This is a genomic window from Pseudoalteromonas sp. MB41 (genome assembly GCF_020966275.1).
GTDB classification, from domain to species: Bacteria; Pseudomonadota; Gammaproteobacteria; order Enterobacterales; family Alteromonadaceae; genus Pseudoalteromonas; species Pseudoalteromonas lipolytica.
The window spans coordinates 1-55233 of sequence record NZ_JAJJZF010000028.1; the positions used below are offsets into that span (position 1 = coordinate 1).

Sequence of the window (55233 nt, forward strand, 5' to 3'; positions counted from 1 at the left end):
TTGCTGTATCGAATTTGGTTGGCAAATTAAAAGGGAAGTCGTCATATATACTAAGGCGTGAGTATTGGAATCGGATTAAGACGATGCTTTGGGGAAATCACTTTTGGTCGCCTAGTTATTGTGTCGTGTCATGCGGCGGCGCGAGTTTGGATGTAATTAAGCAGTACATTGAAAATCAAAACACACCGCCAAGTGAAAGAGCCGTAAAAACTTCACGCGCTTTAAGTCAGAAAAAAGACTAGTTACCTCTTGCTTGACTCGCCCTTGAAAGGGTGAGATTGCGCAAGCCTAATGTTCAAAACCTCTATAGCAGAGGTTAGACAAGTAGTTGAGCAACAGGATTTACCTGATGTTCATTGGAAACTGACAGCAGAAACTGCTGAATATAGGGAGTCTTTAGCAATAGAAAATGCTCGACAAGAACATAATGTCACCTAATAGCTAAACCTCTGTTATAGAATACCAAACCAGCAAAGTATAGAAGCACAAAAAGCAAATCCAGCGTCATTCTGGCTAAACTAGGATACAAAAGAAAAAAGCATACAAACTTAGGGATGAAGGTGAGTTTGTATGCTTGGGTATTGATAATCAATTAGGAAATTGCTGGCTCAATAATTTATGAAATACACTTTAAATATAGAGGCTGTGCTTATTATTGTCAAACTTCCATACTTAAAAATTTTTCGAAACTTTATGAGCCCCCCTTATTCGACATTAAGGTGGCGCCCATAAGTGATTCACTTCACACTGTTGTTTCAATAACTCCATGTTTTTAATATTAACTTTTTATAGGTGGAGTAAAAAAAACCGAAACAAGTATAAGCTTAATTTAATATTAAAATTAGATAAATCTAGGGGGTATCGCTCAATTACCTAGTAATTTTTTGCTAAAAACAAATTTTCCCAAATGAGTCCCTAAATATGTAAAGCTAACGAACGCAATATGAGCTTATATAAAAGGAGCTACCCTTACAACACTTTCAACACTTTCAACACTTTCAACACTTTCAACAGCCGGAGTATCTAGAGGTCGCGCAGCTTCCAAAAAATTAGCTAAGCTAAAACCATTGTTCTTTCTGATCCAAGGCTGGAATTTAGCTATACTACAGACGATAAAATTGTGTATCAGTTTCTGATAGAGAGTTATTAAAGTTTCTGATAAAACATTGGAATTTGTGTTTTATTACGAAAAGTCGCTGAAATTAAGCAAATCTTTGATGGAATCTAAAAGGCAGCAGAAAACCAAAACCTTTCGAGTTTTAAGCTTCTCGTAATTGTTATTATTGAACAACTTTTATGTTAACCTCAATTAAAAATAATAACTAAATTTTAGTAACGGAATAGTAGTTGATGGAGTAACAGTTTAAATGTTAAGGGTTTTATGCTTTGTTCTTTTTTCTGCCAATTTAACCGCCAATGAAGTAAAAAATGAAATAGATAAGGTTCTTTATGGCTATACCACCTTCTCTGAGTCGAGAGCTATTTTAGAAAAGTTAGAACAAGGAATGCCATATAAAAATGTGCTTGATGATGCGCGAGTAATGGCGTTTAAGTGTTGGTTTTCTGATGTCACTACATCTAATGGGCTACTCCATTACAATGACTTTTTAAATAATGCAAAGTCAATAATTCATAACTCAGGTAGCGAAATATTAAAACAAAACCTCACAGTCTGTGAAGCTTTCCAAGAGTACAACCAAGGCAATTACCAATTAGCCACAATACTTTTAACCCCTATAACTCAAAACTCTGCAAACACGCAAAACCCTGAAGAGCTAAACGGCATTGCTAACGCTAGTACAGTACTCAATCGTATTTACTTAGCCCAAGGAAACTATGAAGATGCATTCCATGCAGCGCAAAAAGCCTATCAGCTATTTGAAAAATCAGGAAATAGCTATGAACAAGCTCTTGCCCTAAAAGAAATAGCAGATATTCATATTGCTCTTTACAACTTTGATCTAGCAATTGAACAACTGCAACGCTCTGCAACCGAATTAGCCAAATTTAATAAACAAGAACATTACAAAGTAATCGATCAGATCGCTTTTGCCCATGAAAAAAGCGGAAATCTCCCTAAAGCTATAGAGTTGTATCAGTCAATCAAAAAAGATGTAAGGTCTTACGAAAGCGATAACGGTTATGCTTATGTATTGATAAAATTAGCTGAGTTGTACACCGAACTAAACCAGCTCAATGCTGCAAAGTCATATTTAACCGCTGTTGATAAACTTAAGATAGATGATAGCTGGATCACAACACTACTAACTATGACACAAGCCCAATGGCACTTAAAAAGCAATAATCTAAACGCAGCTCTCACTTTATTTAACAAGTTACAAACTAAGCAAAACTCATGGCCGGTCAGTTTTAAAGAAAGGTATTTAAGCTTTGCCTCATTAATTGCTGAAGCTACAAATGATTCCTTATTACACATAAATGCTCAACAACAACTAATAATAATAATAAAACAAAAGCAAACAGACATAGCCAATAACGCCCTTATATCAGCACGTCTAAACTTTAACTTTGAACAACAGAAGCGTGAAATAACTCGTCTAGAACAAGCTTCAGCTCTGCAAAAAGAGTTACTAACAGTGGCTGAAGATAAAGCCTTTTGGCAGCGCTTAACACTCATTATTGCCAGCGTATGTTTAATCCTATTTGCCATTTACAGCTTTAAACAAGTCCGCCAAAAAAAGTATTTTGAAGTACTCGCCTTAAAAGACGAACTTACAGGCATAGCAAATCGCAGAGCTATCATTAATTTAAAGCGAAGTGTCATGCAAAAAAACTTACACAATAAGCAAGTAAGTTCACTGATTTCTATTGATATTGACCATTTTAAAGCTGTAAATGATCAATACGGCCATGATATTGGCGATGAGCTTATCATTTCTGTCGTAAATACCATTGTAAGCACAGTTCGCTGTTCAGGTATGGTGGGACGAGTCGGTGGTGAAGAGTTTTTGATTGTGCTTGAAAACCAAACTCTCGAAAATGCAAAAGACATTGCGGGGCGAATTAGGCATTCAATAGCAGAAAAACAACATACTTCTTTGGGTATTAATTCAACCGTAAGCATTGGTGTTATTGAAATAACCCCGCATGAGACTGCTGAACAGGCAGCAAAACGTGTTGATCTGAACTTATACAAAGCCAAGCAAAATGGCAAAAATAGTGTGGTAGTTTAACTTTTGCTTAAGCTAGACATGTGAATATTGATCTAAGCTAATTTAAACAGTCACACGTTCAAGGTGCCCCATAATAAATTGATTTTTACCTGAGCTTTTAGCTTTGTACAAGAGTGTATCTGCTTTTTCATACAACAGCTCAAAATGATTAGCCTCAACACTACCTTTATCAAGGCCTACACTTATAGTAACTTGCGTTAGATTTTCGTTTAAATCTGAAAAATCGAGTGCGCTTACAGAACAAATTAATCTGTGGGAGATCAACTTTAGTTGGTCACTATCTTGTGAAGGGAAAAATATCACAAATTTCTCCCCCACATAACGAGCTACAATATCACTACCACGAACTTGTTCTTTTAATGTTTGTGCTACGCGATGCAAAACCTTATCACCAATATTATGCCCAAAACGATCATTAATAGATTTAAAGTTATTTATATCTGCGATTAATAAAAACCCAGATTTATCATCAAGCTTGTTAACACTTTGATGGAAACCATGACGATTCAATAATTGTGTTAAGGTGTCTAACTCACTTTGTTAATAATGATGTTGATTGGCTCGTTATTTTTTACTAATTGCCATAATGTTAATTCCTGTACAACGGCAAAAACAGCAATGTTAACAAAAAAAATAACATTGAGCCTTGTTTGCTCTATTGCTTGTTTTTGCCAACTTACATCACCTGCAATGCAAAAATGACTGAGCAAGCTTAATATTATTAATAGAGTATATTTTTAGTACGCATTTTTTATTATTATAAATAGCAAAGATCCAAAACAAAATATCGAATGAACTAACAAGCCCTGTACACCGATGCTTAAAAATGAGCCAACCTGCTGTGGCTCTGTTACATCCACTAAAATACCCCAGCTGACTAACATATAGCCAATCCCAAGTACAAGCATGATAGCTGCAATTGTGTAACCTATTAACGAATGAACAATACTTGAAAATAGCAATAACAAGCAAAACGTGATGAACGCAGCAATACTTGTTGCAGGCTCAAACCAAAATGCTGGAGCTTCCAAAAATGAATGATGGGAATTCGCATGCCAGTATTCAGGTAATGCTAAAATCACAAACAAATTAAGCTCGGTCATTGCATTGAGTAGCTGTGAAAAAGTCATACTTGCGACATTATCGGTAAATGCAATAAATGTAATGAAACCATCTGCAAGCCAAATACTTAAGTTAGAAATAGCCAGTAGGAACAACATTGCGAGGGTTTGGAATGACAACACGAGGACAAACTCCTTCCTTGAATAGCGAAACTAGAATAGCGCTAGTTTTTACATTTACGCAATATTTCCATCTACTTACAGATCTTATTGCATAACCCCCCTAATGCGCAATGTCACTAATTGATTCATTTTTATACTATGAAGAAGGAAAGTCGCGTATATAGTGTTTTTTTATTCATAACTGACAATACGTGGAGTAATATCTTGTTCAAAGAGCATTTATGGCTGAATAACACTTATCAGAAAATCAAAAATATCGATATTCCCCTCCGCGCTAAAAGCCTTGTCAGAAAAGACTTTCTATTCCATTCTTCTCAGAAACCATTCCAGTTTTGGAACAGAAAGTACAATTACTCACTATTTTGAAGGCACATTAATACCAGAACTAATTACGCAACAGTCATTAAACCGCCACAGTAAATATAGGTAATCTTCAAGACCTGGGATGGTTCTACCACCTGCCGCTGTAGACCATTTATGTTCAGACTCCCCCAATGGGTGACAGCACTTACCATTGGGGGAGTTTATATCAGCTTCAGCTACGGGATGAAGCATCGAAAGCTTATACTGGGATTTGGGGATCATTGGCCAAAACTCGGGTTTACACATTGCATCCTCTCCGATTGTTTTTCTAGCCAACCCCTTTCGGTGCAAACTCGCAAGTACACGTTGTGTCAAAAGAGAAGTTACACGCGGCCCAGACTCACCATGATAAACATTTCCAGTAAATGGATAGAGACTTCCGTCGCAGCCAGCACAACCATATGTAGATTCTTGAACATCTCCTGCTGTAATTGCGGCACAATCCGCAGTACACCACGCTTTTGCAATTGGATTTGCAAATATAAATGCTTCTGGGGATAGTAAAATTGAGAGCAAATCATTGTTCCAAGTTGGATCAATCTCGCTAAGGTACATCAAATCAAAATCTGTATATTCACCACCACATTTAGGCAAATACAAAATTTCCAACATCGCAAATAATGGGTATGAATAGTAATGGTATTGGTACGTTGCCAAGTCTGCACCACCGGAACTTTTAACATCCACTCCAGTCGACAATGAAAATAGATCATCCTGAAGCCTAACTCCCCCTAATGCGGGTGCACACCATGGAACTCTCACATGTTCGACTAATCTAGACGGCTGCCAAAACCCCAGTTGATAGCCAAACTCCGGGATTCCAAGAGCATCATTACAAGCACAAATCGATTGGTCAGGTGCAGCCCCATTTGGTTTTGGACCTACTCCCATCAATCGTACTGGCAAGAAGCACGACCAACAAACTTCATTTATTATGTTGCTAAATACATTCGCGTTATTGCATGCGTTACCTTGAGCTTTTGTTTGCGTTGAAAATAAAGCAACTAAGAAAATAAGGGAAATCAATGTAAAGCGCATTACAATTGGCCCACTTTTGACTCTAACCAATTAAATGCGATTAGAAAGTAATGCCAAGCGGTATCCCAAATTTGCTTTGCTACAGTGGGGTACTCGTAACTTAAATAGATCCCACCCAAAACGCCTAACCCAACTAAAATTAATTTCATTTTTCACTCCAATCGAATTGACGTACCAGTAAATAGCCATTGCTTTGTGTTTCGATTTTGCTTGGTGTAGCTTCCACTTTAAATTTCTCAATAACTTGTTTAGGCAAAATGAAAACTGGTGCCCCAAACTCATTTCGAAACTTACTAAGCTCATCCCACCCTTTGTCTTTATCCATATGGGTTAGATGAATCTGAAACTGTCCTGATATCGATTTTAATTCTTCCTTAACCCAATCAACCTGTGACTTCACATAGGGATCAATTACAAAAATGGTTAAATGCATAGGGTATTGTTTTAAAGGGTTTGTTATGTCGCCAGCTCGAGCCAATATTTCTCCACGGCCATTTTTGATATCTTGAGTTACGCGAACAGTCGTATCTATTAGCCACTGCTTAGATTCATCTGACGTGGGGAGAGGGTAAGTTTTATATTTCTTCCAGAACCTTTCTTTTGCTAAACGTTGCTTCTCAGCCCAATCAATCTTGCCTGCTACAGCTTTCATTTGCTCTATGATGTCAGGTTCGTCAATATTGAATAATTGACCTAATGGTTCAAACTTGAAATCGCCTTGTTTTTGATCAAACTGCTCTTTTGCATATTGCGCATTCAATGTGCCCTGAGCAATAAGATGCTTATTACCATTTCTTATGACGATAGTTGGTACACCGGTTACATTAAACTCTTTAAATCTTAGTGGGTTTATTCCTACATTTGGTTCTACGTTTGATATAGCACTTAATTTCTGAATAAGCTTCATCGTCGATGATATGTGTGTAGCCCCTTTTTCTAACCCTCTAAATAAAATTGTTAGGTTATGCTCTTTGGCCACTTTGAAGGCATCAATAAGTGCTCTTCTGGGCATTGAGAAACTCACAAAAATAGCGCCATCTGTACCTTCTAATAAATCAATTTTATTTTCTTGTTGTGGAAGTGCTCTCTTCATTGTATCACTGGAAATAACAACAGCCTGATCTGCAATTGACTTGGCTAAAGCTATATCGTTTTCTTGAATTGTTGGCTTATCTATATCTTTTAACCACCCATTTTCTTTGGCTTTCTCGACAGCCTTATTCGCAGCGTCTTGAAAACTAGAAACATCATATTTGTTTTTTTGATTGGCACTTACGGAGACTGAGAACGCACAAAGCAAAAGTATCGACTTAAAAAATTGCATATGCTTTCCCCAAAATATCCTCTTCATTTATTGGCCCCCAAAACCTGCTGTCATAGCTATAAATAGTCTCACCAACCATAAAGAATTCATTTTCATTCAAGGTAATTTGTCGCTCATACTCTTTTGGGTTTAACTGTAAGAAATTAATGGCATGCGTCATTCCAGCAATTTTGGATTCGACTCGATTTACAAGCATTTCATTTGGCGAGAACTTGATTTCATCGCCAGGAACACCAGCTGCAATTTTTATGAAGTTCAACCCTTTATCAAAATTTTTATCTTCCTTGTTAAATTTGAATGCAACTAAATCTCCCCTTTTAATATCCTTATCACGATTGTCGACTATGAACATGTGAGCATACAAACATTGCTCTTGAAATGTAGGAAAAGAAAATGTGAAGCGAGCAAAAAATAATTCCGCTAACCAATATAAGCCAAGTAGTGTAAGGCATACTATGACTGTGCTTTTCAACTTTATGCTATTCATAGCTAATTGTTTTTGTGAGAACGTAAATAAATTCTACAGTGAGATTTTTGAGTAATTCTGAGATTTTCTTTCGTATTGAATTTTTTTTGGCGATTAAGAAAGTATTTGTGGTACATTAACGACATACTAAAGTCTCCTCCAAAGAACTCTAGTATAAAAAAAGGTAGCCTTTGGTTGAGGCTACCTTTTTTGTAACTTATACATTTTCTGTCTTAAATGTGCTTATTTAATTAAAGTTTTTAATATCTCATCAATTTCAGAGAATTGAACAATACCATCAAGTATAGGGTTCCTAGATCGTGGAAACTAATTCTAAATTTCTGTGTCCCAAAGTCGAAAGATCTATATGGTCAAGTCAAATCTCTTTCGCTAGTTACTCTATACCCGCAGAGTAGTTTTTGAGGTAACCAGCGATATCTCTCACCGCATTACCTTGAAGTTCAGCCTTTGCTTTAGCACCTTACTTTATGCGTATTTCAATCATTTGTTAGTTGTAACTGCTTCTACAGCCATTGTTAATTGATTATCAGCAAACGCAGGCTTAAAACGGAAACCTATGCGATACAAGCAAGTCATTAGCTTATCAATGCTGAACTTTTCAATTCGCCCATTAACTAAATCGCTCACGCGAGGTTGCGTTAGCCCTAATTGAGCTGCAGCGTCGGCCTGTGACCAATTTTTGGCATTGATAATGTCACGAATGACAATCATCAGATCTGATCGTGTCTGTAATTCAGAGGCTTCTGCTTTATCTTCGGTGATTGCATCAAAGATATTTGAGTATTCAAGAGTCATCTTAAAAACCTTATTGATTAACTTATAAGCACTATATATCAGCAATGATATATATACAAGTGTTGATATATTTTTCATTTAATTTCTTTTTGCATTAGCTTGTACCGCTTCTTTGCAGTGTCCATAGCCTGTTTATCGACTTCGTTAGTCGTCTTGGTAAACGAATGCAAGATGAACACTGTATCTGCAAACTTAGCAACGTAAATCGTTCGATATGCTGGCCTGCCGTTCTCTATTAGCTCAACTGCACCAATGCCTACACTTTCCTTTAAGTGCTTAAACTTGCTAAATGGCTCTTTGTTTTGACAAATAGCGTTTAAATCATTTGCAAAGCGCTTTTGAATTTTATCGGGCAACGCTAGAAACTCTTTTTTTGATTGATTGTTTATAAACTTAAATTTTTTCAACTTCCTAATGCCCTGTCATTTTTATTCTTGAGTATACGCTATTAATGGCGTCTGATAATTGCAGTAGATTACCGCTGTATTTATCTGTCACAACTTGTCTCGATGCATGACCAAACAGATCCTCCACAACACCATGATCAATATTTTTGGCCAAATGGATTACTAACGAGCCGCTCAATAATTTTCAACCTTTCAGCAACATTTGAGCCCAATTAAAAGTTGTTCATTTTTTATGAATATGGCAGTAAAAATAGCTGCCATATTCACATATCATTTAATGAATTGTCTGAGTGATATCTATGAATTCAAAACTATCGTCATAACATCTACCTACAACATAATTTGTGCCTTTTAGCTTATCCTTGCTGAATTGGATAATATTATGAGAATGCGTTAGTAACTCACCATTTAACTGCCATGTAGTCGCAGCAATTCGACCATCCGAGTCATTACAGTTGAGATGTAATTCAAACACTTGATCTGTTTCATGCATATTAATACTTCCGGTTGGTTTCTGATTTGGTATCACGTTCACTTCAAATGACTGCGAACCAGTCTGACCAAACTCAGTTTCAACATCGACGCGGATAGAATGATTGCCAACTGATAAATCTCCAATACTTTCTCTATAACGCTTGCTTTCCATGACAAGCTCGCCATCCAAGTACCATTTATACACTGCAACTCTATCATCTGGATGTGAAAGCCATACACGAGATCTAAGTGATACATCTAGTGGATATCTCAGGTATTCATTACTGAATGTACGCACAATCTCAATTTCTAATGGTGTTGGAGGTAAAACTTCTACAATTTGGCTTACTTCTTTACTTTGTCCCCTGCTGTTTGTAACCCTAAACATGAGATTTTTCATTCCTTCTTGGGAAAACTGCAGAGTAAACTTGCCGTCATCTTGATTTAACACTTTAACTCCGGGTGTTTTTAGTAGCTCATATGCATACTCGACGCCAGGAGCAAAATGACGCTCTAAGCCTACCCATGCAATATGTTTAGAAGGCATATAATTTACTGTAGCTGGCATGTTTAGTTCAATTTCAGGAAACTCGTATGTCCAGCTTTTCACACGAACTCTAGTCTCGTTGATTGTCTCTTGCTTTGACCCCTCTACCCAAGCTTGGAAGGTCAGAATAAAGTTTCTTCCTTCAAGAAGATTTTCACTAAATGTCAGGTCAAATTCACTATCATTTATTACTTTCCCATCCGGTAACACCCATTGGTTTTGAGTCCTACCATTAATAGACTCAGTTCTTGTGAAAGAGCTTCCTTTAATGTGGTGTGTAGAGCCGACTTCGACTAGATCAGGGACATCTAAATCAAAATAGAATCGTGGCGCTCTTAAGAAGTAGTATCGCGCCCTAGCTTCGACAAAAGCTTCATCACCCAAACTACTGTCACTTGCTATCCCGTTATATTTCATTCGGGCATTGATATCTCTTCCTGTAAAGTCATCTTTATAGAATGAGATTTCTGCTGGACCTGAGAACCAAGACTTACGATTATCAGTTGACCACTCGATAACACCATCCCCATTTTGAACGAGGTTATCTCCGTCATACAAAACGAACTTTGCAGCTTCATTAAATAGAACTTCATTAGTTTGTTGAATTAATAGTTCAGGTTTTTCATAACCAACAACTTTTAGAGTACCGCTAGTTGACCATTCGCCTGTAAACTTATTTTCAACTTTAACTCTCAAGTATTCAATTTCTTCGTTTTCATATCGCTTACGCCAACGTAAAGTATCTTTATGTTCTGTAGACTCCCTCCAATCTGAACCGTTACTTGAAACTTCCCACACAACTTTGCCAAGTGATCCAACATCTGCTCGGTCTTCAGGTGAGTAAATTGCTGAAGCTCTCAATGGTATCCGGCCCTTAATTAAGCCATCCTTTAGCTCCCCTTCAATTTTAGTGCCTTTGTACACAATAAAGTATGCACGAGCAGACTGAATATAGTACTCATAATCAGGTATAGGTGTTTTTGCTTTTGCTACTGCAACATAAATTCCACTTTCTTCGCCAATAACTTCCATTGGCATTTTTATGAAGGCTTCTCCTTTCGCATCTATTGTGACAGTTTCTGTTAATGGTTCAGGTATATTTCTTCTGTCATACTTACCTATGTAAACTTCCCATTCACCCATTGAGCTTTTGTCATAAACCCATCCATCGATTCGATTGTAATTCCCAAGGTTGATTTTAGCCGTTACTTCATCGGTAGATAGGATCTGATCATCTTGAAAATCTAGATTAACGCCAAGTGTGCTATCAGGAACGACTAAAGCATAAATGCTTTGGGATGCATTTATTTCTGGCATTCTATGGTACTTAACGTTGTAATCGATAGGGAATACTTCCCATAGATTGCGTTCAACTTCAAAAGGCATATCGAACCTACCAGATGTTCTAAATATTTCACCTGTTCTTGTAGAAGGGTTTTTCGGAAATGTTTGGCTAACCCCTTTGGTGTCGAATGTCATATCTAATGAACCAGGGCTCGATACAGTACCCATTCTGACAATTTCACCACCCGAGTATTCAACTGGATAAAAACCGTTTATAAGTTCTCGCCTTGAGCTAGCTTCAACTGAAATCCCTGTTGGTTCCTGAGAAGAAATCAGTGTCTTTTCATTAGGTATGATCAGCGTTTCACCAAACTCATTAATTATTTCGATATCGCTTTCAATTTCTACAAGCGCTTTGTCTAAATAACCAACAGCCGATGGTGTTCTACCTCGCAATGATATTTCAAAGCCTTCTGGTAAATTAACCCAATTGAATATGCAACTTTTAACACCTTTGCGCGCATATTTAACCGCGAGGTCTCTTTCACTATAGAACCGGCACTCTTCGCCGCTCACTTGTTCAGAATCTAAATAAACCAATTCAATTAGTCTGAACGGTAGATAGTCGTTTTCACGATGCTTTATATCAAACGACATAGGAGCAAAGACAACATTTAGATCATAATTAAATTTATCACCTGAAGAGTTTTTAACTACAACACTAATTTCTGCATTATCTTTTGGTGATAACTGCTGAGTTAAGCCATTAATAGTGACAATACCGTCACCAACAGAATTTAAACTTAATGGCACGCCGTTTGATTGTACACTCTCAATAGTGACACCATTTACGTAGCCATTAAACCCTGCTACTAACAGTTCACTATCAAAGTAGAACTCATCATCTTCCTCCATACTTTGGCTGTTTCTGAAAATAGAAATTGATGGCTGCTTACGAGATAAGAATGCAGCGTTTTTAAATTCTTTTTTATCTGATTTTGAATATAAGTACTTTGAAGTAACCGTAATATCGTAGTGTCCATCTGGTACACTCTGCACATCAGCTGTATAAATAAACTTGTTATTAATAACTTCAGGCCCGGTTAGATTTTTTACTATTACAGTTTCACCTTCAGTAATATTATCGTTTTTAAAAAGAGTAGTCCCGTCAAATTCAAGTTCCTTAAGGACTTCGTGCGAACCACTAACTTTAAACTCAAGTTCAATCGATTTAGGAAGCCACCATGTACCTGATATAGCTGGAGACGGTTTATCAAATACAACTCTCGCTGTTTCGTTCTCAACATCTATAGAAGCGCCTAACAAGCCAAAGCTCAATGGCAAACCACTAGCCCTTGCATTAACTTTTACTTGCTCTACCCGAGAGTATGCATATTCCCAACTAACAACGGCCTGTGAGTTTATTTCTTTATCAGTAAAGTACTTATTAATTGAATTTACCTTAAACTGGTGAGAAACAATGCCATCCTCATAGCCAATGTAATTTTTATTTCCAAGGAAATATGGAGTGATATTTATTGTGCAGGATGTACTTCCAGCATTTATTAAACAATTCCCCAAATTATCGACAATCACCTGTTGTGAATAATTAACTGGCTTTGTAGTGATTGAAATGGCTTTAACCTGAGCGTTTGGATCGTGATTGACGTCGCTATTATTGTCGATCCATTTATTCCCTACATAAATAGAATATTTTGTTAATTCAGGCGCAATTGGGGCCTCGACGTTAAAAGATGTAGTTCCAGATTTGATTAGTGTTTTCTCTTTCTCCGCGCCAAAATAGGCAAACACTTTATACCCAACAGGCACAACTCCGCTCATTCTCAATCGACCTTTCAGAGAAAAGTTATCTCTATCAAGCTCATCCATACCAACCCATTCAAAATAACACTTTCCAGATACATTATTGTTGGTACCAATTGCAACCGCTTCATTGGTCACAATGTCACAGAAACCTGAAAACTTAGTTTGGACTGCTTCAAAACTAGACTCTTTTACGTGAGATACTAATCGACCACCTAAATTGTTAATCTTAAACTCGATTTCATCTTGAACTTTATTTAGTGTGATTGTTCTGGAATATAAATGTCCCAGAGTATCCTTGACCGTAACTTTTATTGTATTTAAGCCATTTTTGAAAATAACAGTGTCAGGTATTGTGGCCACACCAATTTTTGGCTTGTTAAAAGCAACGTTAGAAGAATTAACTTGAATCGATACCAGGTCAACGTCATCTGTAAATGAATTGAAAGTTGAAATTACCAGCTCTTGATTGTATGCAAAGTTACTGCTGTTATTTTGCTTAACACCTGATTTGAAAATATCAATTTTGGGGGCAGTTTTGTTAATTCTTAACCCATTAAAATTTTGGTTAGAAGGGATGCCACTTGAATTTGTGAAAGCCACAGAAGCACCATAATAACCATCTTCAATTTGCGTCATATCGAACGTGTAAACATATGCACCATTTACACTTTCTCTCTTAGTGCTCGTAATAGTCTTATTTGCAGTAACTAGTGAGCCATCTTTTGTATATAGAACATTCCCGCTATAGGTGATGCCACTTGAAATTGTTGGCTGACTATTTCGGCTGAATTTTACATTTAACTCAGATGGGGCCCACCAATCGCCAACAATCTCGCTTGAAGGCTTATTTAAAACGAGTTTAGCTGTGTTATTCGAAACTTGAATTGATTTGCTATTAACGTTTATTGTCTTTGTAGTCGCATAACTAGCAGGCATTGAATTAACCTCAAAAAGGTCAATTTTTGTTGGTTGGTAATTCCAAGGAACAGTTAAAGCGTGTTTGGTGTTACTAACTCCCCAATAACTATTACTCGAATCAACTGACACTTGATAGCTTAAAGAGCCCACTTTATTTGAAATAGCATCACCAAGCTTTATTTCTGAAAATGAAATATCGCATGAAGTAGCGCCACTTACTACTGTACAGCTACCAAGCGATGGTATAGATACCTTCTGACTGTAATCCCTTGCTTCAACATTAACTCTAACTGCAGAAAACTTGTTTGCGGGGTTGTAATTGGTATGGCTACCTACGCTTTTCCATGAGTTTCCAAGCTTAACTGAGTATCTTTGGACAGTGGGCTTAACTGGAGCTGCAAAATTGAAAATAAAGTTTTTTGTATCAACTAACTTTTTAGCTTTTGCTGACCCTGAATAATAATAAATTGAGTAGCCAATACTATTCGGACCTGAATTGGAAGCAACGCCTTCAACTTTAAATCCATCAATTGAATAACCGGCTGTGTTATTCCATTCAAATAAACAATATCCAGCGCTTAAGGTTCCCCCTTGTAATGCTAAATTGTTATCTGTAGTGACAGTACAGTAATCGTCTATAACAGTTTGGCGAGCCTCAAGCTTGAAGTTTCTTACGTTTGAAATAAGTGTGCCTGATTTGTTCTCGATGACAAATTCTGGTTTGTAGACATTCATCGTTCCTTTGATAGTTGTGATAGCAATAGCGCTAAATGAAAACATCAAAGTAGTTAAAGCCGCTGCCTTTAAATAACTCATTATTAGACCTTGTTGGAATTACTCAGAGTTAACTTACCAACTTAGCCAATCAATAAAGCCTGAAAAAAAATTGAAATAGAAGAAAAATTCGTTTTATTAATTTTGGAAGGGAATGATTAAAGAAATTTCCAACCAACCCTAGTCAAACTGCACTATCACATTTAACTTTGTCATTAAAAGCAACAAAGAAAATAGCATACATCGATATGCATAAAGTTGTTTCTGAATAGATTGCAACAGTCTTCCATATGGGAAATTTTGCCATGACTGGATACAAGCTTAACCAAAACACAGTGTAAATTGATAAAGTAAACATAGCTGGTTTAATGATCTTCTGTGGAAGAAGATGTTTAAACTTAACTAAGAAGATTACCAAGAAAATGTAAAATGAAGCATTAAACATTGCCAGTAGCCCTCTGAAGTTCCAAGTGGAAATCCCGAGCCACCAGCCAATTAACAACCAAGAGTAAATTATAGAAAAACACAAAAAGTTATTTTGAAACTAACTTTCAATTTAAGTAAGTAGAAAAGCCCGAACAGCATAAAAAACTTTTCTAGAAAGTTAAGAGATGTGAAGTACAAAAGTGTGTTCCATACATCTCCACTATTGTATAAAAAGAATAACCCTACCTTAGTCGCGCATGAAATAGCTATTGCAAAAAAGAAGCAAATAGCCGAAAGGTTTTTATTGAATATGATTGATTTATAAAACTGAACACTAAAGGCTAGCAAAACTGGTGCGCTTATCACGTAAGCTAATTGATTAACCATTCATACGCCTTTCTGACTAGTTTATAAATGGTAAGTGTAGTTGATAAATTAGGTACTGTACTTTTATAGCATATGTATTTTTAGTTTGAATAAATAAAACTCATCTTAATAAAAACATTATACTCTATATATCAGTTGGTTACGAAAAGGTAATGACCTACTCTATGACAATATTAATTTTTTGTCTTAATCAACAAAGTCAAAACTTGTGAAACTAATTGGGAGAAATAATCTTCGCTATACTCTAACACTTTTTCTAACTCGGCTTTGTTTTTAGAAGGCTCTAAACCGATAACAAAGTTTTCAAACTCTTGGCGGTTATCTAGTATCGAAATCACATTGTCGATTGTTAAATTAGGCTTTGAACCCTCTAGCAAAGCAATAAGCTTAAGTGAAAATTTACTAAATGGGCTTTCATCACAATATTGCTTAATTTTTTCTGCAATCATACCTACCTCAATATTTAAAAAACCAAATTACTTATAAAGCACTAGACGGCGCTAGTAATGAAATCTCTTTGTTAAACGATTGAAATCGCTCGTTACACAAAGCCAGTACAAGCTTATTTTTATTCTTTTTTGTTAACGATCTATTTTTTAGATTCGCGATGAATTTCACTCAAAATGGCAAAAACTAAAATCACAAAGCACCAAACAGGTAGCCAAATAAAGGTGGCTAGATTGCTTTGGAAAGTTGTAATGTTTTCTACACTCCAATAGCTATTGCAATATATGGCCATTAAAATAATGTACGTTAGGATGCTGATAGCGAGTACGATGTACCAGGTTATAGTATTGAGCTCGCTTCTAGCGCTTATTAATATTATTGACGAGCTTGTTAACACGAAGATGTTTGAATACACAATCACTAAAAATATATTAAGGAATTCGATGTCGAGTGTGAAAAAAGCATCGATGCTGCCTAAGTTCTCAACAATGAGCGAATGAACGTACAAAATGAAAACTAAGAACGCTGTCAAGACTGCTGCTGTAACAAGACTGGTCGTTATATATTTACATCGCTTTAATTCTTCTGATTTCACATTACTCATACAATCACCTTACTGATTTTATATTGTCTTGATAAAACCGACTTAACCTCAATCTAATTGATAAGAACGCAGGTTTTCTGCTTCACTATTAGATTTTGTTACCTTTGAATTCGTGGCTCGTAATTCTGTTGGCGCATTTTTAATAGCAAGCGATGCACACATTTTCACTTGCTCTAAACCATATTCGCTTTTTTGTGTTAATCCCGATTCAATTAGAGCTTGCTCACCTTGGATGCTTACTTTTATTTCAGGGCAATCAACATATCTCAGGCTTGGGCCGCATGACCACTTTGCATAGTCATCTGATCTGCTGCTATTACTTGATGTAATAGAATAACTAAACTCATGAGCAGTATAGCTTTTACAATCAAGATCAAAAAAACCTGCCCTTTTTAATTTCACTGAACCAATTTCACTAAGCTTCTCTTTCTCAACCGGGGTTAAGCTCATTTCAATATCCGGTATAGAGCCTCGGTAGTTAGACACCCACACTAAAATACCCGCAACTAAAAGCGTAACTAATAGTAAAGTGAGTAATGTGATCAGCTTACGTTCTGAATTGAATTCCACAACAAACTCCAGATTTGAAATTTTTAGACAACTTAATTAGCTTCTACAGTTATTTCTGTATCCAACCTATGAATACCAGCAAAGTAAATTTGTCCTCTGCTAACCGTTTAAAGATAAGATCTAGATTTGTTAGTAATATATCAGTATATATTTATCGTGCTCCGCGAGTTTTATTTACTATTTTTAGTTTTTTTTTGCGATTCCGTGAGATATTTATGCTTCACAAAGAGAGCAAAACAATGAAATTGAATGTTAAGAGTTAATTTGTATTTTCTAGTGTCGATAGAATTTCTTCCACATCAGAAACTTCAACTTTTTCATCAATTAATATGGATTTAGTAGACCCGCTTTGAGATAAGTCGCTTGCTTTTACAATATCGCCAAATCCTCTTAAGATCATATCTTGTTCGGCCAATTCATAACCATCGTCGAACTTAGTTAAGAGAAGTAAGCGTTGTAATGATTTTTCACCAATCTCAGTTGGGCAATATAAATCTAGCTGTCCTTTTCCACCATGACGTACTAAACGTCCCCGTATTTGATGGCACGTTATTGTTCCGAACCTTTCAGCATGATAGATGATCGTTTTTGTTAACCGAGGGATAGTCAAGCCAATTTCAACCATTGTTGTAGAGATTAGTATGCTAGCCTTGCCCGACTTAATATCTGCAATTGATTTTCTGTTGTGGTCTGGACTGCAACCAGAATGAATATACCTAACTTTGTTTCGGGCAAACTTGTTCCACTTCGTGAATACCTCTTCTACAGATGCGAAATTCTCAGAATTATCCTTTGTGGGACATACAACGAGTACTTTGTTACCAAGCTCAACTTGATTAAGGCATTCTTTCATTAGTGCATGGCTTTCACTTTTAAGTCTTAACTTAGTGGTTATCTCTTTCTTAGCATGACATTTGGTAAGTCTGAATATGTGCTTTGAATTACCATACGAAATCAAAGCCTGGGTTCTAGGTATTGGAGTAGCTGTTGCTTCCAAAAAGTGTGTATTTTCAGAAAGTAGTAATTCTCTTTGCTCAAGTCCAAACCGATGCTGTTCATCAACCACAACTAAATCCAGTACACCAACCCTTCGATGTAACAGAGCGCTTGTACCGATTAGAAAATTCGTTTCCTCTAAGTTTGTTTGTTCTGTTTCTAATGTAACTAAGGCTGGCTTTAACGAACCAAAATATGAATTTAGCTCTTCATGAATTTGCTCTGCAAGGGTTTGGCTAGGTAACATAATCGCTGCTCGCCCACCAGCGGAGACCACTGAAGCAGCGCAAATTCCGTAGACAACTGTTTTTCCAGTTCCTACATCACCAATTAGAGCCCCATCTACTTTGGTACCTTCCTTAAATTTATTGGTTATTGATTCAACAATTTGTGTTTGTTCTGTAGTTAATTCAAAAGGAATTTTTTCCTTTAGCACGTTGATAGGTAGACCGTGTAAAGAATTTACAAGTTTATTTGGCTCTCTTGGATTTAAGGCATTCATTTCACGGATACAATATAAGGCGGCAATTCTTTTTATGACACCCCTAGCTTCTTCCCATAACTCTACCGAACTAGGATTGTGCAATTCGGTTAGAACATCTTTTAAAGTCATTTTCTTAGTCTTTAAAACTTGTCTAATGTTTGGTACCCATTTTATAACCTCCCTTAGATGTTTTTCTGCTTGATTAAGTGTGCAGGGTAACTGTTTTCTAATAACCTCTCTTACCTGCTCTTTAGACAGGTAACCGCGCTTAGATTTGTAAATTGGTACGTATTTCCCAATGTCAGCACTGGATATCAATTTTGCTGCGCGTAAGTTTAGGTAAGCCCCATTAGCAAATGAAACTCCTTTAAAGTAGTAGGTTGAACCAACTTCAGCCAGACTTTCTTCAATAAGCTTTGTATCACCGAAAAGCTTTATTGAAAGTAAGTAACCTAAATCGTCAAACAGCTCAATTGTTAAAACCCCTTTCCCTCTAACCCAATTGAAAGATGGTGCTGATACTAATTTTCCAGCTATTACTATTTTATGGCCGCTTAATTGATATGCCTTAGAAAATTCAGTGACAATGTTTGTGTAATCTTCAATTTCAACTGGGCAAATTAATGGCACCTGCCAAGCATGTTTAATACCAAAGCACTCTAATGATTTAAGCTCCATCATTTTCCCCGTCGTTGAATCGTTCCTTTATATTCCCTCATATTGAAAAATGTGCAACTTGGAGGTTTTTAACTCTAAAAATGCGCGATATCTATGTTTTGAAATAATGAAGTAAATTAATTACTGGATTTGTTTATGAATAATCATCCTCAATATCAACCACAATATCAGCCTCAAAAAAGTGCGAATGAGTATTTTGATTCTAGTCAGATGCATAACACTGGTGCTGAATGTCCAAACCAATACGTGAATGAAAACTATACTCCTAGTCATATGCATAACAATAATGCTCAGTCTCCAGTGAAACAGAGTCAAGAGGGTCAAACACAAAGCAGTGATTTCAACCCTGATTATGCTCCCGGTGGTAGGTATTACTCAATTAAAGTTCATGCAAGTAAAGCTGCTGTCGAATTCAAAGCAGATATAACAAGGAAAGGGGTTATTACTATTCGAATTGAGGCCGCTTCTGGAGCAAATAAAAGTTATGACTGGAAAAACAAAATTTCCATTCAGCTTACTCAGCTAGGTTTGATTGAATTTCTATGCGCATTTTTATTCATTAAGGAAAGTATTGAGTTAAAGCATTACGGAGCTAAGAATGACAAATCATTAAAGGTTCAATACCAAGAAGGGAAATTGTTTGTGCAAGTATCACAAAAAGGTAAAAAGCTTTGTGGAGTACCTATTCCTATAAATGAAGCAGTACGTATAGGTCAATTTGCACTGGACTCTTATTTGAAAAACTTCGACAACATTAGTGCTGAATTTGCTGTGCAGAATTTTAACCGAGCAGCTAGTTTGGGTCTATAAGCGCTTGAGCATGGATGTTGAAGATGTATTCACAAAGTTATATTAACAAAGCCTCTCATCACAAAGGACCTACTCAAACAGGTCCTTTTGTTGTGCTTTGATGATAAAACGCAATCTATGTACAGTACGTTTACCTAGACTAAAAAATAAATTGATATAGGAAACCTGCGCTAATAGCCATTGATAAAATAACAATTAGAAATGCAAAGATCATAGTGTTTTTGAATATTGATTTTAGCAAGATAACTTCTGTTAAGCTTGCACCAGCACTACCTATGATTAATGCCATGACGGCGCCAAGCCCCATCCCTTTAGCTGCTAAAGCTGCACTTAGAGGAATGACAGCTTCAGCTCTTATATATAACGGAACACCAATTACTGCAGCAAATGGGATAGCAAAAGGGTTTTCCTCACTAGCTACCTTTGCAACAAGCTCTGTTGGCATAAAACCATATATAAGTGACCCTATTGCAATGCCGCCAATAAGATAAGGTAATACTTTTTTAAAATCACTCCAAGTGCTTTTCCAGATTCTTACCCATTTGCTCTCTGACTTTGTTTCCCCTCCACAAGCCGAGCCGCATCCAGTTTTTTCAGGTTCAATATAAGCTTCTGGTTTAACGTATTTTTCAAAACCAAGTTTTTCTAGTGTTACACCAGCAATAATTGATACTCCCATCGCTATTGCGAAATAAAATAGCGTGACTTGAATCCCAAAAGTAACAGCGAATAAACCTATAATAATTGGATTAAGTAGAGGGCTTGCGAACAAGAAAACCATCATTGTTCCAAATCCAGCTTTTGCACGAAGAAGCCCTTTCAAGAAAGGTATTGTAGAGCAAGAGCAAAATGGAGTTATTGCACCAAGAAAACTTGCGACAAAGTACCCTTTTCCGTTTTTACTGCCCAATATACTCTGTATTTTTGCTGGAGGAATGTACTCCTGTAGAAGACCAACAAAATAACTAATCGCCAAAAAAAGCAAAGTTAACTCAACGGCTAAAAAACCAAACATATTTAAAGTATCAAAAACCATTTTTTCAGTAATATTCATAACAAACCCATATTTCTAGAAGTATCGAAACATTAAATCTAAACAATATACATGTCAACAAATTTCTAGTAATATCGAAATATCGAATTAAGGAGGCAAGTTAATAATGGGAACTGAAGAGATAGCTAAAGCTTTTAAAGAGTTGGGCCATGCTACCAGATTACTTGTATTTAAGAGGCTTGTAAAAGCAGGTGAAAAGGGCGTTAGTGTAGGCACACTCAAAGACGAGTTAGATATTCCAAATTCAACATTATCGCACCATATTGCTAGCCTTGTTTCAGCAGGGTTAATAAAGCAAAAAAGAGAAGGAAGAGTCTTATATTGTTCGGTTGTATACACTAAGTTGATCTCAGTAATTTCATTCTTACAAGATGAGTGCTGCATCGATGAAAAATAAGAGAAATTCTTGAATCAGTTATTATGTTATAGAAATTTTTTAGCAACTAACTATAGGGACTGATGTCAGGTATTAACTATTATCAGCTATCAGCCATTCCTTACCAAATTTGGTTTATCTCTATAAATCAAATTTGGCAGTTTGGGCTAAAGTCTAATCAAATAGGCTAATCTACCTTATTGCTCGATCAACAGTGTTTCAACAACTTCTTCTGTCGTATTACTTTTGATTTTTATTTTTTTAGCGTGTTTATTAAGTGACACGATTTCATCACAGAACCCTTCTGTTGGGTATAGAGTGTACTTGTAGTCTATAACTTTATCTTCATCGTCCTTTACAGCAGCGATATCATACTTCTCTAAAATGCCAGCATTAATAAGATCTTTCATAGTTGAAGTCATATTTCTGCGAATAGCAATTAAACGATTTTCAGTAATGTCTTCTGACTCAATAGAGCCAAACTTAATCATTATTCTTACAAGCATGAAGTGATACGTCTTTTCAGGGCTGGCGTATCTAAATAGTGTATAAAGTCTGGTTGTAAGCCAGCTAGATAAGGTTCTCTTAAATTGTTGCGCCTGGTTAAAGTAATATCCTTTATAAGATACAGTTTCAATTTGCTGAGCCATGTACTCATTAAGAAATACAATGCATCTCTGAGTGCTTGGCCCTTTTTTACCAGAAAAATGAATTGACCCCAGATAAGGCATTTTTGCTTCATTTGTTTCTACTTCACCATTTGAGCTGGTGCTGTAGTTAAAAGACAGTTGACTCCCTGACAGGATTAGTAGCGCTTCCTTTAAATCTGGATAAGATAATGATTGATTAACTGACTTAAGCTCTGCATTTAGTTCATTCATTTTAAAATGAATTGCGTAACGAGTGCCGCTTGCGTTATTAATCTTAGAAATATTGCCTTTAGTTGCAAGTGATATAAGCGCCCTTTCTACCTTTTCTTCGCGGTCAGATGGCCAAGCAACATAGTCAGTTTCTTTACCTTTGATTACAGCTGGTGAAATTTGTAATTCACCGGTGTATTCAACACCATCCAACTTATCAGAAATAGAACGAGAATTAACGAGCCTTTCTGGTGCTTGTCTAATTGGGTATATGGTAGTTTTAACTCTTACAAAACGAGACCATAAATCGTATAAAGGAAAGGTATTTGATAACGAATTTGATTTCAAACCTTCAAAATGCACATCAGTAAAGAGTTTGAGCTGCTCAACCTCAGCGGCTTCCTGAACTACTAGCCCTTTAGTGCTGATAGTCTCTGGCAAATTATTTATTGTAAGTTTGTTTTTGCTCATACCGAAATTCCCGCATACTTGAATTTCAAATATATCAAATCGCTATATAAATAACACAGTAAAATGCACCATTATTAAAAATCTCTTTATAATCATTAAGATAATAGAGTGTAACTGTGATCTGACTACCTATTAAACCTATTAAAAATAACGTGTAATTGCGATCTGGTAGTTTGAGTAACAGTATGAATAACGTGTAACTGCGATCTGAGTTCAAAACCTATCTATTTGATTAACGTGTAATTGCGATCTGGGATGAAATTTGAGGCCATAAAATAACGTGTAAATGCGATCTGAGATGAAATTTGAGGTCAAAAAATAACGTGTAATTACGATCTGGGATGAAAATTGAGGCCGAAAAATAACGTGTAAATGCGATCTGGGATGAAACTTGGGGTCATAAAATAACGTGCAAATGCGATCTGGGATGAAATTTGATGTCATAAAATAACGTGTAAATGTGATCTGACACAAAAATTTAGCTCATAAAATAAAGTGTAAATGCGATCTGAGAAGCTACATAACTACTGAATAACGTGTAATTAGGGTCTGAAATTTATTTTCAGTTTATTATTTCATCAACTTACTTCTGTGTGCCCGATGTGAACTTAAAACTATTGATCAAAAATAAATCAGAAAAATTTGCTCTAAAAAGGACAGAGAAATTACAAAATAAAGTGTAAAACCGATCTGAAAAATAAAACGCATATATTTCATCGACTTACAGAATTGTACCACACGCAAACAAAGGTAACGGGCGAAAAAAAACTTTTTTCAAATGAAAATTCACTAAACTTCTGTAGTATGGATTCAGCAGGGCTGTGAATAACCCCTTAAAAAAAGGTGTAATTGCGATCTGAGAAGCGTGCAATTGCGATCTGGTACAGTAATTTGGCCTATTTTCAATCATTTCGAATAAAAATCAAACTGTGGTTGTGAATAAAATAAAGTGTAAATGCGATCTTGAGCAATGTCGTTGTGGATATTTTACAGACAACCCTTTATAACCTGTTGATAATAATATCAATATGAGTACCAATAACGTGTAGCTGCGATCTAAGTAAGGTGTAATTGCGATCTAAATAACGTGTAATTGCGATCTCGTTTATTTTTTATTAGCTATAAAAATCAATAAGTTAATAACACAATCCACAGCGCTAACCTAAAGATCTAACCTATATATTTAACCATCATTATCCTTAATATTTATTCTTAGCTCTCAACAAATCAAATTAAAAATGATATTTGGTATTTAAAAAGAACTAAGCTCAATACCTTTAGTTAATTAGTTCTTTGCAAAATGCACGATGTAATTTAGCTGTCATTCTGTTGTTAAATAAACAATAGAAGGCATATTCATGAATTTTTCAATCTCACTCTCTACCGCAAAACATCTGTTTGTGGATGCTTGTGGTGTAGCAAATGGCTCAAAATGCAACATATCTGCGTTGGATTATATCCACTTCTCATTAATTGGCGGCATAGCAGAAGTGCTAGGAACGGACACTCAATCGATTGTTAGGCAATCTTCACCAATTGATGCGTTTGAAGATTATGAGATTTGTATCAAAGCCAAAAAACTTAATACTTTTATAAGTAGCTTTACCGATGAAAGTAAGCCACTAAAATTTCAATTCGATGAAAATAAAGTAATTGTTAAACATGGTCGTTCAAGAGCTTCAATAGCTACAATGTCATGCGATAGCTACCCTATTCCCAAAATTGTAATTCCTATTGGCTTTCAATTTTCTTGTGATGCTGAGTCATTTAAGTCTGCTATTTCTGGTATTTTTTATGGCAAGGCGAATAACGATGTAAGGCCGTTCCTAAATCATATTAACTTTTCTATAAATTCTCATCAGATGAAGTTATACACTAGTGATGGTCATAGATTGGCTAAGGATATTATTCAGTTAGAAAATTCTGTAGATGATTTGAATGGTATCTTGCCATTTAAGCTTGCTGAAATGCTTCTACAAGCACAGCCTGATGGTACTTTGGCTTTTTCTTTGATGTGAGCCACTTCTATTGGTCAGCAGAAGGTACAGTATATGGCACAAACTTTCTCATAAAGGTATTTTTTGGTATATAAGTTATAACGCCAAGACGAACTTTTCAATTATCTACCCTGCCCTTCTTTTTTGTTTGGAAAAAGATAAACAAGAAGAACCAAATGGGTTAATTGTGTTTGCTTTGCCAAGTAATCAACGACCTAATGAAAATACGCATTTGTATCATGCGCCACTGATGAATATTTATTCGAATGGAGTTGTTTGCCAAGGAAATGCAACTTTACCCAAAAAGATCACATCAATTACTGAATGAATGAAGGCATGAATGATGTTGAGAAAACTGTACTGGCCTCAAACTTTACTCACGTAAACCACGAAAAGACCCTTAAAGCAAAGGAAGTTGTAACAACGCAAAATTTGCTCGCATTTTGGATCGCTAAAGCCAACACAAGGAGCCTAAGTAATGCAAAAGTAAGAATGCGAGAGTTAAATCGATTTATGCGTTTGGGAGAGTTTTTAAGCTCGGCCTTGTGAATAATTCACATTATATGTCCGGCCATATTAAAAGGTTAAAAAATAAACATACTTTTAATTTCATCAGAGTGGATTTCTAAACCATTAAATGTATCAGTAATTGGTGCGGGTGGTACAGGATATGCGTTTTTATCAGAATGTTTTCAGCTTGATTATTTGTTGCGAAAGGTCACTAATCATCAAGTTCACTTAAACATCAGAGGGTATGACGATGGTGAACTACCCAGCAACATCGGTTCATTCTGATCACAGGGCTTCTACAGTCTAGCTTAACGGCTAGGCAGCTTTTTTTTCTCAGATCCAAAATCCAACTTCGATAATTCGAAGACTTTCATTTTAACAGATTGTTTCTGCTGAGATGCGGGTGTTACCCTTGCAACGATTCCAGCCGCAATTATATCTAATTCACCTGTACTAGCTATGCTTTTAGCAGCAGCTAGATCGCGGCTTTGATACGCTCCGCAAGCCGTACAAGTAAAACGCCTATCATTCAATGTTAAAACATGGCGTTGCCCGCACTCCGAACAAATTCCAGTGGATTTTTCAAAACGACCTATTTCATGATAGAGCTTGCCTTCTAGCTCAGCTTTATACTTTGAAAGCTGAGTGATCAAACCCATCACGTTATCTGCAACCATGCTGCCATTGAACTTTTGCATTGCTTTTACGTTTAAATCTTCGAACACTAAAATATCATTTTCATTGGTTATCTGTCTTGAAGTTTTGTGCGCAAAGTCCAGCCTTTGCCTTGAGATTTTTCCGTGTAATTTATTGATGCGTTGTTTTGTTTTTTGCCAGCGATTTGAACCTTTGGTTCGACGTGCAAGCTGGCGTTGCAATTGATTTAACTTCTCTATTGCTTGCTTTAAAAACTTCGGGTTGTCGGCCACGAAACCGTTCGAACCAACCACCGTTTGCTTTGAGTTGATGTCAAAGCCAGAGAGCATTTCCAAAACTTGTTTAGCCGTTTTGCATTCCACTTCCTGAGTGATACTGCATTCCTATTTTCCGTGATGATATTGAACAGTGACGGTCTTAATTTTGCTCACTAGCTCACTATGCAGAGCGATTGGCACTTTGCCGACCTTCGGAATACTGATATCGCCATTTTCGATTCGAATGCAATTGGCATTATTAACGGCTCGAAACGAGTCATTGTGAAGTCTTTTCTTTTTGTATGAGACTTTATGCTTTGGAAAGCGCTGCAAACGAACCTTTGAAAAAGCATTCTTAACAGCAGTTTCTAAATCGCGAGCAACCTGCTGAGCCGCTGCTGAATCAAAAGATTTAATCCACGCAAACTCTTCGAAAGGCTTTAATTCCTTGTGAAGCGAGGCCATTTCTTTGTAAAACAAGAACGTCTTATCGTACTCATATCGACGCATATTTTCAGACAACAACAGATCCCAAATGCCACGCGCTGTCGCACTAAACTCAATAAGCTTAGCTTCTTGCTCTGGCGTAGGATTTAGCCTGTAGTTGTATCTGAGCGTCTTTTTCATATACTGTATAGACTACTGTATAAGGTCGAGTTGTCAAGTTGGAATATGAAACTAAATCTCACTGCAAATATTTAATTGCACTTCATTTAATTCTGGTAGTTAAATCCAGAAAACCTTTACTAAACGGAAATCTGGGTAAGTTTGTTAAGAAAACGGTTTTCGATGTTTCTCTATCTTCTGACTTCAGGATCGAAGAGGTTGAAATAGACAAAGATCACATTCATATGCTGATTACAATCGGCACTCGATATTCTGTAGGCTAGTACGCAAGGAGGATTAAACAAGCGACAACTACTAAAATCTGGAAATCATTTCCTTACCTCAAAAACCAATTTTAGAAAGAGAAAACATTTTGGTCTGATGGATACTTTGTGTGTTCTGTAGGAAATGCTAGTGCAGAGATAATACGAAAATATATTCAAGAGCAGGGGTGACACAGATTCATCCCCGCGACATCACTTCGCTCTGATCACGGGGTTTTCTCGGTGAATTTTCGATAAAGCAAAGGTTCGTGCTGATATGGGGCGTTTTTTTGCTAATGATAATCGTGGTTCTCGTTATAATAAATCACTAATGTGGTTAGATTTGGGTAACGGACGCGCATCAGGCCAGATTATTTTAGCGATTTCGCCGTAAACCCTCGCCCGATTAGGGCGGGGATATAAGGCGTAAGACGCGATAGCGTCTTAATCTGGGGTTGATTGACTTTCCACATAAGCTTTTAATGTTTCAATAGTCACACCGCCAGCAGTGCAAGCAAAGTATGAACGAGACCATAGGGCGGAGCTTGTGCTCTGCCTTGTAAGGTGCGTGTTTTGTAGTCGTAGTATACGAGATGAAACTGCTTTTAAGTTGTTAACCATTAGGCTGATTGAAAGTTTAGGAGGGTATGAGATCAGTAAATGAACGTGATCCTGTTCACCATCCATTTCTATCAATTCGCATTCAAGTTTTACACACACTGAGTCAAAAGCTTCCCTTAATTGTTCGATCATAACTCCAGTAAACAACTTGCGCCTGTACTTCGTTGTAAATACCAGATGAATAATCAATTTGCTCAGGCAGTGCCTTTTTTGAGGCAGTCTTGAAGTAACTCTTTGCTGTATGCACTCACTTTACAACCCCAATATAAGCCGATAATATCTTGAAATTATACAGGTGAGCAATGAAATGCTAAAAGCAACAAAAGTACGCATTTATCCAACACAAGAGCAAGCTGAGTTTTTAATCGCTCAGTTTGGTGCCGTGCGTTTTGCGTATAACAAAGCGCTGCATTTAAAATCGCACATGTACCGCAAGCATGGTGTCACACTGAATCCAAAAAAGGATATAAAACCACTGCTTGCCGTTGCTAAGAAATCCCGCAAATACCACTGGTTGAAGCAATATGATTCAATCGCCTTACAGCAATCGGTGATCAATCTTCACCAAGCCTTCGACAACTTCTTTAATCCGAAGTTGAAAGCCAAGTATCCACAATTCAAACGTAGACATGGCAAGCAGTCGAGCTACCACTGCGTGGGTGTAAGGGTACTTGATGGGGCAATTAAGCTTCCAAAAATGAAGCCTATAGAGGCGAATGTTCACCGTGAGATTGCGGGTGTGATTAAAAGCATCACTGTAAACCTGAGCAAGACAGGTAAGTTCTACGCATCAATCCTTGCGGATGATGGAGTGGAACTCTCAACACCTCTCCACACGTTAAGAGCAGTGACAGGTGTCGATCTGGGTTTGTCTCATTTTGCGATTGAGTCAAACGGCAGAAAGACAGCCAACCCAAGATTTGTAAAACGCGCTGAGAAGAATCTCAGACGTAAGCAGCGTCAGCTATCCAGAAAAGCCAAAGGCAGTGCTAATCGTGCAAAAGCTCGGATACTTATTGCTAAATGTCATGAAAAGGTAGCGAATGCTCGCGCTGATTTTCAACACAAACTCTCTCGAACTCTCGTTGACGAAAACCAAGCGGTGATAGTTGAGACATTGAAATCAGCCAATATGATGAAAAACCGCAAACTTGCAAAACATATTGCTGATGCCTCATGGCATAGCTTTGTTGCGAAATTGGAATACAAACTGAAAGAGCAAGGTAAGCACCTAGTAAAGCTAGATCAGTGGTACGCCAGTTCTAAAACCTGCTATTGTTGCGGTCATAAAATGGAAGCAATGCCCTTATCGGTTCGCAAATGGGATTGCCCGTCTTGCGGTACCAGAGATATTGATCGCGACTTAAATGCCGCCCTAAATATCCGGGATAAAGGCATTCTGGAATTAAAGGCGGCTGGACGGTCGTCTCTGCTTATGGAAGCTGCATAAGTCTCGATACTATCGAGCAACGGCTAACGAAATAAGAAGCATCGCCTGATAAGGCGATGAGAAGTCACAACCTGCCCAAGTTGCTTCTGAGGGCTTTAAGCGACTGGTTAATTATTATTTTCGAAAATTCAAAATTGATATGACAAGAGTGATATTTGAAGTTACTGAGCGCCCCTGTTCGCACAAGATGTTCAATGATGTTTTGGTGAACACCAATTCAATGACAGCAAATGGGTATCTATTTGCGATTGATGATTTTGGTACCGGTGTCTCTAATTTTGAAATGCTATGCGAGCTTGATGTGTACATGATAAAGCTTGATGGAAACTTTGGTATTAAGTCTCTGCATGATATTAACTGCCAGAAGGTTTTTAAATTCGTATCGACTTTCAACGAGTCTTTCGGATGTAAAGTCTGTGCTGAGGGCTTGGAGACTGAAGAACACGTAGAATTAGCAAGAGGCCTTGGCTTTTGTTTTGGCCAAGGCTATGGGTTGGGAATGCCAAAAGTATTAACGGGTATTGTGGAATAATTTGTAGTAGCTCATATCTGATCTGACATCATACGCAAATAGGTTTAGACTTTATCTGACAGGCTGCTATGAGCGATCAAGAGAGGGCCACTGAACTTCTAAATTGAAACGCAAAATCTACAAAGCAGACGTTAATCTTTATTAGATAAGTTTTTTAATCTACTCTTTCTATATTGAATTCAGTAAGTTGCTGTTTTATGTTTTTTTCCAATTTTTCATTGCGTACTCGTGTATTTGCATTTTTCATTTGTTTGCTGGTTGTCAGTACCTTTAATTTTGGGATGATGACTTATTTGGAGAATAAATCTATTAATAATTTTGAGCAGGTTACTAATACAAACAGCATCTTGATATTAAAAGGGGATTTATTAGATAACATTGTTAACGCAGAGAGTGGACAACGAGGCTATTTAATTACGTCTAATAAAAATTATTTGAACCCGTTCCAAAATGGTAAAGCCAAAGCTCAGTGGAGTTTAAACAAGCTGCAAGAGTTAACTATCAGTGATCCTACTCAACAAGAAATGCTATCAGCTTTAGAAACATTAATTGATAAGAAATTCTCTGAAATGCAAACAACTATAGATTTGCATTTTTCAGGTCGGAAAGATGAGTCTATTGCTCTTGTAAATACTAACGAAGGTATTGAATTAATGGAGAGAGTTAGGTCAATACTTCAATCCCTTAACGATGACTTGATTTATAAACGAGATATACAGCAAAAAGAATTAATCACCCTCCAAGAAAATATGCGTTTGATATTTATATTTGAATTAGTTTTTTTCGCAGTGGTTTTGCTCTTCCTAGCTTTAATCGTATCAAAAACAATACTTCAACCAATTAATAAACTTATTGTTTCGGTGAAAGCATTTGAGCTAGATAGAAAGTTTATACCTGTTCAAATAAGCTCTAGAGGTGAGCTAGGTCTTCTCGCTCAAACCTTTAATAATATGGCTGCAAAAGCTTCCTCTGCTGCTTCCGAAATGAAAGGTGTTATCAAGAAGACAGAGAAACAAAGAGATCAAGCTCTGATTGAATCAATTTCCGATCCGTTAACGGGGCTTTCAAATAGAAAGTTTATGGAGGTTGAACTAAAAAAACTAATGTTATCTAGCAAGCGATATGAAACCGCCCTGAGTCTAATTATGCTGGACTTAGATCACTTCAAGAAGGTTAACGATACATACGGTCATGTAATTGGCGATCTTGTTTTAAAAAGAATATCGAAACTAATAAAAAGAACAATGAGAGCCTGCGATTTAACAATTCGATATGGTGGAGAAGAGTTTATTATCGTAATGGATCATACAGCATCAGATGAAGCTATGATAAAAGCTGAGACCCTCAGAAAAGACGTAGAGGGCTTGGAAATAGAAGAACTAGGGGGACACCCTATTACAATAAGCTTGGGAGTTACTCAGCTATGTCAGGAAGACGATTCCATAGAAAGTTTCGTAGCAAGAGCCGATGAAGCTTTATATAAGGCCAAAACATCAGGTAGAAATCAGTGCCAACTTATATAGACCTTATATAGACCTTTTCAAATCATATAAAACAAAGCTTTTTAAAAAGGTCGGTTATGGGAGAAGGTCTGTTTTTGATATTTGCACAAAGCATAATTTTAGTTTGAACGACTCAAAATGGCACATATAAGATTGTCAGATTTGATTACGTTTTATCTTCGAATCTGACAGATCAAGTTAAGACTTATTCAGATTACCCCCTTCCCTTCTCTTTATTTGCAAGTTCTAGAGCTTCTTTAATTGAATAACCTTGAGACTTAAACTTTTCTACTAACTCCCTGTCATCTGGATCTGTTGAGTAAACTAGTTGGGTTTCTTTATCTACAAAAAGCTTAACTATTTCCCTCGATTGCCCGTATCTCACTAAGATTTCTGAGTAATGGCCCTTATCAGTATGAACGCTTTTCATTAAATCATAGTCTTGATCTGTACCATCATACGCTTTTAACTCTTTGAGTTTATCAACGGCTTCCGGTTCCTGGGCCAACATAAACTTCCATGGACTATTGTTAACAATGGCCATCCCTGCTTGGCTTTGGTAAGCATCAAGTAAGCTCTGTGTGATACAAATGCCAGCTGCACGTGTTTTCCTGAATCGACGCCAACCTGTTTCAAGGAATTCGGCTAGATAATTGATTTTACCCGGTTTGTCTTTAAGGTATTCCCAAGCTTCATCGAGAATGAAAAGTTTTCTTTGTTTGTTGCCTGATAAAAACATTGCATGTTGAGCTGCGTTGATGAGGCTCATCAGAACACATTGTGATAAGTGAGGTTGCGAGGATAGTTCATCCATCTCACAAACGATTAATCGTGATTTGAAGTTTATTGGTGGGTATTTCTTACCAAAAAAGTCTCCAAAAATTCCGCCTTCACACCATGGTTTTAGTTGGCGCCCTATCCTCTTTATTTCAACATCTTGATGCTTTTCACACAGCTCAGAAAAGTCTGTGATTGATGAATCTTTCCCTTTAAGGTTCCAAAGCTCAGTGAGTACTGTAAGCATTTCTGTAGATTGATAGTCACTTAAATCACCTGATTCTGACGCCATTGCTTTCAGCAAGGAATGAACCATGGCTGCTTGACCTTCTTTGCCATAAAAGTCATCAATATTTGCAAATGGATCAAGTGAAAACTTCATGTTCTCATTGAAGTCAATGAATTGAGCATTCTTATACTGGCTTGCTAAGTTTTCATATGAGCGACCTTTGTCAATAACAAACACTTGAGCGCCGTCAGTATCTCTGCCCACATCAAGCCGGCTTTTAACACCAGAGCCTAGATATGAAGTGATTAGCTTATTATTGAAAAATGACTTACCAGCTCCAGAGCGAGCGCAAATAAGTGCATTAAAAGAACCATCTGTTTCAAATATGTCTAAACCGAATATTTGCCCAAAGCGCGTGACAAACTCTAGAATTGGCCGTGAAGTGTTTCCTTTCCAACTCGCGCTATGTGGTAATAAAAATACAGCCCCTTTTGCCGTCCATTCATCAAACCGGTCTGATAATTTTATATATTCATCATCAAGTCCAAGAGGTAAAGCGTTTAAGAAAGTGCTAGGCGCCAAAATTGTTTCTATGTTGAACTTGTACTCTTTACGTTTGAAGAATGCCTGCAGCTTCCTAGTCGCAGTGAATGTTTCTTTCTTGTTCTCACCAAGGACTATCATGCTTAGGCTAATTTTACATAATCTTGAGTTTTTCAGTTCATCTTCGATTGCAAAATAATCTTGTGCCTGGTCTTTCAAGGTTGAAACCCACTCCAGCATTTTTCCTTTTGCTTGTTTTTTTAGCCATTTGTTACGGCGATCAAATTCTTCATTTGCCGAATGAATACTTGGTAACTGTACGTTAAGCGTCATTAAATATGGGTTCCAAGCAACCGTTCGCTTGCCAAAACGCCAATCACCTAGCAGGTTTATAATATCACCGTAGTTCAAGTAATCGGGTGTTTGCTTGAGGGTCATGACTGAAGCAAATCCATTTGACTTCTCATCTAAAGATGAAAATTCTAGACCATATTCATCACGGTTAATTATTCCGCCCTGCTCTAATATTTGCGCACCAAGTGGGACAAGCTTGTTGATTTTTACTTTATCTCGCCAAAGCGCATTAGGTGAGTGATTGAAGAAAGTCTGCATTCTTGAAAGCCATTCTTCATCATTTAAAATCAATGGGGCTAAGCCTAACCCTTCGAATATTGAATATGTTCTATCTTTTATCTCTAGGAACTCTTTGAGCTCTTTATCGGAAGGGATAAAGTTTTTAACTGGGATTTTTACTGTGATCCAATGTTCAAAATCTCTTGGCCGGATACCTGATTTTTTATCAAGAGACTCTTTTCTTGCTTTAGAGTAATAATTAATTACTGATTCGCTCATTGCATCAGCAAGCTCACCGTCTTCACCACCAATCCGCTTCCCTCGTAGTTGCCTGTAACCATTTAGAAAGCCATCTATTCGTGGTAAAGCAGCTAGGCTTAGTTGAATTAATGTGTTGTGAGGAAACTCATCAGATAGAAAGCCTTCGTAGGCTGTTCTTATTTCGTTGTTTACCCCGTTAGTTGGTTGGCAGGCGATAACAAATCCAATGTATCCCCCTTCCATTAAGAACATTTGATATTCTTTAATATATTCCATTACACAGTTTAATTCTGCGGCTTTATTACCTCCGAGAAGCTTTTGCTGATCTTCAATGGTGCTTCGCCAAAGGGGGCCAGCAAAATTCTGCTGGGTTTCTTCGATATCTGGATTCAATATCTTTTCGATAGCTTCTTGGATTTTATTCAGCATGCTATACACCTATTTTACTTATTAGCCTCAGGCTGAGGTCTAGAAATGCTCAACGGATCGATACCTTTGGCCATAGTTTCTTTTCTTTGGCTTGTTACTTTGCTTTTCTTTATTGTTTGAAATGGTAATACTCGACTTGGGCGCATTTGAGCTTGATGGCCTGTTACCCAGCGTCTTGGTTGTAATTCAACATAAACGAAGCCTGGAATATTCAAATCTCCAGACTTATCTTCCCAAGCAGCAACATAAATACGCATTGCTTTAGCTTCTTCTAGAACAGCGAGAGGCTCTGGCGCGATATCATTTGGAACGTAATTGAAAGTTCTTAAGTCATCTAACTCATCGTGTGATTGTTTCGAATATGACATTGTGTCATTGCTAGCGATACCAACAATGTTGGCTTTGTCATAATCCTGTGCGTTTTGTCTTCGCAAACTTCTTGGTTCATATACGTATGTGATGTCTTCCCCTTCACTATTAACGTAAATGATTTTTTGGTTTCCTTCTGAATTTGACTTTTTTTCACCTTCGTTTTTTGCATATTCTGCAGTCATCATGTGCTCAAGGTGGTCTTGATTGTTGGTTAACTCATAAACCTCCATCGGCCCTTTACAGAGACCAAGTTCTGGTTTACCTGCACATGAAAATTCCTCTTCACCAATCGTAAATGCTGAACACCCAGAAAATAATGAGGCTATGGCTAGAATTGAGCTGATTTTAAAGATTTGTTTCATTGCTAGTTACTCCATCTCAAGCCATGCATCAAAATCGCTTGGTAGCCCATTAAAGGTTAAACCATCTTCACGAACTAGGAATGGGGTCCCTCTAGCCTCAAGCAATCCCATAACGATAGGTGCTTTTTGAACAGCCTTGGCATCGCAGTCTTCTCTCATTTCTGTTGCTAGTTTTGTCTTGTTCATAAGGTCGATGACAGCTTTAGATTTATCAACAGCGCAATTTAGGCGTTTAGACTCAAGTAAAGATTGGCTGCCCAGCATCGCTGTTAGTACAAAGTCGACATTGTACTTTTCTGGAGATTGCTGAATTTTATTGAACAGGGCGTGGCAGTATCCGCAATTAGGGTCAACGAATATTGTTGCTTGCTTGGGTATGTCTTGGTTGCCAAATGATAGTGTTGCAAGCTCATCTAGTTTTACGCCCATTTTTTCAAGAGGGACACGGTGAGCATTTCTTGCTTCGCTCAATTCATCAATAGTTCGTCTAAACCATGTATCAATTAACTGCCCTTGAAATACAAAGCGGCCATTCTTAGATACAAAATATGTTTGTCCTGATTTAGTCTTAACCAGCATTAAGTTTTCAACAGGGAGTTCTTGAATACCTTCGATATCACCTTTTTGAGAAAGAGTTTGTTTTAATTCTTTCGGATTAATTGATTTCGCCATTGAAGATACGCTTAAAAGACTTACAGTTGCTAATAGACCAATAGCCGTAATTGTTTTCTTTAGTGACATTGTGACTTACTCTTTAAATTGACATACATGTCATTGTAATCTTGGCTATAGAGTGAAAAGGGGGGATTAATTACTGATTTTTACTTTTTTTCATGGATTTGGACAAAACAGAATTTTACTAACTCGATGGTTGATATGCTTGTTTAATCAACAAATTAAGGTGAATTTAGGATACTCAAAGCTCTAAATACTTAGTTTTAGGCATGATAAAGCCTTAGGTTGGTAAAATACTGATCTAGGGTTAAGGTTGATATATACCAACCTTAACGAATAAAGTTTATCGAAAATTCACCGAGAAAACCCCGTGATCAGAGCGAAGTGATGTCGCGGGGATGAATCGGTGTCACCCCTTCTCTTGAATATATTTTCGTATTATCTCTGCACTAGCATTTCCTACAGAACACACAAAGTATCCATCAGACCAAAATGTTTTCTCTTTCCAAAATTGGTTTTGAGGTAAGGAAATGATTTCCAGATTTTAGTAGTTGTCCCTTGTTTAATCCTCCTTGCGTACTGGCCTACAGAATATCGAGTGCCGATTGTAATCAGCATATGAATGTGATCTTTGTCTATTTCAATCTCTTCAATCCTGAAGTCAGAAGATAGAGAAACATCGAAAACCGTTTTCTTAACAAACTCACCCAGATTTCCGTTTAGTAAAGGTTTTCTGTACTTAACTACCAGAATTAAATGAAGTGCAATTATATATTTGCAGTGAGATTTAGTTTCATATTCCAACTTGACAACTCGACCTTATACAGTAGTCTATACAGTATATGAAAAAGACGCTCAGATACAACTACAGGCTAAATCCTACGCCAGAGCAAGAAGCTAAGCTTATTGAGTTTGGTGCGACAGCGCGTGGCATTTGGAATCTGTTGTTGTCTGAAAATATGCGTCGATATGAGTACGATAAGACGTTCTTGTTTTACAAAGAAATGGCCTCGCTTCTTAAGGAATTAAAGCCTTTCGAAGAGTTTGCGTGGATTAAATCTTTTGATTCAGCAGCGGCTCAGCAGGTTGCTCGCGATTTAGAAACTGCTGTTAAGAATGCTTTTTCAAAGGTTCGTTTGCAGCGCTTTCCAAAGCATAAAGTCTCATACAAAAAGAAAAAACTTCACAACGACTCGTTTCGAGCCGTCAATAATTCCAATTGCATTCGAATCGAAAATGGCGCTATCAGTATTCCGAAGGTCGGCAAAGTGCCAATCGTTCTGCATCGTGAGCTAGTGAGCAAAATTAAGACCGTCACTGTTCAATATCGTCACGGAAAATGGGAATGCAGTATCACTCAGGAAGTGGAATGCAAAACGGCTAAACAAGTTTTGGAAACTATCACTGGCTTTGACATCAACTCAAAGCAAACGGTGGTTGGTTCGAACGGTTTCGTGGCCGACAACCCGAAGTTTTTAAAGCAAGCAATAGAGAAGTTAAATCAATTGTAACGCCAGCTTGCACGTCGAACCAAAGGTTCAAATCGCTGGCAAAAAACAAAACAACGCATCAATAAATTACACGGTAAAATCTCAAGGCAAAGGCTGGACTTTGCGCACAAAACTTCACGACAGATAACCAATGAAAATGATATTTTAGTGTTCGAAGATTTAAACGTAAAAGCGATGCAAAAGTTCAATGGTAGTATGGTTGCAGATAACGTGATGGGTTTGATCACTCAGCTTTCAAAGTACAAAGCTGAGCTAGAAGGCAAGCTCTATCATGAAATAGGTCGTTTTGAAAAATCCACTGGAATTTGTTCGGAGTGCGGGCAACGCCATGTTTTAACATTGAATGATAGGCGTTTTACTTGTGCGGCTTGCGGAGCGTATCAAAGCCGCGATCTAGCTGCAGCTAAAAGCATAGCTAGTACAGGTGAATTAGATATAATTGCGGCTGGAATCGTCGCAAGGGTAACACCCGCATCTCAGCAGAAACAATCTGTTAAAACGAAAGTCTTCGAATTATCGAAGTTGGATTTTGGATCTGAGAAAAAAGAAGCTGCCTAGCTGTTAAGCTAGACTGTAGAAGCCCTGTGATCAGAGTGAATCGATGTCGCTGGGTAGTTCACGTTTCGATTAAGACCATAGTAAGTCCGATTCCATAACGCGCACTTTTGAAATAATTAACCTCGAATAAGTGGCGAATTCACCCTGAATAATTTGAGTTAGCATTATGTAACTATTTGATAGTATGGTTTTTTTTGTTTTTTTTGTGGCTGGCGAATATTTAAGGTTTTTTATAATTGATTGAGGTTGGCTTTATGATTTTTCGAGTTTATATTTTGGCGAATTCACCTTGAATAATTAAGTGTAAATATATTTTAGTTATTGTTCTGTATGACTTTTTTTTAAAAATAATCGTGGAGAATATTTAGTTATCATTTCAATCAAAGCACGTTCTATATCCTATGTGACCATAGTTACAAAATTTAAGTTGGAGTGTGAAGTGAGTGTTTTCAAAGTTAATCCAATAGACATCATTGATAGCGTTGTTGTTGGAACAGTTAACCAAGTAAGTAGAGAGAAATTAGTTGCTCAAGCCTTTTCTTCATCTGTAGCTGATATAAGAGCTCTAATTGAAAATGAGCGAGCAATAATTACTTCTTTATGTTCGTTTGGGAAAGACTCGACAGTTACACTGCTAATTGTGATGGAGGCTTAACGTCAAGCTATTGCAGCAAAAACCATTGAACCAGAACGCCCATTGATCGTATCGACAGTTAATACAAAAGCAGAAGCGATACCTATGCAAATGTTTGTTAACTATGCCAGTAAGAGAATGCTTGAATATGCTAAGTCTGTAGGTATCAATATTCAGTTTAAATTAGTCCAACCTTCATTGAACAATGAATTCTTCATTAGGTACGTTGGTGGCCAGAAAATTCCAGCAACACCAACTCGCTCCGGTGATTGCTCAGTAATTTTAAAGGTTAACCCAAACGAACACTTTGTTAACTCTCTTGTAGAGTCTATTAGGCACTCAAAGAAGTATGGCTATTATGCCAGTTCACCAATTATTTCTTGCTTAGGTTCTAGGGAAAAAGAGTCTTCGCGTAGGTCAAAGAATATGGAGCGACACAATCTAAAAGGTAAGTCTGCAGAAGATTTAATGAACTCAATGACATCACAGTCTATTGGAAACTCAAAAGTCTACAATTATGCTCCAATTCGTGACTGGGAGACTGATGATGTATTTCTTTTGCTCAGCTTGGCTGGTTCAAAACCACTACAAAGATCTTGCTATGACATACCAGGTTTCTTATCAAACTTTGGTCTTTTAATCGAGATATACGGTAATGGTACAAGTGAGACTTGCGAAATTGCTACAGGTCAAAGTGGTGGGGCAGGTTGCAATGGCAAAGCACGCTACGGGTGTTCTATTTGTACTATCGTTTCAAAGCAAGATAAAACAGCTACTAACCTTGCAAAGTTGAAACGTTGGGAAGTGCTTGGTGTAGAAAATACATTAAGGCTAAGAGATTGGCTATTTAGAATTAGCTCTAACATGAGCGAGCGCTCCACGCTCGGGCGTTTGATACTGTAGGGTACAATCGTGTTGCTTTGCAACCGAATACTTTAAAGCCTAAGCATTTAGATAAAATTGTAAGGTACGCCTGCCAGCTAACACAAGAAAGCATTTCTCATTCAGAGCGTTTCAAATCTTTAGTAGAGCAGGGTAGAGAAGCTGAGCATGAAGGTGTTCAGTGTATTCAAAACGATGTAACTCTACCCCCTAAAATAAAGAAAGCTTTTTTTAGAAATGTATACAGAAGCCTTACTAAACCCTCAGAACCTTAATTACTACTTTAGTGAAGTACATGCCGTGCTTTTATCTTTTCGGTGGTCTTTGGATGGTATCGGAGCAGCACCATTTAGGCCTTTAGCTATTTGGAAACAGATTGAGCAAGGAAAAGGGTGGATACCATACCCAAAATTGAACATTAGGCTTGCGCAATCTCACCCTTTCAAAGGCGAGTCAAGCAAGAGGTAACTAGTCTTTTTTCTGACTTAAAGCGCGTGAAGTTTTTACGGCTCTTTCACTTGGCGGTGTGTTTTGATTTTCAATGTACTGCTTAATTACATCCAAACTCGCGCCGCCGCATGACACGACACAATAACTAGGCGACCAAAAGTGATTTCCCCAAAGCATCGTCTTAATCCGATTCCAATACTCACGCCTTAGTATATATGACGACTTCCCTTTTAATTTGCCAACCAAATTCGATACAGCAACTTTGGGGTGAATAGACACCATTAAGTGAACGTGGTCATGTTCTCCACCAAACTCTAAAAGCTCGCAATCCATTTGCTTACAGGTTTCCTCCATTATCTCTTTGGTTCTATCTAACATCTCTTTAGTGAAAACGTCTCTTCGGTATTTTGTAACAAATACTAGATGAGCATTATTTTTAAATAGGCAGCTTCTGCCTGTTCTCCATTCGTACATTTTACTTATAGACTAGATTGACAATTTAACGCTAAGTGTAATAATAGTTACCGCAATTGACAACCGACGGAAAGAGCATGCTAACTGGCATTAAGCTACGTGCTAACCCAACATCATATCAAAAACTGGTTTTAAGCCAGTGGATGGGTTGCGCACGCAGTATTTGGAATGCCAAAGTTGACGAAGAAAAGTATTACCGCACCTTTGCACGTAAATACTACCCAACGGGCACTTATGCCCCAATTGACCAGAAAACATCACAATTCAAGTCGAAGGAGTTAACCCCTTGGCTATCTCGATGCCCTAGTCAGATTATCCGAAACAGTGCGGTTAACTGGTATCAGACTTACCAAAAATTCATGAAAGGCGTGTGTGGGCGACCTAAGCGCAAACCTAAAACTGACCGAGGTAGCATCTATCTTACTCGTGAGGTGTTCAGCTTCGAACGTTGCGGAGATGGAAACTTACGACTATTTATCGGCACGAAGACTAATAATATTGGTTACTTATCCTTTAAAGCGCATGGCAAGTTCGAGAGCCCAAACTCGCTATATGTGCGCAAAGAGCGTGGTCAATATTATGTATCTTTCTGTTATGAAGACGGCAATAGCGAAGAAGAACTTCCTAGCAATGCTGAACATTTGGAATTCTTGCAGGGTTCAACCAAAAAATATCTGGAAGAACATACTATTGGTGTAGATCGTGGCGTGGCAATTCCTGTTCACGCAGGCTCTATAACGTTCGATTTCTGCGAAAACCAGAAATCGAACATGACCAAAGCTGACCGCTATATCAAGCGACTTCAACGCAAGTTATCACGCCAGAAAAAAGGCTCTAGCCGAAGAAACAAAACCAAACATCGCATTGCTACGCACCATGCTAAAAAGGCGAATATTCGAAACGATTTTGCACATAAAACAAGTCGTTCGTTAATCGAAAGCAAGGCTAAGGTTATAGTGTTCGAGGCTTTACGAACCTCAAGCATGACGCGCAAGCCAAAGGCGAAGCAGGATGAACAAGGTCGGTATGTGTCAAACAAAGCCAAACAAAAGGCTGGGCTAAACAAGTCTATTTTAAACGTTGGCTGGCACATCATAGAGATTTACACCAAATACAAGGCCTACCAAGCAGGAAAAGCCGTCTTCAAAATACCCGCCCCGCATACCAGTCAGGAGTGCGCTGAATGCGATCACACTCACCCCGACAACCGTAAATCACAAGAGCTATTTGTGTGCGGTAACTGTGGCAATACTGACAATGCAGATAACAACGCATCAAAGGTCATAAAGAAACGGGCAATTAACCTAATATTAGACACTGGAACGGTGTTGTCTGGCGATGGAGTTCTAATAACTCAGGCAGATAGTGGACGTGGAGGCAATCGTAAGACTAGCCGAGTCAAAAGCTCGACTAGCGGTGTCCAACGAAGCGTCAAAAAAGAAAGGTTAGTAGCTTAGGCTATTATCTTGGAAGCTCGATGCCTTTAGGCGCGAGTAGTTCACAAACTCTTTTCTGGGATTTACTTTGTTTACTTGCTCTCTCAAATCTTCTGTGAAGTTCTTTTTCTAGTGTAGGGGCATCCTCACTATAGATCATGGCATGTATATCAAATGATAATGGAGCAAAGGCACCTCTGAGCCTTTTTACTCTATCAGGTGGCTTTAATTGAGCAAATTTTAATTAAAAATCTAATGAAAATTAGGATTTAGATGGAAATATAGATTTTAAAATATCTTCAAATCAATAGTCATGGCTCTATGTTTAATGAAGTGTTTTAAGAAAAAATTAACCGGATATACAATCATTGCAAGCATGGTTGGTCAAACCATTGCTGTATCAGTAATTGGGGTATGGGCTGGGTTACTATCGATTGCCACTCCATTTGAAACAGCTATTGCTGCACAGGAACGGTTTGACCAAATTCAGCAAAAATACAAAACTGATGATCCAACAAATAACCGCTCCGATGATCAACGTTTAAATCAAACGTTATTAAAATACCCACATCAAACAGTCATAAATCCAAATCGAGAAAATGAGATAATTCAAAAATACTACCTAACCCCACAGACATCTAGAACAGTTGATTTGTCTGCTTATGGTAATTATGGAGACAATGCACAGCAGCAGATTGAAGATAGCGTAAATGTTGCGAGAGACATGTCAAAGTCAGCTGTTGTTCCATCGACTAATGCTAGTGGAGGTTTAATTACAAATTATAGTAATGGAGGAGTTTCGCTTACAAAAGATGATAGTGGTAATTATGTTGGGACTATTGATGAATCAAAAGTTACTGAGCATGTTTCTAATCAAAACGAGTACACTAGCTCAGAGCTAAATCACTCTCAAACAACACTTGAGGCAGACAGTCACTATGGTAATGAGACAGAGTTTTATGCTTCAGGAACCACTAAAATAAACAGTTTGAAAACTGACACTGCTAGTGATGCAACTGTATACCAAACAATTCAATCAATTCAGAATGACAATAAACTCCCAGAAATAAACCCCAGAAGCAGTATTTTCAATTACGGATTTAATGAAGTTAATGATGCCCTTGACGGTACCGGATCATGGTTATCGTCATGTACAGATGAGTCAGTTGACATAACACGTGAATTTACATCAACACAATCAACAAATCATTTATGTATGCAACCCCTTGCAAGCAATAGCTTATATTGCGAAGTTGAAAGAGCTACACCAGTTGCTTATGACGTAATAGTGCAAATGGCGGGTAAGGGTAAGCAGTTTTTAACAGTAGAATTTGACCTAAAGAAGCAAACTGCTAAGACAATAGCCCCAACCGATTCAATTGCAACAGAGCTGAAATTTGAAGGTCCAAGTTTTGAAGATTTCTGCACAGTTAATAATACTAATATTAATAGGGTAAGCCTTGGTGCTTGGCCTAACACCACACTAGATGGAAGTATTGATGAAAGTACTTGGATTCGAGAGTTGCAAGCGCCAACATGTGCAAATGGTTTAAAAGGTATTTTCCAAGTTGAAGATAAAACTGATGATGGTGGTGATACAAAATGGATCTTGAACGCTCAAGTAAGATACAGGTTTACTGGTGAAGTAGGGGAAAACAAGCAGTATCCAGCTGGTTGCTATGATGCGATTGAAAGTGAGCTTAAGGAAAGCAATGGCTTAGCAGGGTTTAGAGACACTATTAGTGGTGGTACTGAAAGCCGGTTTGAAGGTTTTTGTAAATTTGATAGCTATACAAATATCGAAGTTGGTAGCGTTGGATTACCCCCAGAAATATTAGAAACAGTCCTTCCTTTTTATAATGGTGATACAGGAAATAAAACTTGGAGAGTTAACCTTGATGGATACAATTGTGATCCTACTAAAGGTGAAGATTACTGTATTGTAACTCGGAGAGCCACTGAGGAAGAAAAAGCAGCAGGGATAGGGGATGAATTCCAATGTTATTCCTGGGATGAGATAGAATCTCAACCAAACCACTGCACTACCTACCAAACTGATACGCAATGTCAAGAAATTGAGAGAACATGTGCTGAAGGGTGGCTTTGGGAGCGAGATGACGCCGATGATATTTGCTTCGCTTACACAATTGAGTATCAATGTGATGAGGAGGTTGTTTCGACTGTAACAAGCTCCGTAACACAGAATACCTGTGCGGCTACATTGCCTTGTGTTGGAGGGAATTGTGAAACATCAAATAGTGAAGTTAATGATCAATTCGCAGATGTTCTTGCTATGGCTACAGTAATACAACATATGGAAGATGGGATGAACTGTGAAGATCCTACAGACCCATCAACGTGCACTATTTTTAAAGGTGAAGGCAAATTTTGCTCTTGGGAGCCAAGTGGTTTAGGTAATGACTGTTGTGAGGCTCCTGATGGTGTTGATATTTATGAATATGCACAAGCTGCTTATGGCATGCTACAAGCAGATGCATTTGTAGCTGGACTAGATGGAACCAGTAATGCTGTAGTAGGCGGCTATCAGAGTCTGAGAGAACCTATTGCTAATGCAGCTACAACTGCTGGTGAAGCTGTTTCAAGCGCTTGGTCTTCAGTGTCTACAGTATTTACTGATGCGGCAAGTACTGCGGCAGGTAATGCAGTAGGGGAGGTGGTTGATGCATCTGGGGCCGCAATGGATATTTTCTCTAAACAGGCTATGGAAAAACTACAACAAGCGGTTATGAAATATGTTTATGATTCGATTCCAGAGGAGTTAGCTCAGGCATTAATGACAGAGACTGTTAAGAATGGGGCATCAACAGTGGTGCTATCAGAAGGGGCAAGTCAAGCTGTAGCGGTAATTGGTTATGTATATGCAGCATACATGGTGTATCAATATATTAAACTAGCTTTAAATTTGCTCACTGCTTGCCACGAGTATGAAATGGATATGGGAGTTAGGCTTGCTACGAAACAATGCATTCCCGCAGGAAAGAAATACTGTGCTGAAGATGCTTTGGGTGTTTGCTATCTTCGCCGCCAAGATTACTGCTGTTATGACTCCATCCTATCTCGAATAATAATGGAACAAGCATCACCAATGCTTGGCCATGACCTAGAAGAATATACAGCAGAAGAAGTTGATGGCTCAAAGATAAGAAATTGCCCGGGATTAACCCCTGAACAACTGTCTAACTTGGACTGGAATAAAATTGATTTAAGCGAATGGATTAACATAATGATCGAGTCTGGTATTGCTGATTTTGATCAAGACCTTGATAAGCTGACTGGTTCTGGTCGAATGCTTAATAATGAAGGTCGAGAAAACGCTGTTGATAGAACAACACAAAGAACTGTTGACGCTGAACTGGCTGATAGAGCTATTGAAACAAGAAGTATCATAAATGCAGATGATATTGATTGTTCATATGTGCCGAGACCATTGGCATGCTATTTTCATAATGATGATTAATGATTATAAAGTTGCGTGATATAAATAATAAAGTACGATAGAGACACTTTCGGGACAAACGAGGAAATCTATGAAAAATATAACTAAAATAGCCTTAGCTTCAGTTATGGCATTAACTTTATCAGCTTGTTCATCAACAAAAGAGCCAATTGTGTTTGATAGCTTTCAAGCAAATGAGGATGACTCATTTGCAAAAACAACAATGCGCTTAGCTGGCAGTAATAAGTTTATGGACAGTGCTGACGGTGATGCAGGGACTCGTAAAGTACCAGGTTCGAGTGCAATGGCTATAGGTCAGTTGTTAATGTTAGATTTTGCTGGAGCAGCCAGTACAGCTATTAATGATAGCATTATTGAAAACGAGCCATTAGTTAATAGCGCTCAATTTATTGTTAAAGTTGATAATGTCGACCAATCAACAATTGAAAATCCTAAAGGTATTATTGCTAGAGCTTCACAAAAGCTTGATGAGATTGCTTTTATGAAAGGGCTTGAAATAGAGTCTGAAAAGACAACAAATACTCAGCGGATTATAACCTATAAAAATAAAAATCAATGTGAAAATTTGACTCTTGTTATAAATCGCTGCGGTCAATACCTTGGACTTGGAAAAGTTTCTTCATATGATCAAGAAAGTAAATCTGCATATGTAATCTTTGAAGCAAATGGAAATTTTGTTTCATTGTATTTAATGAGCGATTACATTGGGGATGATGTTTACTTGTATCACCCAAGGAAATTAGGGTCAGGTAATTGGGATTACAGCTGGGGAATATATGCAGGTTCTCATTTAGTTATTCACAAAGGTAAAGTACATAAATTTATTACTGGGCAAAGTTTTGATGATGGTGTGGATATTAGCGAACTGCGATACGTATTTTTTGAGGAATGGGAAAAAGAAAACAAAAGTGAATACAACGAAAAGTATTACAAAAACCCTAAAGACAAAGGTAAATACTTATACGATTATCACTTAAAAGACATGAGCTTCACCGAATTACCGCTTGATACTAAGTTGTAAATTTACTTACTGTTAAATTTAGTAGGTTTTTTAATATATCACTGTCCAATGCTCCACGTTTGGTATTACGAACACTGGTCTGGGCGAAATTGCCGCCTTTTTAGGCCGGTTTTTTCATTTCTTATCCTTAGGTAAATTTATTTTTCTGAGTTGTTGTTTGAAATATAAGATTTATTTATAGTATTCAAAACTATACTAATCTGTACTAATTCCTATCTTAGATAAAGTAAAAAACTAGATCTCAGTTCATTAGATCAATAGCACTTCTTATATTAATCTACTAAAACTCACCCGCACTAATTGGTTTAGTTACCATGTTAGACAAAGTTCTTGCGCAAGTTAAAACAGATAATTCAGGTTTATTGATTGAAGTACCAGTGTTGCTTAGCGAATATGGTGTATTTGATCCCTTACTTGATTACGTTATAAGCCAGTCGCACATTAAAATTTTGCCATGGGTGAATCGCATTACGTTTGCTTTGCACCTTTGGTTGGATGATGTGTTTTACGACCCAGAAAACCTAAGCGGTGTGATAGTTCGCTTGTATCATCCTGAAGACATTGGTTACAGTTTTTGCAGTCAAGTGAGCTAATGTAGTATTCGCACTTTATGAATATTACTTATGTGCCATTAGCGGTCACTCAATCTTGACACCAAGTGATCAAAAACCAATCGAATACGTTGTGGTACTGGACCACGTTGAGGGCGATAAATATATAAATCCCAAGGCACCGGCTCGACTTCTTCTAACACTCTCACAAGTTTCTCTTGGCGTAATAAGTCTTGGACCAAAAAGTCAGGAATTTGAGCAAACCCCAGTCCATTTTGTATAGCCATTAATTCAGCTTCGGTGTCGGCACTTCGAAAACGTGTTATGGATGGGGTCCACTGTCTGTCCATGGAAAAAACCCATGGCCAAAGCTTTCCCGTATTGCGATCTACTAACCCTGTAGCCGGCAAGTGGTTTAGATCTTCAATAGACGCAGGCTTTCCCACTCTATTTATTAAGTCAGGCGAAGCCACGACATACATATTAATTTTGGTGAGCTGGCGGGCAATAAATCGACTATCCCTCATGAAGCCGATACGAATCCCGATATCTATTTTTTCGTCAACGACATCCACGCGCTCGTCACTGAGTGTCAGGTCTATATCCAATTGAGGATGTATTGTTGAGAGTTCCAGTAATACTGGCATTAAGCATTTATGACCAAAACCAACAGGCGCTGCGATACGAACCCGCCCTTGTAATTCATTACCCGAGTTAGGGGCGCTTGTTTGAAACAATTCATCTACAGCGCGCAGGCGTTCTTTTGCTATCAAAGCAAATTTTTCTCCAACTATAGTCACTTGTATGTGTCGAGTATTTCGATGAAATAAAAGCTCCCCTTGTAATTGCTCTAACTCCTTCACTGCTCGTGTCACTGCCTGAGGAGAAATTCCCAGACGGTTAGCCGCTTCTTTAAAGCTGCGAGACTCAGCCGCGGTACAAAATATCCGGAGCATTTCTAATCTGTTAAGCATCACAGTCACATTCAGTTTTGATATGAATACATTAATACTATTCCATTTTTAGGAATTGTGAAATTAAAACTTTTCCATTTATTAATTTCGGAAGGTAAGTAATAATTTGTTTGTTATTTAGACAGAGTCATTCATTCAACTGATTTGAGGATATTAACTATGAGCAGTGTTTTAGCAAACAACATCAGCAGTAAAGTCGTTGTTATCACCGGTGGTAGCAGCGGTTTAGGCGAAACAACAGCAAGATATCTGGCTAGTCTTGGTGCGTCAGTAGTGTTAGGTGCCCGCCGTATCGAGAAGCTTGAAGCTATTGCTGCTGACATTCGCTCAGCAGGCGGAAAAGTTGCGGTTCAAGCGACAGATGTGACTAGCCAGGACGAAGTGAAGGCCCTTGTAAATCTTGCACAAGAGCGCTTCGGTAAAGTTGATGTGGTTATCAATAATGCAGGGTTAATGGCTATTGCACCGTTAGCTGAGACTCGAGTTGACGAATGGGATCGCATGATTGACATCAACGTTAAAGGTCTGCTGTATGGAGTAGCCGCAGCGCTTCCGATTTTTCAGGCTCAGGGAACAGGCCACTTTATCAATATTTCATCCGTAGCGGGTGTCAAAGTATTCAGTCCCGGCGGCACGGTTTATAGCGGAACCAAATTCGCTGTTCGCGCTATTGCCGAAGGCTTACGCCATGAAGTTGGGGGTAAAATTCGTTCAACAATCATTTCACCAGGTGCAGTCGAATCTGAATTAAAACATGGAAGTTCAGATACTCAGGGTGCAGCCTTTGTAAAAGATTTTTATCAGCAAAATGAAATTCCATCTGAATCTGTTGCTCGTGCTATCGCATACGCAATTGAGCAGCCTGCGGATGTGGATATCAACGAGATTGTTCTGCGCCCAACTGTTCAAGAATTTTAATTCGTTTAATAAAAGACCTATTAACCAGCGGGTGATTTAACCACCCGCTGAATATTCAGTTTGTGAGGTTATTGATGACAGCGTTAAACAGACAAATGCGTGCTTTGGTATTAGATAGCTATGAAGAGGGTACAGCATTCCGGGATGCCCTGATTAACTTACCCTCGCCATCAGCAGGTCAGGTGCAAGTAAAAATATTTGCAAGTGGAGTCAATCCTATTGATTACAAGATCCGCCAAGGTATCGCTCCTTATGCCATGCCGGAATTACCCGCAGTACTTGGCACCGATTTAGCTGGAGAAATTGTTGCTATCGGCGACGGCGTCAGCGACTTTGCAGTAGGTGATGCAGTTTATGGTCTGACTGGCGGAGTGCGAGGATTGCAAGGATCACTGGCTGAATATGCCAACGTAGATGCTGAGTTACTTGCTCTCAAACCGAAAAATTTGTCCATGCGTGAAGCTGCGGCTTTACCTCTGGTTGCACTTACCGCTTGGGAAGGTTTGGTTGACAAGGCGAATGTTAAAGCGGGCCAGAAAATCCTTATCCAAGGTGGAGCTGGCGGAGTTGGACATTTAGCTGTGCAAATTGCTAAGGCCTTAGGTGCCGACGTTTATGCCACTGCATCGACTGGAAAACAAGAACTGCTCAAGGCGCTTGGTGCCACGCCGATTGATTATCACACTGTAAGCCCTGCTGACTACGTGGACGCATACACCCAAGGCAAAGGATTCGATATCGTTTACGACACTGTCGGTGGCTCTGTACTCGATGCCTCATTAGGTATCATTGCACATTATGGACATATTTTAAGCTGTGCTGCATTCAGCTCACATAATCTGGCACCGTCGTCATTGCGCTCTGCAACATTGTCAGCGATTTTTGTGTTACACCCACAGCTCAGCGGAGAGGGGCGCAAACATCATGGCGACATTCTGCGGCAAATTACGGCTCTCGTTGAAGCTGGACAAATTAAGCCACTACTCGATCCGTTACGCTTTTCCCTTGACACGGCAATGGATGCACATAATGCCGTAGAGTTGGGGTCCATGGGTAAAGTAGTTATTGATGTAATTGCTTAAAAGGTCATTGTTGAGGATGCATATGAGCCCAAGAAAACTAGTTCGAACTGTTCGTTTCCATGAATTAGGTGGTCCCGAGGTGTTAACTATTGACTCGCTGGCGAGTCCAAGTTTGCAGGCCACTGATGTTCGTATTGCGGTCAAAGCTGTTGGCCTCAATCGTGCTGATGCCATGTTTAGGCGAGGCAACTATATAGAAAAGGCTGACTTCCCTTCGCGAATCGGCTATGAAGCATCCGGGATAGTCATTGAAATCGGGGAAGAGGTAGATCATTTACGCCTTGGGGACGAGGTTTGCATTGTCCCTCAGATGGGGCTTTCTCAGAATGGCTGCTACGCAGAAGAGATTGTCGTACCAAGTGAATATGTGGCACTCAAACCAGCAGGGCTAACCTTTGCTGAAGGCGCAGCAGCTTGGATGCAGTACCTGACAGCTTATGGCGCTTTGGTCGAAATTACTAACGTGCAAAAAGGCGATGCAGTACTGATAACCGCCGCATCGAGCAGTGTTGGATTGGCTGCGATTCAAATTGTGAATTCTCTGGGAGGTATCCCTATCGCTACAACTCTAACAGGAGCTAAAAAGGCTGCTGTGCTCAAGGCTGGCGCGGCCCATGTGATTGCAACCCAAGAAGAACCGCTACTGGATAGCTTGAAAAGCATCTTGGGAGCAAACAATTTAAAAATCGCATTTGATGCTGTCGGTGGGCCGCAGATAGCTGAAATTGCTGAAGCAATGAGCCCTGAAGGAACAATAATAGTACACGGAGCATTAAGTCCCGAAACAACTCCTTTTCCCTTAAAAATAGCACTTCGTAAAAGTCTGACAGTTAGGGGGTATGTGTTTACTGAGGTTATAAAAGACATCGAGCGTTTTCGCAGAGCAAAGCAATTTATCCACTCGGGTTTATCCGAAGGAACACTCAAGCCTGTCATTGATCGAAGCTTTAAATTTGAAGAGATAGTAGCAGCTCATCACTATCTGGGGTCAAATCAGCAGATTGGTAAAATAGTGGTCGTACTTGATTAACAGATGAAGGAAAACTTTATCTGTGTGTTGTGCTGGATCTGTTTAACCATGTCGTTGTAGGCTGGTTAATACATCACCGACAGGATAGAAAAATGGTTCTGCGAGCGGTGGAGATGGCTGTCTGGCAACGTCCTGAAGCGACACAGGCAATACTGCATTCGGATCGTGGAACGCAATTTACCAGCGGCAATTATCAACGGTATTTAAAAAAGCAACGACTTATTGGGGAGCATGAGTGCTGTCGGTCATTGTGCCGATATACTTTTTTACATCGAGCGGTTTCATAATCCAAGAATGCGACTTAGAGTAGCTAATCAAGACAGGTAGTTTACAAACATTTTAAACCGTCCGTAGAAACGGGGGAGAACCCCCGCCAGAACAATAAGACAAAGGGGTAGTGTATGGTAATTAACGATCTTCTCTGGCGGCGACCACGCCATCACATGGATGTCGATGAAACCCACGACCACGTGCACTGGGTGGAACTTTTCTTCGATCTGGTCCATGTAGTGACAATTTTCATTCTGGGGAATTACCTGTCCCATCATCTGGGGTGGCAAGGATTCTGGGTGTTTACGGGAATGTTCCTGGCGATTTTCTATGCCTGGGCAGACAGTTCGGTCTATAATTCGCTGTATATCTCCACGGACATGCCGCATCGAGTGGTGATGGCACTTAAGATTGTCACGATGATGACCATCGCGGCGGCAATTCCCGACGTGGGAGGTGAAGGCTGGACGTATTTCGCGCTGGGCTATGCGTTGAATCGGGCGCTGACGGCCTATCTTTACTGGCGGGCGCGCTGTACCGACAACGCGGGCAATACGCTGGCGCAGGAACAGGGGCGGAATTTTTTCGTGTTGGCCGGGGTGTTCGCACTGTCGGCTTTTTTGCCCACACCGGTCGCCTACTGGGTGTTTGCCGCCGGCGTGGCAGCAATTCAGCTGCAGTACATGCTGCCGCGCGTAGGCACGCTCCGCTTCGAACGCTTTATGCCTCAACTCGGACACATCTCGGAGCGCTTCGGCCTTTTGATGTTGATCTTGCTGGGTGAAGGCTTCTTTAAGCTGGTGGTCACGCTGGCCGACAAGGGCGTCTACAAAGTCAGCGCGGGTACGATGTTCAATGTGACCATGGGCGGCTTGTCCCTCTTCGCGCTGGCCTGGACTTATTTCGACTGCGCCGGCAATGCAAAACCGAAGAGCCGCACCAGTGCCGTGCTTCTGAGATACTGGCTTGCTCACATCGCGATTTTGTGGAGTGCGGTGACGATTGGCGTTGCGCTGGCCGGAGAAGTCTACGTCGGCCTGTGGGAGCCTTATCCGCCCGGCTACGCCGCGCTTGGCTCGGTCGGCCTTGCGGTTTTTTTAGCTTCGCTATGGGCGCTGCGTCGAACTGTGGCTGATGCCGCCGACAACTACCATAGCGCCGGTCTGAGGCTGTTCGGCATTGTCATGGCGCTGGTTGCGCTAGCCTTTCATCCCCTCGTACCGTCGATTGTCAGCAACGGGCTTTGGGTCCTAGCGCTGTTCTCGCAGATTGGTGTGCCGATTTTTCTAGCGGTAAGAGATACGCGCCGGTCTGATAAAATGCTGTGATGGAACATGGCTATGCCCATGCAATTTGACAGATAGCCGTCAGGGATTTGATGCGCTCTTCTTATGCTCATTAAGCCGGCCTTTTTGTTTTCGTGATCAGTGATTGTCCGTCGGCGCTTCGTCCTCAGTTAGCCGTGCGTCCTCCCGCATGGCGTGCCCCTTCTAAAATAACTGAGCCAATAATGTTCTATTCTGGTTACTTTAATGAACGTAATGTGCCTTAAGGTAATCAATTTGGCACTTTGTGCCTCTTATGTTTTCTGTTCAGCGTGTGCGCAATTTGCTCTGATTTTTTTACTATTTTCAGACTTAGGAGGCTGCTGCAAAAGGAAAAGCTGATAGTCTGACATATATCGAATTTATGATAAAAGGAAAATTAATAATGCCTAATTTCGATCCAAACTTTGAATCTACTCGCTTGGCTATGCTTTCAAAACAACACCCTGACATTGTGAAGGTGCCGGGTGAGGGAGTGTTTCGTGCGGAAGATGACGAAGACCGCCTAAGCGGAACATCTTGGACTCTTGAAGATGAGATTTTTGATTAGGTCACCGAATCTGGCTTCAAGCTATACTTGCTTGAACTTCTGGATAATTTCATAGAATACCGGGGTCAATGTAACGAGCTTCAGAAAAAGGAAGGGATTGTACGTTTCGCTGGTGGCACTTTAAATATTGAACAATTAAATTAAACGTAGCTTAATGTAGTGTCCAGTTTTACTGGATTAGATCACTTTATCTTCATTTGAATAATGACTTTAATGAGCTATTTTTGTCGTTCCAGTAATATAGAAGAAATGGAATTGCACCTTCTTTAATCTCTTCTGCTGAATAGAACTTCTCTGTATTGAAAGCTTTAAAATAAATTCCTTGGGAATAAGCTTTAACTGTTGAGGAAAGAATGAACGCCAAATAGATAAAAACAAGAATTGAGGTAAATATTGTTAATGATGTGGAAATTTGCATCAATGCAAAAGTAACAAGCAATAAAACCATTAGATGGGATAAACTTCTAATTTTATTAATTTTGATTTTGGTCATACATAAAAACCTATTTAAGTTCCTTCTTAAATTTTACCTATTATTCTATTCCTTGTGAGTCTATCTAGTCAATCTGTAGTATCTATATGAATTCAAATTTTCACAAAATATTATGAATTTTTGCTTTTTTTACTGCAACTCTAGGTTTTTCACTAAGTATTGTGAATTTGTTGCCCTGTTGATTATATCCCTCTATTATTCATAAATATCTGTGAATTTTGGTGATCAAAATGGAAATATCTGTTAGTTCAGCAAAGCAATTAGGTAAATTAATATCAGCTGTTAGAAAAAGCCAAGGGTTAGACCAAAAAACAATTGGAGAATTTTCGGGTAATAGTATCAATACGGTAGGTGACTTTGAAAAGGGGAGTGGTTCATTGTCCGTTAGCAGGTTATTTGATTTGATGGAGTCACTTGGTATTGAAATGAAAATAGACTTCGCGCTGCCTCCATCAGATACTTCAGCGCAAAAGAAGCTAATCAAACGCATTAGTGAGATAGTTTGATAATGGATAGATCGCTCACAGTATTTGTAAGTACAAAAAAAATGGGTGAGTTAAAGGATGTGAATGGTTTTTGGGCATTTGAATATTCACAAGAGTGGGTTAACTCAGATAAAAACTTCTCCTTGTCACCGGATATACCAATTCAAAATGAAATGACGTTAGACACAGGTACTAAACGTCCTGTTCAGAGCTTTTTTGATAATCTTTTACCCGAAGAAAACGCGCGCAAATTATTAGCAAAAGATGCGCAAGTTGACTACTACGATTCATTTGCATTACTAGAAGTGTCAGGTATTGAGTCCGCTGGTGCCTTAATAATGTTGCCTAAGGGGGGTGTCTTGCCAGATCCAAGTGCTGAGCCTCTAGAATTATCTGCTCTTTCAGAGAGGATAAAAGCTCTCCCTAAAGCACCATTGAATAAGAGACAAGGTAGTAGGATGTCACTCGCTGGGGCACAATATAAAATGCTAGTTATAAAAAAAGGCTCTGATTTTTTTGAAGGTAATGCAGGTACGCCTTCCACTCATATATTGAAACCAGATCATTCAGAGCCTGATGATTATTGGCAAACGACTTGTAATGAATGGTTTGTTATGAGGCTTGCTAAAATGATGGGTATAGATGTACCAAAAGTGGAGTTATTGTATGTACCTGAGCCTATCTATTTAGTTGAAAGATTTGACCGGTATGGTAAATACCCGAATCAAGAGCGTCGACACATTATTGATGCGTGTCAACTATTGAGTTTTGGTAAAGATTTTAAATATGCAGCTTCAACTGTTGAAATTTATAAGAAGATATTGGGCAAAGTTCGGACTAAGGCACAAGATACAATAAAGCTATATCGCTGGGTTATTTTTAATTTTCTTATAGGAAACGGTGATGCACACCTAAAAAATATTAGCTTTTATTATGGGGATGGGGATCCACAGCTGACACCATTTTATGATTTATTGTCTACGATAATATATGTGCAAGAAGGGACTAAACCACTTGAGCAAAAATTATCAATACCGATAAATGGAAAAGAAACATTTGATGAATTAAGGCGAGATGATGTTTTGGCTTTTGCAAATGAAATTGGCATGCCAGACAAGGGAGCTGCAACTTACTTAGATTCCATGGTTAAAAACATTCAAGGTGTATTTGAGATTCTTTACAAAGAAGTCCTAGAAATGCCAACTACTCCTACACGCGCTGTAGAGTTACGTATGCTAAGGGAAATACAATATAAAGTTTTAAATGAAATGGTGGAAAGGTTAAGAATTAGCTAGTTGCATCAACTAAAGTAAGTTGAAGTATGAGAAACCAAATCATTTGAGCCCCAAAATTGTTTTTGGACAGAATGTATGGTACGCCCCGTTTTGCAAGTTAATAACTAAAATAACGGAGATGGTTTGCGCTAATGTATTCAGAGTCTATTAGAGACTAACATTAGTCCCAGCTCTACGATGAGATCTGCGCCAGATTGTCCTCAAAAACGAGAAAGCATTTTTCTTGCTGAACTGTCCACAAGGTCTTCAATCTGGTGGTCTAACCGTTTTGTCATCATTAATTATCATATGCAAACTGACTTAAACTCTAATTTCAAAAGGCTTCTTCGTGGTCATTACAGACCAAGCTATTCTTGCTATT

The 55233-nt window shown here is 38.4% G+C and carries 44 protein-coding genes and 6 pseudogenes; 25 read left to right on the forward strand and 25 right to left on the reverse strand.

What is annotated here, in order from left to right; genetic code table 11:
* Together tnpA (LPA49_RS19045) and LPA49_RS19050 are read left to right on the forward strand one after the other, a co-directional pair.
* The coding region (gene tnpA / locus LPA49_RS19045) for an IS200/IS605 family transposase (RefSeq protein WP_230237491.1) at nucleotides 1-242 on the forward strand (242 nt) is incomplete at its 5' end.
* Nucleotides 243-1367: 1125 nt separating this feature from the next.
* Complete coding sequence (locus tag LPA49_RS19050; RefSeq protein ID WP_036973798.1) at nucleotides 1368-3194, forward strand: diguanylate cyclase; 1827 nt, start codon at nucleotides 1368-1370, stop codon at nucleotides 3192-3194.
* Nucleotides 3195-3236: 42 nt separating this feature from the next.
* On the opposite strand, the pseudogene LPA49_RS19055 reads toward LPA49_RS19050, so the two are convergent.
* The 12 genes and pseudogenes from LPA49_RS19055 to LPA49_RS19110 form a co-directional block, all read right to left on the reverse strand.
* Nucleotides 3237-3719, reverse strand: a pseudogene (locus tag LPA49_RS19055) (GGDEF domain-containing protein); the annotation flags it as partial.
* A gap of 212 nt (nucleotides 3720-3931) precedes the next feature.
* Complete coding sequence (locus LPA49_RS19060; RefSeq protein ID WP_155950870.1) at nucleotides 3932-4438, reverse strand: hypothetical protein; 507 nt, start codon at nucleotides 4436-4438, stop codon at nucleotides 3932-3934.
* Between the two features lie 357 nt (nucleotides 4439-4795).
* The gene (locus LPA49_RS19065; RefSeq protein WP_036973794.1) at nucleotides 4796-5839 is read right to left on the reverse strand and encodes a TraU family protein; all 1044 of its coding nucleotides are present in this window, start codon (nucleotides 5837-5839) and stop codon (nucleotides 4796-4798) included.
* The gene (locus tag LPA49_RS19070; RefSeq protein WP_155950869.1) at nucleotides 5839-5988 is read right to left on the reverse strand and encodes a hypothetical protein; all 150 of its coding nucleotides are present in this window, start codon (nucleotides 5986-5988) and stop codon (nucleotides 5839-5841) included. Before LPA49_RS19070 ends, LPA49_RS19065 begins: the two co-directional genes overlap by 1 nt.
* Nucleotides 5985-7163, reverse strand: a complete 1179-nt coding sequence (locus LPA49_RS19075) for a TrbC family F-type conjugative pilus assembly protein (RefSeq protein WP_036973793.1) — start codon at nucleotides 7161-7163, stop codon at nucleotides 5985-5987. Before LPA49_RS19075 ends, LPA49_RS19070 begins: the two co-directional genes overlap by 4 nt.
* Complete coding sequence (gene lepB, locus LPA49_RS19080) at nucleotides 7150-7650, reverse strand: signal peptidase I (protein ID WP_051501951.1); 501 nt, start codon at nucleotides 7648-7650, stop codon at nucleotides 7150-7152. The genes LPA49_RS19075 and lepB overlap by 14 nt, the downstream gene beginning before the upstream one ends.
* Before the next feature lie 480 nt (nucleotides 7651-8130).
* Nucleotides 8131-8445 carry a helix-turn-helix domain-containing protein gene (locus LPA49_RS19085; protein ID WP_036973979.1) on the reverse strand — a complete coding sequence of 105 codons (315 nt, stop codon included), beginning with the start codon at nucleotides 8443-8445 and terminating at the stop codon, nucleotides 8131-8133.
* 74 nt (nucleotides 8446-8519) lie between these two features.
* A complete protein-coding gene (locus LPA49_RS19090; RefSeq protein WP_036973792.1) occupies nucleotides 8520-8852 on the reverse strand; it encodes a type II toxin-antitoxin system RelE/ParE family toxin in 333 nt (110 codons plus the stop codon).
* 274 nt (nucleotides 8853-9126) lie between these two features.
* On the reverse strand, nucleotides 9127-14718 hold the full coding sequence (locus tag LPA49_RS19095) for a hypothetical protein (RefSeq protein WP_036973791.1): 5592 nt from the start codon (nucleotides 14716-14718) through the stop codon (nucleotides 9127-9129).
* Between the two features lie 944 nt (nucleotides 14719-15662).
* Nucleotides 15663-15938: a hypothetical protein gene (locus LPA49_RS19100; protein ID WP_036973786.1), complete on the reverse strand. Its 276-nt coding sequence runs from the start codon at nucleotides 15936-15938 to the stop codon at nucleotides 15663-15665.
* A 650-nt stretch (nucleotides 15939-16588) separates the two neighbouring features.
* A complete protein-coding gene (locus LPA49_RS19105; protein WP_036973784.1) occupies nucleotides 16589-17110 on the reverse strand; it encodes a hypothetical protein in 522 nt (173 codons plus the stop codon).
* 259 nt (nucleotides 17111-17369) lie between these two features.
* Nucleotides 17370-19271: a DEAD/DEAH box helicase gene (locus LPA49_RS19110; protein WP_081759795.1), complete on the reverse strand. Its 1902-nt coding sequence runs from the start codon at nucleotides 19269-19271 to the stop codon at nucleotides 17370-17372.
* A 132-nt stretch (nucleotides 19272-19403) separates the two neighbouring features.
* Here LPA49_RS19110 and LPA49_RS19115 point away from each other — a divergent pair, with 132 nt between their 5' ends.
* The gene (locus tag LPA49_RS19115) at nucleotides 19404-20078 is read left to right on the forward strand and encodes a hypothetical protein (protein WP_051501950.1); all 675 of its coding nucleotides are present in this window, start codon (nucleotides 19404-19406) and stop codon (nucleotides 20076-20078) included.
* Nucleotides 20079-20217: 139 nt separating this feature from the next.
* On the opposite strand, the gene LPA49_RS19120 is transcribed toward LPA49_RS19115, so the two are convergent.
* Nucleotides 20218-21132, reverse strand: a complete 915-nt coding sequence (locus LPA49_RS19120; protein ID WP_036973782.1) for a permease — start codon at nucleotides 21130-21132, stop codon at nucleotides 20218-20220.
* Nucleotides 21133-21238: 106 nt separating this feature from the next.
* On the opposite strand from LPA49_RS19120, the gene LPA49_RS19125 reads away from it, so the two are divergent.
* Entirely contained in the window at nucleotides 21239-21529 is a 291-nt protein-coding gene (locus LPA49_RS19125; protein WP_036973781.1) for a helix-turn-helix transcriptional regulator, read from the forward strand.
* Between the two features lie 176 nt (nucleotides 21530-21705).
* Here the strand turns inward: LPA49_RS19125 and LPA49_RS19130 are convergent, their stop codons facing one another.
* Nucleotides 21706-22839, reverse strand: a complete 1134-nt coding sequence (locus LPA49_RS19130; protein WP_036973780.1) for a hypothetical protein — start codon at nucleotides 22837-22839, stop codon at nucleotides 21706-21708.
* 1358 nt (nucleotides 22840-24197) lie between these two features.
* Between LPA49_RS19130 and LPA49_RS19135 the strand changes: the two genes are divergently transcribed.
* Complete coding sequence (locus LPA49_RS19135) at nucleotides 24198-24857, forward strand: hypothetical protein (RefSeq protein ID WP_036973779.1); 660 nt, start codon at nucleotides 24198-24200, stop codon at nucleotides 24855-24857.
* Nucleotides 24858-24867: 10 nt separating this feature from the next.
* Nucleotides 24868-25164, forward strand: a complete 297-nt coding sequence (locus tag LPA49_RS22400; RefSeq protein WP_081759794.1) for a hypothetical protein — start codon at nucleotides 24868-24870, stop codon at nucleotides 25162-25164.
* 490 nt (nucleotides 25165-25654) lie between these two features.
* Here the strand turns inward: LPA49_RS22400 and LPA49_RS19140 are convergent, their stop codons facing one another.
* Both LPA49_RS19140 and LPA49_RS19145 read right to left on the reverse strand, forming a co-directional pair.
* Nucleotides 25655-26365, reverse strand: a complete 711-nt coding sequence (locus LPA49_RS19140) for a transposase (RefSeq protein ID WP_230237493.1) — start codon at nucleotides 26363-26365, stop codon at nucleotides 25655-25657.
* Nucleotides 26366-26386: 21 nt separating this feature from the next.
* Nucleotides 26387-26887: a helix-turn-helix domain-containing protein gene (locus tag LPA49_RS19145; protein WP_230237495.1), complete on the reverse strand. Its 501-nt coding sequence runs from the start codon at nucleotides 26885-26887 to the stop codon at nucleotides 26387-26389.
* A gap of 38 nt (nucleotides 26888-26925) precedes the next feature.
* Here LPA49_RS19145 and tnpA (LPA49_RS19150) point away from each other — a divergent pair.
* Nucleotides 26926-27321: pseudogene (gene tnpA, locus LPA49_RS19150) on the forward strand (IS200/IS605 family transposase).
* A gap of 252 nt (nucleotides 27322-27573) precedes the next feature.
* Here tnpA (LPA49_RS19150) and tnpA (LPA49_RS19155) read toward each other — a convergent pair.
* Nucleotides 27574-27993, reverse strand: a complete 420-nt coding sequence (gene tnpA / locus LPA49_RS19155) for an IS200/IS605 family transposase (RefSeq protein ID WP_036973777.1) — start codon at nucleotides 27991-27993, stop codon at nucleotides 27574-27576.
* A gap of 64 nt (nucleotides 27994-28057) precedes the next feature.
* On the opposite strand from tnpA (LPA49_RS19155), the gene LPA49_RS19160 reads away from it, so the two are divergent.
* From LPA49_RS19160 to LPA49_RS19170, 3 genes and pseudogenes are all read left to right on the forward strand, one after another.
* Nucleotides 28058-29200 carry an RNA-guided endonuclease TnpB family protein gene (locus LPA49_RS19160; RefSeq protein ID WP_036973776.1) on the forward strand — a complete coding sequence of 381 codons (1143 nt, stop codon included), beginning with the start codon at nucleotides 28058-28060 and terminating at the stop codon, nucleotides 29198-29200.
* 79 nt (nucleotides 29201-29279) lie between these two features.
* Nucleotides 29280-29732 (forward strand): annotated as a pseudogene (locus tag LPA49_RS19165) (EAL domain-containing protein); the annotation flags it as partial.
* 197 nt (nucleotides 29733-29929) lie between these two features.
* Complete coding sequence (locus tag LPA49_RS19170) at nucleotides 29930-31255, forward strand: diguanylate cyclase (protein WP_036973977.1); 1326 nt, start codon at nucleotides 29930-29932, stop codon at nucleotides 31253-31255.
* Nucleotides 31256-31448: 193 nt separating this feature from the next.
* On the opposite strand, the gene LPA49_RS19175 is transcribed toward LPA49_RS19170, so the two are convergent.
* From LPA49_RS19175 to tnpA (LPA49_RS22405), 4 genes and pseudogenes are all read right to left on the reverse strand, one after another.
* Entirely contained in the window at nucleotides 31449-34046 is a 2598-nt protein-coding gene (locus LPA49_RS19175; RefSeq protein WP_036973975.1) for a TraC family protein, read from the reverse strand.
* 14 nt (nucleotides 34047-34060) lie between these two features.
* Nucleotides 34061-34780: a TraV family lipoprotein gene (locus tag LPA49_RS19180; RefSeq protein WP_051501974.1), complete on the reverse strand. Its 720-nt coding sequence runs from the start codon at nucleotides 34778-34780 to the stop codon at nucleotides 34061-34063.
* 6 nt (nucleotides 34781-34786) lie between these two features.
* Nucleotides 34787-35521 carry a DsbC family protein gene (locus tag LPA49_RS19185; protein WP_036973974.1) on the reverse strand — a complete coding sequence of 245 codons (735 nt, stop codon included), beginning with the start codon at nucleotides 35519-35521 and terminating at the stop codon, nucleotides 34787-34789.
* A gap of 343 nt (nucleotides 35522-35864) precedes the next feature.
* Nucleotides 35865-36259, reverse strand: a pseudogene (gene tnpA, locus LPA49_RS22405) (IS200/IS605 family transposase).
* A gap of 38 nt (nucleotides 36260-36297) precedes the next feature.
* Here tnpA (LPA49_RS22405) and LPA49_RS19190 point away from each other — a divergent pair.
* The 3 genes and pseudogenes from LPA49_RS19190 (at nucleotide 36298) to LPA49_RS19200 (ending at nucleotide 39061) form a co-directional block, all read left to right on the forward strand.
* Nucleotides 36298-37524 (forward strand): annotated as a pseudogene (locus tag LPA49_RS19190) (RNA-guided endonuclease InsQ/TnpB family protein).
* Between the two features lie 439 nt (nucleotides 37525-37963).
* On the forward strand, nucleotides 37964-38179 hold the full coding sequence (locus LPA49_RS19195) for a hypothetical protein (RefSeq protein WP_036973973.1): 216 nt from the start codon (nucleotides 37964-37966) through the stop codon (nucleotides 38177-38179).
* An 84-nt stretch (nucleotides 38180-38263) separates the two neighbouring features.
* On the forward strand, nucleotides 38264-39061 hold the full coding sequence (locus LPA49_RS19200) for a hypothetical protein (protein WP_036973972.1): 798 nt from the start codon (nucleotides 38264-38266) through the stop codon (nucleotides 39059-39061).
* A gap of 447 nt (nucleotides 39062-39508) precedes the next feature.
* Here the strand turns inward: LPA49_RS19200 and tnpA (LPA49_RS19205) are convergent, their stop codons facing one another.
* On the reverse strand, nucleotides 39509-39964 hold the full coding sequence (gene tnpA / locus LPA49_RS19205; RefSeq protein WP_206769683.1) for an IS200/IS605 family transposase: 456 nt from the start codon (nucleotides 39962-39964) through the stop codon (nucleotides 39509-39511).
* 77 nt (nucleotides 39965-40041) lie between these two features.
* Between tnpA (LPA49_RS19205) and LPA49_RS19210 the strand changes: the two genes are divergently transcribed.
* Nucleotides 40042-41421 (forward strand): transposase, encoded by a 1380-nt coding sequence (locus LPA49_RS19210; RefSeq protein WP_230237497.1) that lies wholly within the window; start codon nucleotides 40042-40044, stop codon nucleotides 41419-41421.
* 4 nt (nucleotides 41422-41425) lie between these two features.
* Here the strand turns inward: LPA49_RS19210 and LPA49_RS22410 are convergent, their stop codons facing one another.
* Nucleotides 41426-41569: a hypothetical protein gene (locus LPA49_RS22410; RefSeq protein WP_348535099.1), complete on the reverse strand. Its 144-nt coding sequence runs from the start codon at nucleotides 41567-41569 to the stop codon at nucleotides 41426-41428.
* Nucleotides 41570-41728: 159 nt separating this feature from the next.
* On the opposite strand from LPA49_RS22410, the gene traN reads away from it, so the two are divergent.
* The 3 genes from traN to LPA49_RS19225 all read left to right on the forward strand — a co-directional run bounded on the left by traN (nucleotide 41729) and on the right by LPA49_RS19225 (nucleotide 46492).
* Nucleotides 41729-44878: a conjugal transfer protein TraN gene (gene traN, locus LPA49_RS19215; RefSeq protein ID WP_036973800.1), complete on the forward strand. Its 3150-nt coding sequence runs from the start codon at nucleotides 41729-41731 to the stop codon at nucleotides 44876-44878.
* 70 nt (nucleotides 44879-44948) lie between these two features.
* Nucleotides 44949-45899 (forward strand): hypothetical protein, encoded by a 951-nt coding sequence (locus tag LPA49_RS19220; RefSeq protein WP_036973802.1) that lies wholly within the window; start codon nucleotides 44949-44951, stop codon nucleotides 45897-45899.
* A 314-nt stretch (nucleotides 45900-46213) separates the two neighbouring features.
* Nucleotides 46214-46492 carry a hypothetical protein gene (locus LPA49_RS19225; RefSeq protein ID WP_036973803.1) on the forward strand — a complete coding sequence of 93 codons (279 nt, stop codon included), beginning with the start codon at nucleotides 46214-46216 and terminating at the stop codon, nucleotides 46490-46492.
* Nucleotides 46493-46530: 38 nt separating this feature from the next.
* Here the strand turns inward: LPA49_RS19225 and LPA49_RS19230 are convergent, their stop codons facing one another.
* On the reverse strand, nucleotides 46531-47424 hold the full coding sequence (locus LPA49_RS19230; protein ID WP_036973804.1) for a LysR family transcriptional regulator: 894 nt from the start codon (nucleotides 47422-47424) through the stop codon (nucleotides 46531-46533).
* Between the two features lie 159 nt (nucleotides 47425-47583).
* Between LPA49_RS19230 and LPA49_RS19235 the strand changes: the two genes are divergently transcribed.
* The 6 genes and pseudogenes from LPA49_RS19235 (at nucleotide 47584) to LPA49_RS19260 (ending at nucleotide 52599) form a co-directional block, all read left to right on the forward strand.
* The gene (locus LPA49_RS19235; RefSeq protein WP_036973805.1) at nucleotides 47584-48342 is read left to right on the forward strand and encodes an SDR family oxidoreductase; all 759 of its coding nucleotides are present in this window, start codon (nucleotides 47584-47586) and stop codon (nucleotides 48340-48342) included.
* A 74-nt stretch (nucleotides 48343-48416) separates the two neighbouring features.
* Nucleotides 48417-49424, forward strand: coding sequence for a zinc-dependent alcohol dehydrogenase family protein (locus LPA49_RS19240; protein WP_036973806.1), 1008 nt, complete (start codon nucleotides 48417-48419; stop codon nucleotides 49422-49424).
* 22 nt (nucleotides 49425-49446) lie between these two features.
* Nucleotides 49447-50454, forward strand: coding sequence for a zinc-dependent alcohol dehydrogenase family protein (locus tag LPA49_RS19245; protein ID WP_036973807.1), 1008 nt, complete (start codon nucleotides 49447-49449; stop codon nucleotides 50452-50454).
* Nucleotides 50454-50781 (forward strand): annotated as a pseudogene (locus tag LPA49_RS19250) (transposase); the annotation flags it as partial. The gene LPA49_RS19245 and the pseudogene LPA49_RS19250, both read left to right, overlap by 1 nt.
* 74 nt (nucleotides 50782-50855) lie before the next feature.
* On the forward strand, nucleotides 50856-52052 hold the full coding sequence (locus LPA49_RS19255; protein WP_230237499.1) for a low temperature requirement protein A: 1197 nt from the start codon (nucleotides 50856-50858) through the stop codon (nucleotides 52050-52052).
* A 382-nt stretch (nucleotides 52053-52434) separates the two neighbouring features.
* Entirely contained in the window at nucleotides 52435-52599 is a 165-nt protein-coding gene (locus LPA49_RS19260) for a hypothetical protein (protein ID WP_230237501.1), read from the forward strand.
* A gap of 193 nt (nucleotides 52600-52792) precedes the next feature.
* Here LPA49_RS19260 and LPA49_RS19265 read toward each other — a convergent pair whose 3' ends face one another.
* The gene (locus tag LPA49_RS19265; RefSeq protein ID WP_036973809.1) at nucleotides 52793-53092 is read right to left on the reverse strand and encodes a hypothetical protein; all 300 of its coding nucleotides are present in this window, start codon (nucleotides 53090-53092) and stop codon (nucleotides 52793-52795) included.
* Nucleotides 53093-53322: 230 nt separating this feature from the next.
* Between LPA49_RS19265 and LPA49_RS19270 the strand changes: the two genes are divergently transcribed.
* Together LPA49_RS19270 and LPA49_RS19275 are read left to right on the forward strand one after the other, a co-directional pair.
* Nucleotides 53323-53598 (forward strand): helix-turn-helix domain-containing protein, encoded by a 276-nt coding sequence (locus LPA49_RS19270; protein WP_199530303.1) that lies wholly within the window; start codon nucleotides 53323-53325, stop codon nucleotides 53596-53598.
* Nucleotides 53599-53600: 2 nt separating this feature from the next.
* Nucleotides 53601-54872, forward strand: coding sequence for a HipA domain-containing protein (locus LPA49_RS19275; protein WP_230237502.1), 1272 nt, complete (start codon nucleotides 53601-53603; stop codon nucleotides 54870-54872).
* The last annotated feature ends 361 nt before the right edge of the window (nucleotides 54873-55233 follow it).

What these genes read in the sequence shown, in the direction of transcription:
- LPA49_RS19220 (WP_036973802.1), top strand. Translation starts at nt 44,949, where the DNA reads ATGAAAAATATAACTAAAATAGCCTTAGCTTCAGTTATGGCATTAACT.
- LPA49_RS19130 (WP_036973780.1), bottom strand. Translation starts at nt 22,839, where the DNA reads ATGAGCAAAAACAAACTTACAATAAATAATTTGCCAGAGACTATCAGC.
- LPA49_RS19125 (WP_036973781.1), top strand. Translation starts at nt 21,239, where the DNA reads ATGGGAACTGAAGAGATAGCTAAAGCTTTTAAAGAGTTGGGCCATGCT.
- LPA49_RS19175 (WP_036973975.1), bottom strand. Translation starts at nt 34,046, where the DNA reads ATGCTGAATAAAATCCAAGAAGCTATCGAAAAGATATTGAATCCAGAT.
- LPA49_RS19065 (WP_036973794.1), bottom strand. Translation starts at nt 5,839, where the DNA reads ATGCGCTTTACATTGATTTCCCTTATTTTCTTAGTTGCTTTATTTTCA.
- LPA49_RS19235 (WP_036973805.1), top strand. Translation starts at nt 47,584, where the DNA reads ATGAGCAGTGTTTTAGCAAACAACATCAGCAGTAAAGTCGTTGTTATC.
- LPA49_RS19120 (WP_036973782.1), bottom strand. Translation starts at nt 21,132, where the DNA reads ATGAATATTACTGAAAAAATGGTTTTTGATACTTTAAATATGTTTGGT.
- LPA49_RS19145 (WP_230237495.1), bottom strand. Translation starts at nt 26,887, where the DNA reads ATGAAAAAGACGCTCAGATACAACTACAGGCTAAATCCTACGCCAGAG.
- LPA49_RS19135 (WP_036973779.1), top strand. Translation starts at nt 24,198, where the DNA reads ATGAATTTTTCAATCTCACTCTCTACCGCAAAACATCTGTTTGTGGAT.
- LPA49_RS19085 (WP_036973979.1), bottom strand. Translation starts at nt 8,445, where the DNA reads ATGACTCTTGAATACTCAAATATCTTTGATGCAATCACCGAAGATAAA.
- LPA49_RS19210 (WP_230237497.1), top strand. Translation starts at nt 40,042, where the DNA reads ATGCTAACTGGCATTAAGCTACGTGCTAACCCAACATCATATCAAAAA.
- lepB (WP_051501951.1), bottom strand. Translation starts at nt 7,650, where the DNA reads ATGAATAGCATAAAGTTGAAAAGCACAGTCATAGTATGCCTTACACTA.
- LPA49_RS19115 (WP_051501950.1), top strand. Translation starts at nt 19,404, where the DNA reads ATGAATAATCATCCTCAATATCAACCACAATATCAGCCTCAAAAAAGT.
- LPA49_RS19255 (WP_230237499.1), top strand. Translation starts at nt 50,856, where the DNA reads ATGGTAATTAACGATCTTCTCTGGCGGCGACCACGCCATCACATGGAT.
- LPA49_RS19095 (WP_036973791.1), bottom strand. Translation starts at nt 14,718, where the DNA reads ATGAGTTATTTAAAGGCAGCGGCTTTAACTACTTTGATGTTTTCATTT.
- LPA49_RS19110 (WP_081759795.1), bottom strand. Translation starts at nt 19,271, where the DNA reads ATGATGGAGCTTAAATCATTAGAGTGCTTTGGTATTAAACATGCTTGG.
- LPA49_RS19265 (WP_036973809.1), bottom strand. Translation starts at nt 53,092, where the DNA reads ATGACCAAAATCAAAATTAATAAAATTAGAAGTTTATCCCATCTAATG.
- LPA49_RS19180 (WP_051501974.1), bottom strand. Translation starts at nt 34,780, where the DNA reads ATGAAACAAATCTTTAAAATCAGCTCAATTCTAGCCATAGCCTCATTA.
- LPA49_RS19185 (WP_036973974.1), bottom strand. Translation starts at nt 35,521, where the DNA reads ATGTCACTAAAGAAAACAATTACGGCTATTGGTCTATTAGCAACTGTA.
- LPA49_RS19275 (WP_230237502.1), top strand. Translation starts at nt 53,601, where the DNA reads ATGGATAGATCGCTCACAGTATTTGTAAGTACAAAAAAAATGGGTGAG.
- LPA49_RS19170 (WP_036973977.1), top strand. Translation starts at nt 29,930, where the DNA reads ATGTTTTTTTCCAATTTTTCATTGCGTACTCGTGTATTTGCATTTTTC.
- LPA49_RS19230 (WP_036973804.1), bottom strand. Translation starts at nt 47,424, where the DNA reads ATGCTTAACAGATTAGAAATGCTCCGGATATTTTGTACCGCGGCTGAG.
- LPA49_RS19260 (WP_230237501.1), top strand. Translation starts at nt 52,435, where the DNA reads ATGCCTAATTTCGATCCAAACTTTGAATCTACTCGCTTGGCTATGCTT.
- tnpA (WP_206769683.1), bottom strand. Translation starts at nt 39,964, where the DNA reads ATGTACGAATGGAGAACAGGCAGAAGCTGCCTATTTAAAAATAATGCT.
- LPA49_RS19225 (WP_036973803.1), top strand. Translation starts at nt 46,214, where the DNA reads ATGTTAGACAAAGTTCTTGCGCAAGTTAAAACAGATAATTCAGGTTTA.
- traN (WP_036973800.1), top strand. Translation starts at nt 41,729, where the DNA reads ATGAAGTGTTTTAAGAAAAAATTAACCGGATATACAATCATTGCAAGC.
- LPA49_RS19240 (WP_036973806.1), top strand. Translation starts at nt 48,417, where the DNA reads ATGACAGCGTTAAACAGACAAATGCGTGCTTTGGTATTAGATAGCTAT.
- LPA49_RS19200 (WP_036973972.1), top strand. Translation starts at nt 38,264, where the DNA reads ATGCAAATGTTTGTTAACTATGCCAGTAAGAGAATGCTTGAATATGCT.
- LPA49_RS19075 (WP_036973793.1), bottom strand. Translation starts at nt 7,163, where the DNA reads ATGCAATTTTTTAAGTCGATACTTTTGCTTTGTGCGTTCTCAGTCTCC.
- LPA49_RS19160 (WP_036973776.1), top strand. Translation starts at nt 28,058, where the DNA reads ATGCTAAAAGCAACAAAAGTACGCATTTATCCAACACAAGAGCAAGCT.
- LPA49_RS19070 (WP_155950869.1), bottom strand. Translation starts at nt 5,988, where the DNA reads ATGAAATTAATTTTAGTTGGGTTAGGCGTTTTGGGTGGGATCTATTTA.
- LPA49_RS19050 (WP_036973798.1), top strand. Translation starts at nt 1,368, where the DNA reads ATGTTAAGGGTTTTATGCTTTGTTCTTTTTTCTGCCAATTTAACCGCC.
- LPA49_RS19270 (WP_199530303.1), top strand. Translation starts at nt 53,323, where the DNA reads ATGGAAATATCTGTTAGTTCAGCAAAGCAATTAGGTAAATTAATATCA.
- LPA49_RS19245 (WP_036973807.1), top strand. Translation starts at nt 49,447, where the DNA reads ATGAGCCCAAGAAAACTAGTTCGAACTGTTCGTTTCCATGAATTAGGT.
- LPA49_RS19100 (WP_036973786.1), bottom strand. Translation starts at nt 15,938, where the DNA reads ATGATTGCAGAAAAAATTAAGCAATATTGTGATGAAAGCCCATTTAGT.